Raw genomic sequence first — 57,671 nt, 5'->3', positions numbered from 1 at the left:
GGTGGATGCCGAGCGGGCATCGGGCTTCCGGTACGGACAGCGGGCTTTCCTCGTGCAGATCCGCAGGGAAGGCGCAGGAACCTGGCTCATCGATCCGGAACCATTTCCTGATCTGCGCATCATCAACGAGGCACTCTCCGGCGTTGAATGGATCCTGCATGCGGCAACCCAGGACCTTCCCTGCCTGTCTGAGTTGGGCATGTGGCCGGACAAACTTTTCGACACCGAACTTGCAGCGCGGCTCGCCGGACTCCCGCGCGTTGGTCTGGCCGCTGTGATCGAACACCTGCTCGGATTCACGCTGGCCAAGGAACACTCTGCAGCGGACTGGTCCCAGCGTCCCCTGCCTGAACCGTGGCTCCGGTATGCAGCGCTCGACGTCGAAGTATTGATTGAGCTGCGCGCCCGCCTTATTGAGTTACTCAGCGAGGACGGCAAACTGCGCTTCGCCGAGGAAGAGTTCGAGTTCATTCGCTCCAGTCCCCCGGCACCCCCGAAAACAGACCCGTGGCGGCGGACGTCCGGGGTTCACCAGATTCGCGACCGACGGCAGCTGGCTGCCGTCCGCGAGCTGTGGGAGGAAAGGGAACTGCTGGCCCAAAAACGCGACGTCGCGCCTGGCCGGCTGATTCCCGATGCCGCAATCGTGGCGGCCGCGAAAGCAATGCCGCAAACGGTCCCCCAGCTGCTGGCCGTCAACGGGTTCCATGGTCGGGCCGCACAACGCGAGGCGCCACGGTGGCTTCGGTGTCTTTCGATGGCACGGACCACCCGCGATCTCCCCGAACTGCAGCTCCCCACGAACGCTCCTCCGCCCCCTCGTGTCTGGTCTGAAAGAGACCCGACGGCAGCAGCACGCCTGCAAACCGCCAAACCGCGGATTGCTGCGGTCGCGGAGAAGTTGACTATGCCGGTGGAGAACCTCCTGACTCCCGACTTCCTGCGGAGGGTGGCGTGGCGTCCGCCCGAGCCGCTCGATCTCGAGTCGATCGCCGCCTCCCTTGCTGACCTCGGCGCACGCCGCTGGCAGATCGAGCACGTTGCCGCAGTGCTCACCGTAGCGTTTCTTGATCCCGACCCACTTCAGCCGAAGCAGCCGAAAGCGCCGAAGCAATAACAGATCGGCATGTTGCGGCACAATGTTACCCGCGAGTAACATAGGCGTCGGATTCCCGAACTCAATGAGGAGCGATTGTGCCCACACCAGCCACAGCAGCACGGCAACAGATCAGGGACGTCGTCTTCGTCGACGGCGTCCGGACACCCTTTGGCAAGGCCGGAGACAAAGGGATTCACGCCGGCACGCGGGCCGATGACCTGATCGTCAAGTGCATCCGCGAGCTGATGCGCCGCAACCCTTCCCTTCCTCCAGAGCGGATCGACGACGTCGCTATCGCCGCGACCACGCAGGCGGGTGATCAGGGACTCACCATCGGGAGAACCGCTGCCCTGCTGGCGGGCCTGCCGCGAACAGTCCCGGGGTTCGCCATCGACCGCATGTGCGCCGGTGCCATGACCGCGGTGACAACCACTGCGTCAGGCATCGCCTTCGGCGCCTACGATGTTGTAATCGCCGGAGGCGTGGAACACATGGGCAACCACCCCATGGGCTCAGGCACCGATCCCAATCCGCGTTTTCTATCGGAGCGTCTCGTGGATCCCGCAGCGTTGAATATGGGCAATACGGCAGAGAACCTTCACGACCGCTTTCCCGCCATCACCAAGGATCGCGCGGATTCCTACGCCGTGGCCAGCCAGACGAAGCTCGCTGCAGCGTACGGGCGAAACCAGATCCAGCCGGATCTCGTTCCCGTCGCCGGAAGGAAGCCGGACTCAGGCTGGACGCTCAGCCAGCAGGACGAGCCACCGCGGCCCGGCACCACTCTCGAGGACCTCGCCGCGCTTCGCACCCCGTTCCGCCCGCACGGGCGGGTCACGGCCGGCAACGCAGCCGGACTCAATGACGGAGCCACAGTCGCGTTGCTTGCTTCGGCTGAGGCCGCACACCAACTGGGTCTTCCTGCAAAGATGCGCCTTGTCGCCTACTCGTTCGCCGGGGTGGAGCCGGAGGTCATGGGCATCGGCCCCGTACCCGCTACCGAAAAGGCCCTGAGCCAGGCCGGCCTCACCATCGACGACATCGGTCTCTTCGAGATCAACGAGGCTTTTGCCGTCCAGGTTCTGTCCTTCCTCGACCACTTCGGCATCGCCGATGATGATCCGCGTGTGAACCGCTATGGCGGAGCCATCGCGGTAGGCCATCCCCTCGCCTCGTCCGGGGTGCGCCTCATGACTCAACTGGCCCGGCAGTTCGAGGAAGACCCGCAGGTCCGGTACGGAATCACCACCATGTGTGTTGGGCTGGGCATGGGCGGAACCGTCATCTGGGAAAACCCGCATCACGCCGACTACTCAGGACACATCACGGAGGAAGCAGCATGAGTTTCGACCGCTTTGAGGAACTGTCCGCGCTGGTGCCGGGCGAGGTCGTCACGCACTCACTCGTGGAAGATGTGCCGATCCCCGGCGGCGCAGGAACCATGGCACTGATCACCCTCGACAATGGGCTGGACCACAGCAGGCCCACCACCCTGGGACCGGCCACGCTCATCGAGTTCGGGCGCACCCTCGAAACCCTGAAAGGCCGTGCGGCGCTAGGCGAGATCACCGCCGTAGCGTTGACAGGGAAGCCCTATTTCCTGGCGGCGGGTGCAGACCTCTCCACAGTCAAGTCATTGAAAGCGTCCGAACATGGCCGCCTGATGGCAGAGCTCGGCCATGCCGCCTACAATCTGCTCGGGTCGCTCGGTGTTCCCAGCTTCGCCTTCATCAATGGAGTGGCCCTCGGCGGCGGACTCGAGATCGCACTCGCTGCCGACTATCGGACGGTCTCGACCGGTGCAAACGGCATCGGGCTACCCGAAGCGTTCATCGGGCTGGTTCCCGGTTGGGGAGGGGTATACCGCCTGCCTCGGCTAACCGGCCCGCGCGCGGCGGTGAAGGTCATGATCGAGAACCCGCTCAGCAACAACCGCACCCTCAATGGGCAGGCCGCCTACGAGATCGGCATCGCTGACGCGCTCTTCGAACCCGCAGATTTCCTCGAGCAGTCCATCCGCTGGGCGGCGGATGTCCTGAAGAACGCGTCAGGCATCCACGACCGCCGCGCCGCCTTGTCTGCATATGATGACGGCGACTGGGAAGCGGCCGCCGCGGCCGGCCGGGCTTTCGTCGAGGCGAAAACCTCGAACGCCGCGCCCGCGCCCGGAAAGGTCCTGGACCTCTTCGAGTCTGCTCGAACCCGGACCCATGCGGAATCTGCTGCGGCCGAATGTGCAGCCTTGACCGAACTGATGCTCACCCCGCAATTTCATGACACGGTCTACGCATTCCTCGATCTAGTGCAGAAGCGGGCCAAGCGCCCGGCGGGAGCACCGGGCCGCTCGCTTGCCCGGCCGGTGACAAAAGTGGGCGTGGTGGGTGCAGGACTCATGGCCAGCCAGCTCGCGCTCCTGTTCGCCCGTCAGCTGAGCGTCCCCGTTGTCCTCACAGACATTGATCAGGCGCGGGTAGACAAGGGAGTCGGCTGGGTCCACTCGGAAGTCGACAAGATGCTGGCGAAGAGGCGTCTCTCCCCGGATAAGGCAAACCGCATAAAGGCACTCGTATCCGGCTCGGTGTCGAAGGAAACCTTCGCCGACGCCGATTTCGTGATTGAAGCTGTTTTCGAAGAACTGGACATCAAGAAGTCAGTGTTCGCAGAGGTGGAGCAAGTGGTCTCGGCTGAATGCGTTCTGGCAACCAACACCTCTTCGCTCTCTGTAGCCGCCATGGCTGAGGATCTCCTGCATCCCGAGCGCGTCGTCGGTTTTCATTTCTTCAATCCGGTGGCCGCCATGCCGCTGCTGGAAATTGTGAAGGCTCCGCGCACCGCGGACGAGGTCCTGGCAACAGCTTTCGCGGTCGGCAAGGAACTCAAGAAAACCGCAGTGCTGGTCAAGGACGCCCCCGCCTTCGTTGTGAACCGGATACTGGGGCGCATGTTCGGCGAAATCACTGCGGCTTTTGATGAGGGAACCGACGCTGCCACCGCGGACAGGGCGCTGCGGCCCATGGGGCTGCCGATGACACCCTTCAAGCTGCTCGCACTGGTGGGTTTGCCTGTGGGTCAGCACGTGCAGGAGTCACTGAACACGGCCTTCGGCGACCGCTTCTACCTGTCCAGGAATCAACAGATCCTGATCGACGCGGGAAGGAAGGGACTATGGGAGCAGGACGACGCCGGCATGGAGGTAGCGTCCGAATCCACGCTCGCGCTGCTCAGTTTCGGCTCATCACCGTCCTCCAGCGAGGAGGTCCTGCGACGAACGCAGGACGCCCTGGCCGATGAGATCGGCCGCATGCTCGCGGAGGAAGTGGTCGCTGCACCGGAGGACATTGACCTGTGCATGATCCTTGGTGCCGGTTGGCCGATGCATCTTGGCGGCATCACGCCCTATCTCGACAGGGTCGGCGCATCGACACGGGTCAACGGGAAATCCTTCCACTGATTCACCTGTACAACCGCTTCGGCGGGCAGTTCTTCTTCTCGGAGGCAACTGCCCGCTCGACGCGGTTGGGGCGCTTCGGCGCCGTTAGGAACTTGCCGGAAAGATGTGCTCGAGTTCTTCGAGGTCAGCCCCGGAAGGAATCCACCGGGCCGCTTCTGCGTTCTGCCGAACCTGCTCCGGCCTCGTTGCCCCGGCGATGACGCTGGCTACGGCGGGACGGCTGGCCAGCCAGGAGAACGCAACTTCCAACTCTGAAAGGGAGCGTGCACGCGCGTAGGCGCTGAAGTTTGCGAGCTGCTCCCAGTCAGCCTGATCGAGCAGATTAGTGCGCGAGTGCGTCAACCGGCTCCCCGCCGGCGCGTGACCCGCCGCGTATTTGCCGGTCAGCAGCCCGTTGGCCAGCGGAAAGTATGGGAGAAGTCCAAGCCCATAGGACTGTGCGGCGGGAACCACCTCCCGCTCGAGCGCCCGCTCGAGTAGATTGTAGTGATTCTGCGCGGATATGAAGCGGCTAGTACCCAACTGGCGAGCCACATACTCCGCCTCCGCGACCTGCCAGCCGGCGAAGTTGGAATGCCCGATGTAACGCACTTTGCCGCTCTGCACGAGCTGGTCCAGCGCTGCGAGCGTCTCGTCGATCGGGGTCGCGGCATCCGGTGCATGGTATTGGTAGAGATCAATCCAGTCGGTGTTGAGCCTCTTGAGCGAGGATTCGACGGCCTTCAGAATGTAGCGCCGTGAACCGCGCGCTCCCCAGTCCGGACCGTTGACCCCTTTGAGGTCCAGTCCGAACTTGGTGGCAACCACCACATCATCGCGGTTTCTCCCCAGCGCGCGGCCAAGAAGTTCCTCACTGACACCGGGAGAGCGTCCGTAGGAATCCGCTACATCAAAGAGGGTGATTCCGGCTTCCAGAGCGGTACTGACGACGGCAGCGGCACCGCGCTGCGATTCTGAGGCGGTTCCGGGCCGGCCCAGATTGTTGCACCCCAGGCCAATCACCGACACGCTCAGTCCTGATGTGCCAAGTCTGCGATATTCAGTCATTGCCCAAGGCTATCAACTCGGTGAGCCGGCCTTCAGCCACACCAGGTTCAGCCGAACCAGATAGAAATTTCCTTCTCAGCAGATTCGACCGAATCAGAGCCGTGCACGAGATTCTGCTGCACCTTCAGCCCCCAGTCCCGACCATAGTCCCCGCGGATGGTGCCGGGTGCTGCCGTTGTCGGTTCTGTTGTTCCTGCGAGCGATCGGAAGCCCTCGATGACGCGTTCTCCCTCAAAGACGGCTGCGACCACCGGGCCGCTCAGCATGAACTCAACGAGTGGTTCATAGAACGGCTTGCCCACATGTTCGGCATAGTGCGCTTTCAGGATCTCCCGGGTAGCGTGCACATACTTCATATCGACCAGCTTGTAGCCTTTTGCCTCGACGCGGGCAAGGATGGTTCCACTGAGTCCGCGGGCAACGCCGTCGGGCTTGACCAGTATCAGGGTTCGTTCAGCACTCATTTTCTTCCTCCGATTGAGATCAGTTGGCCGGATACCCGGCGAGTTCCATCGTTGACTCTACTAAAGGGGTTGCTGGCCGTTGTCGCCTTCGGACTTGTTCGCCTGATCCCATTCAGCCTGTTCGCGGTCCCGCTGGGCGTTCTCCCGGTCGAGCCGAGCGCCGGTGCGGATCCCGTACAGCCAGGTCAACGCGAACAGGATACCCACAAGGAACATCATCGGTTCAGCTATGCCCGTGGCTATGATGAGCACCTGCAGAATCCACCCGATCAGAATTCCGTACGGCTTCGTGAGAAGCGCGCAGGAGACAATGAGCACCGCGCTCAGGGTAAGCCCGACGCCGAGGATCACGCCCACCGGGATGGTGTCCGAGCGCAGGCCGAACACCACCAGCGTGGCGAACAGCACAACGAAGGCTTCGAGCAGGAGCACCGTTGACGCGAACATGACCTTGACCGAGCGCCGCTTCTTCGGCATACCCGGCCGCCACTCGCGCTGCGCTTTCGTCTGGCGAGCCATCTGCGTTCCCCTTACTTCCCCAGCAGCGTGCGGGCTTCGCCCACCACAGTGATTGATCCTGTGACGAGGACACTTGCGCCGCCGAGCTCGGTGCCCTCCTCGGCAGTCAGGACGGCCCACTCGAGGGCATCGTCCAGCCGCTCGGCAACATGGACGCGATTGTCCGCGAAGCCGGCAATCAGCGCCAGCCGCCGCAGTTCCTCCGCCGGGATGGCCCGCGGCGAGGTGGACTGGGTGAGACAGACGTCCTCGAGCACTCCGCCGAGTTCCTCGTGCAGCTCGCTCAGGATCGCTCCTGCATCCTTGTCCTTGAGGACGCCGATAACGAGTACGAGCTTGGTGAATTCGAACGCTTCGTTGATTGCTTTCGCTGCAGCACGGGCGCCGGCCGCGTTGTGGGCGGCATCCACAAGGATGCTGGGGGCGGTCCTTACCAGTTCCAGCCGGCCGGGTGAGGTGACGGCGTTCAATCCATCGCGGACGACGTCGTCATCCAGTTGCCGTGACCCGCCGCCGAGAAACGCTTCTACCGCCGCAACGGCGACCGCCGCGTTCTGCGCCTGGTGTTCCCCGTGAAGTGGCAGAAGCAGGTCCTCATAACGGCCGGCGATGCCCGCCACCGTGAGTTGTTGCCCGCCGACGGCAATGCGCCGGTCCTCCACTCCGAATTCCACTCCTTCGAAACGGAACTCGACGCCGGTATCACGTGCCTTCTCCAGAAGCACCTGCGCTGCATCCGCCGGCTGAGCAGCACTGACCAGAAATCCGCCCGGCTTGATGATCCCAGCCTTCTCCAGCGCGATGTCCCCCGGAGTGTCACCGAGCAACTCGGTGTGATCGAGGGAGATGGGTGTGACGACGGCGACCGCGCCGTCACCCACGTTGGTGGCGTCCGTGATGCCGCCAAGTCCCACTTCAATGACAGCTACATCCACCGGCTCGTCGGCGAAGACGGCAAACGCGAGGATCGTGACGCATTCGAAGTAGGTCAGCCGCGGGTCGCCAGCGGCGTCCAGCTCAGCGTCTACCATCTCCAGATATGGCCGGATCTCGTCCCAAACCCGCACGAACGTCTCGTCCGAAACAGGTTCCCCGTCGATGCTGATCCGCTCCGTTACCCGGGCCAGATGCGGACTGGTGTAGCGGCCCGTGCGAAGATCGTGCGCCCGCAGCAGGCCCTCGATCATCCGCGCCGTAGAGGTCTTTCCGTTGGTCCCGGTGATGTGGATGATCGGAACTGCCCGATTAGGTTCGCCGAGGATTTCCATCGCACGGAACAAGGGAGCCATCCGGGGCTCCATCTTGTTTTCCGGCGCACGGCTCAACAATTCGGCATACACGCTTTCGACCGAGAACTGATCGATTCCCCGTTCGCTTCCGGTTGGAAAGCCCTCAGCGTTCATTCCAGCGTTCATGCCTGCCTCTCCACCTTCACTGATACTCCATCCGTCCCGGAGGTGGCCGCAGTGACGAGTTCCAGTTCGTTTGTCAACGTTTCCTGCTTGACCAGCTCGGCGTGTGCCTCGAGTGCGGACAGGGTCTGGGCGTCCGCCTCCACTGTGGTCACCACCCGGTCACTGATATGGAGATCAGCGTCCCGGCGCGCCTGCTGGATGGACCGGATGATGTCCCGGGCCGTACCTTCCGCTGCGAGTTCGGGCGTGACTTCCGTGTTGAGCACAAGGAAGCCCCCGCCGGGCAGCACCGTCACGGCGGTGGTTGCGCCGGCGTCGTCGTTCCTGTCGACCACCGTCTCGAGGGTGTATTCGCTCGGCTCCAGAGCCAGGCCGCCCGCAGTGACGGCACCGTTGTCGTCCACCAGCCAGTCCCCCGCCTTCGCTGCTTTGATGGCACTCTGGACGTTCTTGCCCAGCCGCGGTCCGGCGGCGCGGGCGTTGATAGCCAACCGCTGCGAGATCCCGAACTCCTCCGGCGAGACATCCGCGGAATCGATCAGCCGGACGGACTTGATGTTCAGCTCATCAGCGATGATTGCCCGGTACTGGCCCTCCAGCTCCCCGGCTTGCGGTGCCACGACGGTCAGCTCGGCCAACGGCAGGCGCACGCGAAGGTTCGCTGCCTTCCGTAGGCGCGATCCCGTGGAGCAGATCTGGCGGGTGCGTTCCATCCGCTCCACCAGTTCCGGCGCTGCAGCGAACAACGACGGCGACGCCCAGTCCGTCAGGTGCACCGAGCGCCCGCCGGTCAGGCCGCGCCAGATCTCTTCGGTGACCAGCGGCAGCAGCGGAGCCGCAACTCGGGTGACCGCCTCCAGGCAGGTGTAGAGCACGTCGAAAGCCGCTGTGTCCTCGTCGAAGAACCGCTGCCTGCCGCGGCGGACGTACCAGTTGGTCAGCGTGTCCAGGTAGCGTCGCAGCGACTCGCAGGCGTCGCTGATGTTGAACGCGTCAAGGGAGGCCGTCATGTCCTCCACCAGGTTCCCCGTGTAGGCGAGGATATAGCGGTCCAGCGGGTCCGCAAGGGCCTCGGCGGCCTCGGCCGTCACCGTTCTGGCCTCATAGCCTGCTCCACCGGCGGCGGCATTCGTGTACAGGCGGAAGAAGTGCCACACGTTCCACAGCGGCAGGATGACCTGCCGGACTCCATCCCGGATGCCCTGCTCGGTCACCACGAGGTTGCCGCCGCGCAGGATGGGTGAGGCCATCAGGAACCAGCGCATGGCATCCGAGCCGTCCCGGTCCAGAACCTCGGACACGTCCGGGTAGTTCTGCAGGCTCTTGGACATCTTCTGACCGTCCGAGCCGAGGACGATGCCGTGGCTGATGACGTTCTTGAACGTCGGCCGGTCAAACAGCGCGGTGGCCAGGACGTGCAGCGTGTAGAACCAACCGCGTGTCTGGCCGATGTACTCGACAATGAAGTCGGCAGGGTTGTGGGACTCGAACCAGTCCTGGTTCTGCATCGGGTAATGAACCTGTGCATACGGCATGGAACCGGAATCGAACCATACGTCAAGAACGTCCGCCACGCGGCGCATAGTCGACTGGCCCTCCTCAGGGGACCGTGGATCATCCGGGTTGGGGCGGGTCAGCTCATCGATGAAGGGGCGGTGCAGGTCTACGTCGCCCGCTGCGTTGCGCGGCAGGCGCCCGAAGTCGCGCTCGATCTCCGCCAGGGAACCGTAGACATCAGTACGTGGGTAGTTCGGATCATCCGACACCCAGACCGGGATAGGGCTGCCCCAGTAGCGGTTGCGGCTGATCGACCAGTCCCGGGCGTTCTCGAGCCATTTGCCGAACTGGCCGTCCTTGACGTTGTCCGGGATCCAGTTGATCTGCTGGTTCAGCTCGACCATGCGGTCCTTGATCTTCGTGACCTCGACGAACCAGGACGAAACGGCGCGGTAGATGAGCGGGTTGCGGCAGCGCCAGCAGTGCGGGTAGCTGTGCACGTAGCTTGCCTGCCGCACCAGCCTGCCGCTATCACGCAGCACGCGGGTGATGGCCTTGTTCGCGTCGAAGACCTGCAATCCGACGATGTCGGCCAGGGGGCCTTGTTCGAAGGTGCGCAGGAAGCGCGCGCCCTCGTCGACCGAGAGGATCACCTGGATTCCAGCGTCCTCGCAGATCTTCTGGTCCTCTTCGCCGTACGCCGGCGACTGGTGCACAATACCGGTGCCGTCCGTCGTCGTGACGTAGTCGGCAACGAGGAACCGGAACGCTTTGCGGTAGCCGCCGCGTTCAGGATCGACGAAGTAGTCCCAGAGCGGCTCATACTGCAGTCCGCCCAGCTCCGTGCCGCGGTGCGTTCCGACGACGGCGGCACGCGCCTCTTCAGCGGAGGAATATCCCAGGTCCTTTGCATACCCGGACAGCAGTTCCTCGGCGATGAGGAAGCGGCGTCCCTCCAGGTCCCCGGCTTCCGTCGACCCGCCGGGGATGACGACGTAGTGGATCTCCGGCCCGACCGCGAGGGCCGCATTGGTGGGCAGCGTCCAGGGTGTGGTGGTCCAGGCAAGGGCCTCGACGCCGGCAAGCTCCTTCGACAGGGCGGACTCCCCGGCCGTGATCGGGAACGTTACAGTGACTGTCTGGTCCTGGCGGTCCTGATAGACGTCGTCATCCATGCGCAACTCATGGTTGGACAGCGGAGTCTCGTCCTTCCAGCAGTACGGCAGCACACGGTATCCGTTGTAGGTCAGACCCTTTGTGTGCAGGGTCTTGAAGGCCCAGAGCACCGACTCCATGTACTCGACGTTCAGGGTCTTGTAGTCGTTCTCGAAGTCCACCCAGCGCGCCTGGCGGGTGACATAGTCACGCCACTCCCCCGCGTACTTCATCACCGAAGCGCGGCAGGCGTCATTGAACTTGTCGATGCCCATGGCTTCGATCTGCTGCTTGTCGCTCATGCCGAGCTGCTTCATGGCCTCCAGCTCAGCGGGAAGCCCGTGTGTGTCCCAACCGAACCGCCGCTCAACACGGCGGCCGCGCTGGGTCTGGTAGCGACCCACGAGGTCCTTGGCATAGCCGGTCAGAAGGTGTCCGTAATGCGGCAGGCCATTGGCGAAGGGCGGTCCATCATAGAAGACGAACTCATTGGTCCCGTTCTCACCGGCGTCGCGCTGGTCAATGGACGCCTGAAAGGTGCCGTCCCCGTCCCAATAGGACAGGACGCGTTCCTCGAGTTCGGGGAATCTGGGCGAGGCAGAGCCGGAGACAGCCGGGTCCGCGGCGGAGGCCTTGGGATAAATCTGTGACATGAGGTGTGTCCTGAAGCTGGCGAGGTTCGGCGGGCAGTAACGACCATTCTGCAAGGACGAATCCCCGCCGGCAGTGAAAGCCCGGTGAGTAAATCCGCGGTACCACCTCGCTTGCCTGCCCTACTCCGCCCGGATACGGGCCGAACAGCGCAAGCCGCTTCATGTCTGCTGTTACGGGCTTACCCGTCCGGTTCTACTGACCCGCGGGACGCGAAACTTCATCTGCGGGCGTTCTTCCGGAAGCTCACCGGTGATGGCCGGGTCACAGCTGTTGCACCAATTCTAACCGGCTGCGCTCAATCGGGCGAACCATCCGCCACCTGCACGGCCTCCCGCCGCTCAGCGCCGGCGGACCACCTTGTGCACGGCTGCCTGGGCCAACGGCCGCACTACAATCTCGTCAAGGTTCACGTGATGCGGCACGGACACGGCATAGGCGATAACGTCCGCGACATCCGCAGCCGTCAGCGGCTTTTCAACACCGGCGTACACCTTCTCTGCGGCCTCCTCGTTCCCGAGCCGGTTCAGGGCAAACTCCTCGGTCTGCACCATGCCGGGAAGAACCTCGACGACGCGCACATTGTTCTCAACCTCTTCAAGGCGGAGCGCCCTGGTCATGGCCCGTTGGGCTGCTTTCGCGGCGTTGTAGCCGGCGCCGCCCTCATAGGCAACCAATGCCGCTGTTGACGTCAGGTTCACGACGGTGCCCTCCCCATGCGTCCGCAGCATCGGCAGGAACGCACGAATCAGCTTCATACTGCCGATAACGTTCGCGCCGTACATCCACTCCCAGTCCTCGATGCGCGCATCCGCCACCCAGTCCGCGCCCCGTGCTCCGCCGGCAATATTGATCAGGGTGTCGATGCCGCCTGCTTCGGTGACGTCGCGGACCAGGCGGGCAACGCCGTCGTCGTCGGTGATATCCAGCGCTACCGGCACTGCTCCGGTTTCCTCGCCGAGCTGTTCCAGGCGATCCTGACGGCGGGCAACCGCCCAGACACGCCAACCATCAGCCGTCAACCGGCGCACGGTGGCCTCACCGATGCCGGAGCTTGCTCCTGTGACAACTGCGGCCCTGTTCTTTCTGGAAGTCATTGACCCAAACTAGCCCATGGAGGCCCAGAAGTCGGTGTATCCGGCCAGCATGAAACAATCGATGCATGGCAAACATCAACGAGGGTACAGACACGCCCACACCGGCGCCCATCAACGTTCCCGACAAGCCCGCGCTCGAGGGCCTGGAAGCCGCGCTGAACACGCGCTGGCGCACCGAGGGAACCTACACCTTCAATCCTGAGACGTCGCGTGAGAACGTCTACTCCATCGACACCCCGCCTCCCACGGCATCCGGATCCCTGCATGTGGGCCACGTGTTCTCCTACACGCAGACCGACGTCATGGCGCGCTATCAGCGCATGACGGGCAAGAACGTCTTCTACCCGATGGGCTGGGATGACAACGGCCTGCCCACCGAGCGGCGCGTGCAGAACTACTACGGGGTCCGCTGCGATCCCTCCGTGCCATACAGCCCCGACTACCGTCCGCCGGCTCAGGCCGCGAAGAACCAGCGGGATTTCGACGTAGTCTCCCGCCGCAACTTCATCGAGCTTTGCGAGGAACTCGCCGTGGAGGATGAGAAGGTTTTCGAGAACCTCTTCCTGTCCCTCGGCCTGTCCGTGGACTGGAACCTGACCTACCGCACCATCGATTCAACCTCCCGCGCCGTCTCCCAGCGTGCCTTCCTGGCCAACCTCAAGCAGGGCGACGCGTACCTCGCTGAGGCACCCACCCTCTGGGATGTGACCTTCCGGACCGCCGTTGCGCAGGCCGAGCTCGAGGACCGCGAAGTTCCGGGGGCGTATTACCGCTATCCCTTCGAGGCCGCGGACGGCACCCGGATCCACATCGAAACCACGCGACCCGAACTCCTCGCCGCGTGCGTCGCCCTGGTGGCACACCCGGATGATGAGCGTTTCCAGCCTTACTTCGGTACCACGGTCACCTCACCCCTCTTCGGCGTGGAGGTCGAGGTCAAGGCGCATCCCCTGGCCAAGCCGGACAAGGGCGCCGGCATTGCGATGGTCTGCACGTTCGGAGACCTCACCGACGTCACCTGGTGGCGCGAGCTCGAACTGCCCACCCGCGCGATCGTTGGTCGCGACGGCCGGATTCTTGCGGACACCCCGGACTGGATTACGACGACGGCCGGCCGGGACAACTACTCCCGCATCGCCGGTAAGACCGTCTTCTCCGCGAAGGAAGCCGTAGCGGAGATGCTCAACGAAGCAGATTTGCTCGACGGCGAGCCCAAGAAGATCACCCACCCCGTGAACTTCTTCGAAAAGGGCGACAAACCGCTCGAAGTAGTCACCAGCCGACAGTGGTACATCCGCAACGGCGGCAGGGATGCCGACCGTCGTGAACGCCTCATTGCACGCGGCCGCGAGATCGACTTCCACCCATCGTTCATGCGCAGTAGGTATGAGAACTGGATCGAGGGCCTCAACGGTGACTGGCTGATCTCCCGCCAGCGGTTCTTCGGGGTGCCGTTCCCGGTCTGGTACGCCCTCGATGAGCACGGAACACCTGACTACGAGAACCCGGTCATCCCGTCCGATGACATGCTGCCCGTTGACCCGGCTGCAGAGCCGGCGCCGGGGTTCGACGAAGCGCAGCGGGATCAGCCGGGCGGCTTCATGGGAGACCCCGACGTTCTGGACACCTGGGCGACGTCGTCGCTCTCGCCACAGATTATCGGCGGCTGGTCACGGGACGAGGACCTGTTCGCCAAGGTCTACCCTTTCGATTTACGCCCGCAGGGACACGACATCATCCGCACCTGGATGTTCTCTTCGGTGGTTCGCGCTGACTCGCTGCTCGACTCCGCGCCGTGGAAGCACGCCGCCATTTCGGGCTGGATTCTTGATCCTGACCGCAAGAAGATGTCCAAGTCCAAGGGCAATGTCGTTGTTCCCACGGATGCACTTGATCAGTTTGGCTCGGACGCAGTCCGCTATTGGGCGGCGTCAGCCAAGCTAGGTGCGGACACCGCCTACGAAATCGCGCAGATGAAGATTGGCCGAAGGTTGGCCATCAAGCTGCTCAACGCATCCAAGTTCGTGCTCAACCTTGGCGCCACAGAAGCAGACATCATCTCCCAGGACGCAGCGGCGGTTACCAATCCGCTCGACCGTTCGCTCCTGGCCTCCCTCGATGAGGTGGTTGAACAGGCCACGGCTGCCTTTGAGAAGTACGACTACGCGCGCGCTCTGCAGCTCACCGAGACGTTCTTCTGGTCATTCACGGACGACTACGTCGAGCTCATCAAGGACCGCGCGTACGGTAGCGCGGGAGATTCCGAGAAAGCATCTGTGCTCGCGGCCCTGGCAACAACCCTTGACCGGCTGCTTCGCCTCTTTGCCCCGGTTCTTCCGTTCGCTACGGAGGAAGTGTGGAGCTGGTGGCGCCGCGGGTCCGTGCACCGGTCGGCCTGGCCTGCCGCAGGCATGCTGGCCTCCGCGGCTCTTGACGCCGATACCGGAATGCTCGCAACCGTGGGCGCTGCGCTGGGTGGTCTTCGAAAGGCCAAGTCGGAAGCAAAGGTCAAGCAGCGCACACAGGTGCTGTCGGCGGTCATCAGCGGCTCAGAAGCGCAGGTCCGGCAGCTTGAGGAAGCGCTTTCCGATCTGAGCGCCGCCGGCAATGCGAGCGGCCTTGAACTCCGCGTTTCCGACGGTGACCTTTCCGTGAGCGACGTCCGACTGGCGCCGCCGGAGGAACCCTCGGCCCCGGCCTGACCCTGCCTGGTCCACCATGCAGAAGCCCCTCCAGCCAGGCAATGGCGGAGGGGCTTTGGCGTTCGTTATTCCGGTCTACTCAGCCACGATCTGTCTCAGTCGAAGGAGGGGCTGGACGTGCGGGATCGCTTCAGCTCGAAGAACTCGGGGAATTCCGCCATCATGACCGCGCCGTCGAAGATGCGCCCGGCTTCCTCTCCGCGGGGAATGCGTGTAAGAACCGGACCGAAGAAAGCCGTTCCGTCGAATGCAACGACTGGGGTTCCAACCTCGTCGCCGACCCTATCGATGCCCTCCTGGTGCGATGCCCGCAACTGGGTGTCAAAGTCATCGCTGGTGGCGTACTCGGACAGAGAAGCGGGAAGACCGGTCTCTTCAAGTGCCTCACGGATCACTGCTTCGTAATCGGAGGCGCCGCCATTATGGATGCGGGTGCCCATGGCGTCATAGAGCTTCTTGATGTTCTCCCGCCCGTGTAGCTCGGAGGCGGCGATGATCACCCGCACCGGAGCCCAGGCACGATTCATTAGCTCCTCGTAATCCTCAGGAAGGTCCCGGCCTTCGTTGAGGACAGACAGGCTCATCACATGCCAGTCAACTGAGACCTCGCGAACCTTTTCGACCTCTCCCATCCAGCGGGAGGTAATCCAGGCGAACGGGCACACCGGATCAAACCAGAAGTCGGCCTTTTTTGCGGTCTGGTTGGCAGCAATCATGAACAAAACTCCTAGGCGGACTTGTTACGGCGCTTGGCCACTACGTCATGGGAGATCAGTGTGGGCTCGGCCGATTTGTCGACAACTGCTCCGCTGATGACCACGGTTGCGATGTCTTCCCGGCTTGGGAGGTCAAACATCACAGGAAGGAGGACCTCTTCCATGATGGCGCGCAGTCCCCTGGCGCCGGTTCCGCGCTCGAGAGCCTGGTCGGCGATTGCTTCCAGTGCCTGTGGTTCGAAGACCAGCTCCACACCGTCCAGGGCGAACATCTTTTGATACTGCTTGATCAGCGCATTCTTGGGCTCCGTCAGAATCTGCATCAGGGCCGGCCGGTCAAGGTGCGTGACGGTGGTGATCACTGGCAGGCGTCCAATGAACTCCGGAATCAGACCAAACTTGAGGAGGTCCTCCGGCATGACATCGCCGTAGCTGACTTCCTCGTTTGTGAGCGAACTGAGCGGTGCGCCGAAGCCGATGCCCTTCCGCCCTGCCCGCGAACCAATAATCTCCTCCAGCCCTGCGAAAGCACCTGCAACGATGAAGAGCACGTTGGTGGTGTCGATCTGGATGAACTCCTGGTGTGGGTGTTTGCGTCCGCCCTGCGGCGGCACGGATGCCACCGTTCCCTCCAGGATTTTCAGCAGCGCCTGCTGGACACCCTCACCCGAGACATCCCGGGTGATCGACGGATTCTCACTCTTACGCGAAATCTTGTCGATTTCATCGATGTAGATAATGCCTTGCTCAGCCTTCTTGACGTCATAGTCAGCTGCCTGGATGAGCTTTAGCAGGATGTTCTCTACGTCTTCACCTACGTAGCCGGCCTCGGTCAGTGCAGTGGCGTCAGCAACTGCAAACGGTACGTTCAGCCGCCTTGCGAGGGTCTGCGCGAGGTACGTCTTGCCGCAGCCCGTGGGTCCGATCAGCAGGATGTTCGACTTTGCGATCTCGACATCTTCAGCCGGAGACGCATCCGAGAGGTTAGCCGAGGCGCGGGGCGTGTGGCCCGACTGGATCCGCTTGTAGTGGTTGTAGACAGCCACAGCCAGCGATCGCTTGGCCGGCTCCTGTCCGATGACGTATTCCTGCAGGAAGTCGAAGATTTCACGGGGCTTCGGCAACTCGAATGTACCGAGGTCAGCAACTTCGGAAAGCTCTTCCTCGATGATTTCATTGCACAGTTCTATGCATTCGTCGCAGATATATACGCCCGGGCCCGCAATGAGCTTCCGGACCTGCTTCTGGCTTTTGCCACAGAAAGAGCACTTGAGTAGATCGGTGCTCTCACCAATGCGAGCCATGTGTCAGTCCCCTAACGTGGTCCTGGAGTGTTCCGTCTAGATCTTTGGCCGCTGCCAACTGCTGCAATGGGACGGTCTCCATGCGTCGACTAGGTTCCACTCTAGGCCACTTGGTGCCCCGAATCAGCAATATAGCGCCCGTGGTCTTTCCCCATTTGGAGGGACCACGGGCGCCACTGTCACCAGCTACGGCTTGTTGATCTTCGGCGGTGTGATTTTGCGTGAGGTGAGTACCTCATCCACGAGACCGTAGGCCTTTGCATCTTCGGCGGTCAGAATCTTGTCCCGCTCGATGTCAATGTTGACCTGCTCGGAGGTCTTTCCGCTGTGCAGCGCGAGGGTGTCCTCAAGCCAGGCCCGCATACGCATGACCTCGTTGGCCTGGATCTCGAGGTCCGAAGCCTGGCCGCCCTGGCCGCCGCCGAGTGCCGGCTGGTGGATCAGCACACGGGCGTTGGGAAGCGCAAGGCGCTTGCCGGGGGCACCAGCGGCCAACAGCACGGCTGCCGCGCTGGCAGCCTGACCGAGGCAGACGGTCTGGATCTCGGGACGAATGAACTGCATGGTGTCGTAGATGGCGGTCATCGCCGTGAACGATCCACCGGGAGAGTTGATGTACAGCGTGATGTCCCGCTCGGGGTCAGTGGACTCAAGAACGAGCAGCTGCGCCATCACATCATCCGCGGAAGCGTCATCCACCTGAACGCCAAGGAAGATGATCCTGTCCTCGAACAACTTCGTGTAGGGGTCCTGGCGCTTGAAACCGTAGGGCGTGCGCTCTTCGAACTGCGGAAGGACATAACGGCTTGTCGGCAGCTGGGGAGCCCGGCCGCCGGCTGCGGCCTGGAAATCGTGGTTCATGGTGCCTCCTGTGTGGCAGGTCTATGGGAGTGGGCGTGATGCGGGTCAGTCGCGCTGGGTTCCGCCGCCGCCGGAGACGGATCCGGCATGCGCCGAAATATGGTCAAAGAACCCGTATTCCAGGGCATCCTGCGCCGTGAACCACTTGTCCCGGTCATTGTCCTTGAGGATGGTCTCCACCGACTGTCCGGTCTGCTCGGCGGTGAGTTCGGCCATAACGCGCTTCATGTGCAGGATCAGCTCTGCCTGAATCTTGATGTCAGAAGCGGTGCCTCCGATCCCGCCGGACGGCTGGTGCATCAGGATGCGGGCGTGCGGGGTGGCGTAACGCTTGCCCTTGGTGCCGGAGGACAGCAGGAACTGACCCATCGAAGCTGCAAGGCCCGTAGCCACTGTGACGACGTCGTTCGGGATGAACTGCATGGTGTCATAGATGGCCATGCCGGCAGTCACTGATCCGCCGGGTGAGTTGATGTAGAGGAAAATGTCCTTCTCAGGATCTTCCGCCGACAGCAGGAGCAACTGCGAGCAGATGGCGTTAGCGTTTTCGTCCCGCACTTCGGATCCGAGCCAGATGATCCGCTCCTTCAGAAGCCGGTTGTAGATGTAGTCGTCACGGCTGGCAGGATCAACGGTTGCCATGGTCGGTGTGGTGGATTCGGATGCCATTGCTGATTGACCTCTCACTCAGGTTTTTCTCTCACTGGACACTAACCTGTTTGCGTACTGTTTTGCTCCCGTGCCGTGAGCTGTTCGCTGACGGCGTTAGGAAGCGGGAGGCTTAACGGCAGATGCCGCCAGCAGGGCGCTGACGGCATCTGTTCACGCTAGGTCGAGCTAAGCCTTCGTGGACTCCGCATCCGCTTCATCAGTGTCTGAAGCGGGAGCATCGGACTCGACAGCCGATGCCTCGACTGCCTCCTCGGAGGCCTCCTCAGCCACTGTCTCGCTCTCCGCCTGCTCAACATCTCCGGCCGGGCGAACGAAGTCCGAAAGGTCGACAGTTTCGCCGTTGGTATCGGTAACCACTGCAAGCTCCAGAACCTTGGCCAGGGCCTTGCGACGGCGGACTTCACCGACGATCATCGGTACCTGTCCGCTCTGGTCAAGCATCTGCGCGAACTGGTTTGGTTCCATGCCGTACTGGCTTGCCGACGTAACGATGTAGTCGATCAGCTCGTTCTGGCTGACACCGATTTCTTCCTTCTCGGCGACCGCATCCAGGACAATCTCATTGCGGAATGCCTGCTCGGTGTTCCCGCGAACCTCTGCGCGGTGTTCCTCGGTGTCGTGGTCCGCGCCGGCCGAGTGGCTGCTCTCCGAATTGAAGTGCTGCTCAAGCTGCTCTTCGATGACGGATTCAGGCACTGGAACCTCGACGAGTTCCAGCAGTTTCTCAAGCACCTTGTCGCGCGCTTCCACGCCCTGCTCAACGAGCTTGTCTTCTGAAGAGCGCTTCGCCAGATCAGCACGCAGCTCATCAATGGTGTCGAACTCGCTGGCGAGCTGAGCGAAATCATCGTTGGCGTCAGGGAGCTCGCGCTCTTTCACGGCCTTCACCGAAACCGTAACCTCGGCAGCCTTACCGGTGTGCTCGCCGCCGGCGAGCGTGGTCTCGAAGGTCGACGACTCGTCAGCACTCAGGCCGGTCACGGCTTCATCCATGCCTTCCAGCATGGTACCGGATCCCACCTGGTAAGAGATGTCGACAGCGGAGTCCACTTCCTCGCCGTCGATCTTGGCAGTCAGATCAAGGGTCAGGAAGTCACCGTCGGTAGCGGGGCGGTCCACATCCTTGAGGGTGCCGAAGCGTCCGCGCAGCTCGTCAAGTGACTTCACGACGTCTTCATCAGAAGCTTTCGCAGCCTCAACGGTGACTTCGAGTCCGGAGTACTCCGGAAGTTCAATCTCGGGGCGGATGTCGAGCTCAACCGTGAACAGGAGCTGGCCGTCCTGCGCCGTGGGGTCGGGAACCTCGGTGATTTCCACCTCGGGCCGGCTCAGAGGGCGGATCTTCATTTCCTGGACGGCACTTTGGTAGAAGCCATTGAGGCCGTCATTGATGGCCGTCTCGATGACGTAACCGCGCCCTACCCGCTGGTCAATCAGCTTGTTGGGGACTTTGCCTTTGCGGAAACCCGGAACCTGCACCTGGGTGGCGATGGTCTTGTAGGCAGCTTCGATGTTCGGCTTGAGTTCCTCGAAAGGGACCTCCACGTTGAGCTTCACTCGCGTGGGAGTGAGGTTTTCGACAGCGCTCTTCACAGCCTAGTTCTCCTGAATGATAGGGATCGGTTCTGCACCGGGTATACGTATCCCGCGAAGGATCATGTCTGCACTGTTTGGTGCAGGTTTCTGCACCGTTGAACACAGAGTCGGGGTGACAGGAGTTGAACCTGCGACTTCCTGCTCCCAAAGCAGGCGCTCTACCAAGCTGAGCTACACCCCGTTGAAGTGCAGAGGCAAGTCTACGAAAGAAACCGCAAGGTTGCACATTTTGAGAATTCGACGCCCTTATGGTGTAGTTATATGCGTTCCAGACCAACCCGGAAATCGCACAGCTTGCACTGCGATCCAGTCCTTAGGTTGTCACGGGGATGTAGCTTAATGGTAAAGCCTCAGTCTTCCAAACTGATTACGCGGGTTCGATTCCCGTCATCCCCTCCACCTCCTCCATACCCAGCTCTCCGGCCCCTTCCGCATCTGGATCAGCCTTCCGCATCTGGATCAGGCAGCCTGACAGTATGGACACCAGTACAGCTTGCGAGCACCCATCTCTGCCATCGCCACCGGCGTGCCGCAGATTCGGCATTCCTGCCCGGTCCTTTTGTAGACGTAGTAGGCCTCCTCAGCGGGCACAGCGGAGCCGTTCGCTGCGCCGGGAGACCGATGGTTCGGCGTCGTCGTAATAATGCGTCCTGCACGCACGCCCTCGTTCATCAGTAGAACCAGGTCTTCCCACAGTGCCGACGCGCCAGCATCCCCGAGCGCCGGGCCCGGGAGCCATGGATGCACACGACGCCGGAAGAGCACCTCGGCGCGGTAGACGTTGCCGACTCCGGCGATCACGGCTTGATTCATGAGCGACAGGCCCACGGCGGTGCGGGTCCGCTGTACCCGTGCAATGAATTCCGCCGGAGGAGTGTCCGGGTCCAACGGATCCGGTCCAAGCCTGGCAATGATTGCATCCCGCTCCGCGCCGGTAATGACTTCGCAGGCTGTCGGCCCTCGCAAGTCCGCCCAACCGTGTGCGGAAACGAGCCTCACGCGGACTGCTCCCACGGGCGGTGGTGGGCCGGCATAAACGGCGGGGGCGTCGTCGTCGGCGGTTTCCCTCTCCCCCACGCGCCGGGGTGCGCCGATGCTGGACGCTCCCCGGAACCGACTGTCACCACCGAAGCTCCACGCACCGTACAGACCGAGGTGAACACGCATTACCAGGTCATTGTCGAACTCGAGGAACAACTGCTTGCCGTGTGCGCGGGCGCGGGTCAGGACAGCTCCCTCGATACGTTCCGCGCCTTCGGCGAAACGGCCCTGCGGACTGCTCGCCCTCAGCGCCTCACCGGCGAAGACCGAGGTGAACTGGCGTGCGAGCCGGTGGATGGAATGTCCCTCCGGCACTACGGAAGAATCTCGCCGGTGGTCTCGTAGGCAGCGATCTTGCTGATGCGCCGTACGTGCCGCTCAGCACCGCTGAAAGGCTCCTCCAGAAAGGCTTCGACAATGGCGGTGGCCTCTTCGAGAGAGTGCTGGCGCCCGCCCAGCGCCACCACGTTCGCGTCATTGTGTTCGCGCGCAAGCCTGGCAGTGTCCAGGTTCCAGGCCAATGCTGCGCGTACCCCACGGACCTTGTTCGCAGCAATCTGCTCCCCGTTGCCTGAACCGCCGAGCACGATGCCGAGCGCCTCGACGCCCGAAAGCTGATCGTCAACCACTGCCAGCGCCGCTCTTATGCAGAAGGAAGGGTAATCGTCTTCTGCATCGTAGACGGAGGGACCGTGGTCGATCAGCTCGTGCCCCTTCGCGCTCAGATGAGTAACGAGGTGCGCACTGAGCTCCATGCCGGCGTGGTCGGTTGCAATATGAACGCGCATGTAGGGGTCCGTTCCAGGAAGGTTGCAGGTTTCCCTCCCAGATTAGTGCCTGCCGAGCGGCGGTGCCGCAGCAAGCCCGGCTATCGCTCCTGAACCCTGGAGTCCTAGTTTTCTCCAAGTAGCGAAGTACATCCTTTTCATACATCCAAGGGAAGGAAGACCGATGTCTGTATCTCGGCGACAGGTCCTCACAATGGGGGGACTTGGGGTAATTGGAGCCGGGGCGCTGGCCGTTCCGTTCAGCTCCGTCAGCGCCAAGTCCGCCAGCAAGCTGGCGGACAGTGACATGCCGCTGCCGTACCGCGTACCGCTTACGGTCCCGCCGATTTTGGAGCCCTATGCGGTGGGACGCGCGCCGGACGGTGCGAAGGTCCACTATTACAGCGTCACGCAGAAGGCCGGTCTCGCAAAGATACTTCCACGGCTGACCACGCCGATTCTCGGCTACAACGGAATCTTTCCCGGTCCCACTATCGACCTGCTTCAGGGAACGCGGGCGGTGCTCAAGATCCGCAACCAGCTGCCGCAGGTTCACCCCCGGCACGGGCACACCCTTTCGACGTCGACCCACCTGCACGGGTCAGCCTCGCTCCCCCAGTTCGATGGGTATGCCAGTGACGTGACGCCTCCCGGATTTGCGAAGAACTACGAGTATCCGAACTTCCAGTCGGCTCGTACGCTTTGGTACCACGATCACAACGTGCACACCACCGCGGAGAATGCGTACTCCGGTCTGTCAGCGCAATTCTGCATGCATGATCCTGCGGAGCGCGATCTACTCCCGCAGAACGAGTTCGATGTTCCCCTGACGCTCTCTGATGCCATGTTCGCCGCGGACGGGGGTCTCGCCTATGACGACAACTCCCACTCGGGACTGTGGGGCGACGTCATCCTCGTGAACGGCAAGCCGTGGCCGGTAATGAAGGTCCAGCGACGCGTTTACCGCTTCCGCATTCTGAACGCGTCCATTTCACGTTCCTTCCGCCCGACGCTCAGCACGGGTGAACCTGTTTATGTCGTGGCCACTGACGGCGGACTGATGCCGAAGACGCAGGCGGTTGAGTCCTGGCGCCATGCCGGCGCCGAGCGCTACGAGATCCTGGTGGACTTCTCGGGCTATCAGCCCGGACAGCGCGTGGAGCTGCGGAACCTGTCGAACAAGAACAACGTTGACTACGACTTCACCGATCGGATCATGGCTTTCGATGTCACGGACCAGCCGGTGGACACCGCGGACCACACCTGGAAGACGATCCCCGAAACGCTGGTTTCACACGAAGTGATGAATCTGCGCCCAGCCCGCGATACCCGCGTCCGCAAGTTCCGTGTGAAGAGAGATGACAGCGTCTGGGTCATCGGGGAAGATTCGTGGGCAGACATCATTGCCAGCGGGTATCGCCGGGTATGCGCTGATCCAGGCCTAGGAGACACCGAGATCTGGGAGTTCGAGAACAGTTCCGGCGGGTGGTTCCATCCGATCCACATCCACCTCATCGACTTTCAGATCCTCAGCCGCAACGGTCGTGCACCTTTCTCCTATGAAATGGGCCCGAAGGACGTTGTGTATGTGGGCGAAGGGGAAACCGTTCGCCTGCTCATGAAGTTCGGGCCGCACCGCGGTAAGTACATGATCCACTGCCACAATCTGCCGCACGAGGACCACGACATGATGACCCAGTTCAGCGTGGGCCTGAAGCCGGGCGATGTGGACCTCAACGATCCGATGAAGGCCGCACCCGCTTTCTGGGACGGCGAGTAAGCCCTCCGCCTCGGCATCTCAGTCCAGGCGGCATTCCCGGCAAAGGGAAGGCCGCCTGGACTTTTCTGTGGGTGGATACGGACTGCGGTAGGTGTGCGTGCACAATGGAACGCTCGCGGAGGGACCAGGCTTCATCAGGCACCGCGCACGACGGCGATTAGGCGCCTTCCGCTATCGCCCGGCCAATGCTGCGGCTGCGTGTGTTCCTTGGAGGCCACGGCGAACGTCTCCGGTATCCGTTCCCTGAGTCTGCGTGCAGAGCAGGCCGACGGACGGCGGTGCAGGTGTCCGCTGCCGGTGGGCAGCTCGACAGCCGCGGGGAGGCCGTAGCTTGCGGCTGCTCCGCAACAAGGATCGGGCAGAGCGATCAGACAAGCGAAAGGCCTCCCGCGCCGTATAGGGCGCGGGAGGCCTTTCTTGTCTGGAGCGTGAATCGCCCCGTAGGGGTTTAGAGGATGCTGGTCATTCCGTTCCAGCCGGAGCCGACCTGGACCTTCTTGAGCCATCCGCCGTTCCCGTTGCCGGGGTACAGCCACAGCCTGCCGTCCCGATCACGGGCAAGGACGTCAACGTTCGTGTCGCCGTCGAAGTCGCCCGGACCGACGATGCTGGTCATGGTGTGCCAACCAGTGCCGACCTGAGCTTTCTTGAGCCATCCGCCGTTCCCGTTGCCGGGGTACAGCCACAGCCTGCCGTCCCGATCACGAGCGAGGACGTCAACGTTGGTGTCGCCGTCGAAGTCGCCCGGACCGACAATGCTGGTCATGGTGTGCCAACCGTTGCCGACCTGAACCTTTGCCAACCACTTGCCTGCACCGTTTCCGGGGTACAGCCACAGCCGGCCGTCCCGATCACGGGCAAGGACGTCAACGTTCGTGTCGCCGTCGAAGTCACCCGGGGTCAGGATGCTGGTCATGCCATTCCAACCGGAACCGACCAGGACCTTCGTCTTCCAACCGCTGTCACCATTGCCTGGGTAGAGCCACAGCAGACCCTTAGCATCCCGTGCCAGGACGTCGGGGTTGGTGTCGCCGTCGAAGTCACCCGGAGCCAGGATGCTGGTCATACCGTTCCAGCCAGTACCAACCTGGACCCGCGTGTCCCAGCCACCGGCAGCATTGCGGGCGTACAGCCACAGCTTGCCGTCAGTGCTCCTTGCGAGCACGTCCACGTTCCCGTCACCGGAGAAGTCGTGGCCGTCGATGCCGGCCGGAGTGTTGATGGTGAACACCCATTGCCCGAGTGGACTGATGTTGCCGGCAGCGTCAACTGCAATTGCACGGAGCGTTGTGGTCTGAGCTATTGCGATCGGCGCGGTGTACAGCGTGCTGGCCACCGTAGGTTCAGTCCCATCCGTGGTGAAACGGATAGCTGCGCCTTCGCTGGCGGCGAGAGTCGCTGTCGTCGCTGCGGTGAACGTACCGCCCGGCGTCGTGGTGGTCAGCTCCGGAGCCACCGTATCGATCGTGTACGTCTCCGTAACGATTGACGATGCGACTCCCTGGTTCACCGCGATGAACTGCAGAACCGTGTCCGCGTTGATGGTGATGGGTCCGGTGTATAGGTTGCCATCGGGCTCGGGAGGCGTGCCATCAGTGGTGAAGAAGATCGGCAAATCACCCGGGGTGGATGTCAGCGTCACGGTTTGTGGCGTATTGAACGCCCCTCCCGCAATGCTGGCCGCTACAGCCGGGGCTTCCGGTGGAGTGGCACCGACCGTCTTGCCCTGGACAACGAAGTCGGTCGTCCTCGTTCCGATAATCTCCCGAACCGGCTCGTCGTCGATCGTCAAGACCTTGTGGATCTCGAAATAGTTGGTGTCGTAGGGGCTGCCGACGACGGCGTGAGGTGTACTGCCATCTCCAAGGTAGCCCGCGGGCGCCCCTTCAGTCCACCGCAGGAACGGTCCAATCTTCGCTTCAAGCAATGGTGAGAAGTCACCGTTGCCGTTCATGCTTCCGAGGTCCTCTGTGTAGCGGAGGCTTCCGGTGTCATCAGCGACAACCTGGAACTTCCCGTACGGATGGGTGATCTCGTAGGTGGCGCCGTTTTCGAACACTGCGTCACCCCGAACGCGGATGCGACCGAAAGCGACTTCATCTCCCACCGCGGCGCCTTCGCCCGTGAATGCTGCTTCCAGGGCGAGCGTCAGGCGCACCTCTTCGTCGCCGACCGGCAGGAACGCCTCAGCAGCCCACCAGAAGGACTCACCGGGGAAGTTCCGCGGGAACTGCAGTGGGTCCAAGGGGAACGGCAGTTCTTCGATGATGGGACACAGCGGATCGTTGAGGCACAATTCCAGCTTTACTGGGTCCTGTGCGGCCACGCCTTCACTAGCTGCCCACCCATTGTCCTCAAGGAATGAGGGATAGCCGTGCTGACCGTCTCCGGAAACTGCAACGGGACCTACGGTTTTCAGGTTGTGGATGACGTAGTTGAAGTTCCGGATCTCACCGGCCGTTCCGTCGCCATCGACCGACATAGCCCGAATGAGCGTTGTGCTGGTCACCGGGATGGGCTTGCCGTCGTAGGCGATCGTGGAGCCAAGGGCGACGCCGACGGCATCGTACGTCGGTTCCGAACCATCGAGGGTGTAGTAGATCCTCGATGGTTCGCCCAACTCTGTGGTTCCGGTCAGCGTGACCTGCTGGGGTCCTGCGTGCGGACCGGGCGTTGCGCTCGGTGCTGCCTCGATCCAGGGGCTCGTGGCATCGAGAGTGTAGGTTTCAGTCTGGATGCCGGTCCGCTGAGTCGGCTCGGTCAGGCTGACGGCCATGTACTTCAACACCGTCTTACCGGGGGTGGCGAGTTCTACAGGAGCCACATCCTCATCACCCTCGGATGGTGTCCACACGGTTGCCGTCGCGCTCACGGTACCGTCCTCAGCCATCGGCTCGCTGTTGTCGGTCGTGTAAATGATCTTCGCCTCATCGGGGAAGGACGATTGGATGTTGACCGTAGTGGCCGCCCTGTAGACGCCGCCCGGCTTGTCCACGCCCGCACGTACCGTGGCGATCTTGCCCTGCACTGCAAAGAGGGCTGTCTCAGCAGTTTCCATGCCGGGACCTTCAAGGCGGAAGAGGTTCATACCAGACGGGCTTCCGGTCACTGTATGCGGAATGTTTGGATCACCGATTGATCCGGCCGGAGCTTCTGCATCCCACCGAAGGAATGATCCGATCTTTCCGCTGAGCGGCTCAGTCCAGTCGCAGGGCTGCTGCAGGCACCCGAGATCCTCGGTGAAGCGCACCCGTCCCCGGTCGTCTGCCGTCACTTCAAAGATCCCGTACGGCGTCGTCGCCGTATAGGTTTCCAGCGGTTGGGCTCCATCAAAGCGGATACGCATCCGGGCGAACGCGTTCTGCTGACCCTGAGCAACGTCACCGGCTCCGCCGAACGCCGCTTCCGTGGCCATGATGAGGCGTGCTTCTTCCCCCGTCGATAACGGCAGGGACGCTTCTGCTGAGTACCAGAACGACTCGTCCGGAAAGTTGCCCGGGATAGCCGGTGGCTGTGCCGGATCGAAACCCTCCGCGACCACGGGGCACACAGTGGCGACATCAAGGCAAAGCTCGAGCCGGAGGCCAGTCTTGTCGCCGTACCAATACGGATACCCCGTCTCCGGGTTCACAGGGCCGACGCTCCCTTGCGGGCCTGTTGCTACAGCTGCCGGCAGTATCGCGGTGGACGCCTGCGGAATGGCGCCAGCTGGTGGACCGAAAGTGGACAGGAGCACAACCGCCGTCGCAGTTATACCGGTCCCCCTCCATAACTTGCTTGCGCGCGGAGTTGCCCCTGCCGCAAGGTGTGTTCCGTTCGATTTCATCATCGTCTCCCTGATGGTTTCCGAGTCCCCCGACGAACGAGACCGCTCCCGGGTGAGGCAGAGGTAAAACTTGCCCTAGGGCAACTGTGCCGAGTGGAGCCTGCGATTACCTTGGGCTGGTCATCGTTGCGACGGCCGGCGCCCTGCCCGTCCCCGAGGAAAGATCATGGGAAGGTCACCCGTGCTGCAAGCGGCGCGGGTGACCTTCCCATGATGGAGGCGTAGTGGTTAGAGGATGCTGGTCATTCCGTTCCAGCCGGAGCCGACCTGGACCTTCTTGAGCCATCCGCCGGAACCGTTGCCGGGGTACAGCCACAGCCTGCCGTCCCGATCACGGGCAAGGACGTCAACGCTGGTATCGCCGTCGAAGTCACCCGGACCGACAATGCTGGTCATGGTGTGCCAACCAGAGCCGGCCTGTACTTTCTTGAGCCATCCGCCGGAACCGTTGCCGGGGTACAGCCACAGCCTGCCGTCCCGATCACGGGCAAGGACGTCAACGTTCGTGTCGCCGTCGAAGTCGCCCGGACCGACAATGCTGGTCATGGTGTGCCAGCCGTTGCCGACCTGAACCTTTGCCAACCACTTGCCTGCACCGTTTCCGGGGTACAGCCACAGCCGACCGTCCCGATCACGAGCGAGGACGTCAACGTTGGTATCGCCGTCGAAGTCACCCGGGGCCAGGATGCTGGTCATACCGCTCCAACCACTGCCGACCTGAACCTTCGATTTCCAACCGCTGTCACCGTTGCCTGGATACAGCCAGAGCTTGCCCAGGCCGTCCCGAGCCAGAACGTCCGGATTTCCGTCACCGTCGAAGTCACCCGGAGCCAGGATGCTGGTCATACCGTTCCAGCCGGAACCGACCTGAACCCGTGCATCCCAGCCGCCGACGGCGTTGCGGGCGTACAACCACAGCTTGCCGTCGGCACTTCTCGCCAGCACATCCACGTTCCCGTCACCGGAGAAATCATGGCCATCCAATCCGTCCGGCACCGGCACCGGAACCGGCGTCGGGGTGGGTGTCGGATCCGGGGTTGGTGTCGGATCCGGGGTTGGTGTCGGATCCGGTGTCGGTGTCGGTGTGGGCGCCGCCGCGGTGTAGGTGTAGGTCACCTCATTGGAGACGCCGGCCGGCGTCGTAATGAAGATCGCAACCGGTCCCGCTGTATTCGCTTCGACCGTGAAGGACAGCTCCGTGTCGGACACGACGGTGACGTCATCATCAAGGAATGATGCAGGTCCCATGGTCACCATGGTTGCGTCGGATAGGAAGCCCGCGCCTCGTAACGTGACCACGGTGGTACCTTCCAGCGGACCTGTGTCCGGAGTGATGGACGTGATGACTGGAGGCGCAGCCGCTGCAATGTAGGTCAGATCCACGGTGCCGCTCGTGCCAACCGGAGTGGTGACGCTCAGCGGTGCAATCCCTGCCGGATGGGCCGGCGCATTCACAATGAGCGTTCCTGTGTTCATTACCTCTACGTCGTCCGGAGAAATTACGGTGTCCCCGACGGTGACGCTTGTCTGTCCCCTGACGAATCCCGATCCGAACACCCAGACCTCTTCGCCTCCGGTCGATGCCGTATCGTCCGGATCGAGTTCCTCAACCTCCGGGGCCTCGGGAGCAGGTTCGGCATAGGTGAATTCGAGCCCGTTGGTTGTTCCGGAGGGAGTCGTTGCAGTCACCACTGCCGGGCCGGCGGTGCCTGCCGGAGTAGTGAAAGTGAGTTCCCTGTCGGACACGACGACGACTCCGCGTGCTTCGGTCCCACCAATGGCAACTGTTGTGTCCGCTGTGAAGCCGGACCCTCGGAGCGTCACCGCGTCTCCCCCGGTACTGACGCCATTTGCGGGCAGCAGTTCTTCCGCCGTCGGCGCTTCCGGTGCCTCCAGATGCTCGCAGTTCACGTCTCCAATTGAGATGCGGCCAAGCCAGATTGTAGCGATCTTGCCCACCTCGGGAGCTGACCCGGTGAGCGAGAGGTTGACAGTCAAGCCCGAAGCTGTGGCTGAAGAGGCGTTCTGGGTGGCTGTGGCCGGTAGAACTCTGGCGACAAGTTCAGCGGCTGTCATCCCCGGCACAGTCGCCGCTGCTGCGATCCTCTGCCCTTCCACTGGCACCTCGTCCATGTCAACCGGTGCTCCCAGAATGGTCACATCCTGGGAATCCGTCTCGGCTGCGGGGGAAGTTCCGGGTAGGCAGTCCGCGGAGGAGGCCACCTGTTTTGCCTCTACCGCTGCCACGCCGAACATTGAAACCGACAGATCCTCGACGAGAACCGAGCTGGTTGTTCCTTCCGCGCCTGAAGTCGTCGTGAGCGCAGCGGTACCTGCCACGCTGGCTCCTGTCAGCGCACCGAGATGCGCTGAGAGGTCCGGTATGGCAACTTCGCCCGTCGCCTCGATTGCTGCACCTGCATCTACGTCCAGCAGGATTGAGCGGCCCAACTCCAGCGACAGTTGCAGTTTCACGGCCGACGCATCCGCATCGCCGGGGGCGCCGAGCGTTGGCGTTGCAACCATCGCTGTGCCACCAATCGCGAGCGCCGACGCTATCGCGGTGACCCTCGCAGTGCTCCATCTCGAGGACATATTCACACTCCTATGCAATCCGGACAGCCGCATCGCCAAACCGCCACCGGTGGCGGGACGTTGCACGACTGCGTGCTGATGCAACGGTAAGGAAGGGACCTTGTGAACAGGTTGAGCTCGGCCTTCAACCGGACAGCGCTATCGCCCGCGCAAGGGCAACGGCGAAATGGTGAAGGTGCACCGTTCTGCGTAAGGTGGATCACACCGCGTTACCGCGCGGTACCACTCCCCCACTCTCGGAGGCATCACCTTGCCAGGTATGAACCTGACGCGGGACGAAGCACGCCAGCGCGCGGCCATAGTCAGCGTCCACAGCTACGCCATCAATCTTGACCTGACCCGTGGTGACTCGATCTTCGGGTCAACCACCGTAGTGTCCTTCGACGCCGAGCAGGGTACATCGACGTTCATTGACGCCGTCACCGCATCGGTCCACCGGGTGACGCTCAACGGTGTAGACCTTGATGTGGCGGATGTCTCTGACGGCGTGCGCATCCGTCTGGATAACCTTGCTGTGTCCAACGAGCTCGTGATCGATGCCGACATGCTCTACATGAACACCGGTGAGGGCCTGCATCGCTTCGTCGATCCAGTCGACAATGAGGTGTACCTCTATACGCAATTCGAGGTTCCGGATTCCCGTCGTGTTTTTGCCGTCTTCGAGCAGCCGGATCTGAAGGCGACATTCCGATTCACCGTGACTGCGCCGTCGCACTGGGATGTCATTTCCAACTCCCCCACGCCCCAGCCCGTCGAAGCCGGCTCGGCTGATGAAGGCGGGGCACGCTCCACCTGGGCCTTCGAGCCAACACCGGTGCTCTCTTCCTACGTCACGGCCCTCATCGCCGGGCCGTACCAGTCCGTGCGCAGTGAACTCACGAGCTCGGACGGACGGACCATCCCCCTCGGCGTCTTTGCACGCAAGTCCCTTATGCAACACCTCGACGCCGAGAACGTCTTCGAGCTGACCCGCCAGGGCTTCGAGTTCTTCGAAGAGCAGTTCGGCGCCCCTTATCCGTTCGAGAAGTACGATCAGCTGTTCGTTCCCGAGTTCAACGCGGGAGCGATGGAAAACGCCGGCGCGGTGACCTTCCTTGAAAGCTATGTGTTCCGTTCCCGGGTGACCGAAGCCACCATTGAACGCCGCGCTATCACTATCCTCCATGAACTCGCCCACATGTGGTTCGGTGACCTGGTGACCATGCGCTGGTGGAATGACCTGTGGCTCAACGAGTCCTTTGCAGAGTTCATGTCCACCCTGGCGTCCGCGGAGGCAACGAAGTTCACACAGTCGTGGACCACGTTCGCATCCCTCGAGAAGGCCTGGGCCTACCGTCAGGACCAGCTGCCCTCCACCCATCCCATCGTGGCTCCGATCAATGACCTGGAGGACGTGCAGGTCAACTTCGACGGCATCACCTATGCCAAGGGCGCTTCCGTGCTCAAACAGCTGGTGGCGTGGGTCGGTCAGGACAAGTTCATGCAGGGAGTGCGGGAATACTTCGGCAAGCACGCCTGGTCCAATACCGAGCTCTCCGACCTGCTCGTCGAGCTTGAGAAAGCAAGCGGCCGTGACCTGAAGGAGTGGTCAGCCCAGTGGCTGGAAACGGCCGGTGTCAACACCCTCCGTCCGGAGATCACTTCCAACGACGACGGCGCTATCACCTCCTTCGCGGTCCAACAGTCCGCGGTGGCGGACTTTCCGACGATCCGTTCGCACCGCTTGGCGATCGGTTTCTATGATTTGAAAGGCAACGGGCAGCTTGAGCGCTCGCACCGGGTTGAACTCGATATTGCGGGAGAACGCACGGCTGTCGATGAACTCATCGGGTTGCAGCAGCCGGATCTTGTGCTGCTCAACGACGACGATCTCGCCTACGCGAAAATCCGGCTTGACGACCGGTCGCTGCGAACCGCTACCCGTCATCTGAAGGACTTCAGCGAGTCCCTGCCCCGCACGCTGGTGTGGGCGTCGGCCTGGGATGCAGCCCGCGACGGAGAGACACCTGCACGCAATTACGTCGAGCTGATCCTGCAGAACATCGCCTCAGAGTCTGACTCCTCAGTGGTTCTGGTGCTCCTGCGGCAACTCGCAACCACTCTCGCCCTCTACGTGAGTCCGGCTGACCGGCAGCCAATGGAGATAGCTGCCGCGGACAGCCTGTGGCAGTTGGCGGAGGGTGCTGACGCCGGGTCGGACTCGCAGCTACAGTTCGTGAAGGCGTTCGCCGTTCACGCTCAAACCGGACCACAGCTCGACATCATCGAACGGATCCTTGACGGTTCCGCTGCACCAGAGGGACTCACTGTGGATGCTGACCTGCGGTGGGAGCTATTGACCAGCCTCGTGGTGGGTGGCCGGAAGACCCAGAGGGATATTGACGCCGAACTCGAGCAGGACGCCACGGCCACCGGCGCCCTTGCCGCTGCGCAGGCGAAGGCAGCCATCCCGACCGCTGAGGCAAAGGAGGAAGCCTGGACGGCCATCGTGGAGCGCTCAGACATGCCTAACGCTGCACAGCGTTCGGCGATCGCCGGCTTCACACGGGTCCATGACACGAATCTTCTGGAACCTTTCGCCGGGAAGTACTTCGCTTCGGCGAAGGATGTGTGGGCAAACCGCACGCATGAGATCGCCCAGCAGATTATTGTCGGCCTCTATCCATCGCGACTGACTACGCAGGGCACACTCGCGGCCACTGACGAGTTCCTGGCAACTCTGGATCCGGACCTTGCCTCGCTTCGCCGGCTCGTTCTGGAAAACCGGGACGGCGTGGCACGCGCTCTCAGGGCGCAGGCAGCAGATAAGTAGCGAAGAAGCCGCTGGTTGCACCCGTTGGCCGGTCCGCGCACTGCGGTTATCGGCCAACGGGTGTACTTTGTGGCTATGAACCTCTCTGAGCATCACTATCAGGTACGCGTGGTGTGGACGGGGAACCGCGGTGCCGGCACATCCTCATACCGGTCCTACACCCGCGATCACGAGGTGGCATCAGCCGGCGTCCCCATCATTCCCGGGTCGGCAGACCCGACGTTCCACGGCAATCCCGAACGTTGGAACCCGGAGCAGCTCCTCCTTGCCGCTCTTTCGCAGTGCCATATGCTGTCCTATCTTCATATGGCGGTCAAGAACGGCATTGTCGTGACTGCCTATGAAGATGCGGCCGAGGGAACCATGCGGCTCAACGCTGATGGCAGTGGTGAGTTCACCGGCGTCATACTGAAGCCTCGGGTCACCATCACGGACAGCACGGTCAAACATACGGCCCAGTCAATCCACACCGACGCGGCTGCGGCCTGCTTCATCGGACGATCAGTCAATTTCCCCGTCTTGCATGAACCGGTTGTCATGGTTGGCGGCACAGCGAACCCGGTCACCGAGCTTTCCCGCCAGAAGACCACCGCCTGACCAGCTAATCTAAGCGGCGCAGCGCGATTGCCGCCGGGAACCAGTGTGCGCTCGCGCCTGCCGACGACGGGTAATCTTGAGCTGCCCGACGAGCCCTGAATGTTCCCGGCCGCGTACAGCCCGATGAAAGGTATTCCCATGCAGTTTCTTGACCAGCTCGGTTACGGCGGAAACATCATCGCCGCCGCGCTGATCCTGCTGGCCGCTCTCATACTCTGGCTCATACTTCGCGCGTTGATCAACCGCATGGTGAAGCGTGTGCAGAACGGCTATGAGATGTTCAAGAAACCGCATTTCCAGTGGGCGCAGCCGGTGTTGCGCACACTTGACCACAAGCGGCGAATGCAACGAGCCGAGACCATCGGTGCGCTACTGCGCAGCACGACGGCGGTCACGATCGCGATCATCGCGCTCATGACCGCAATCGAGCAGCTCGGAGTCAACATCGGTCCTATCCTCGCAAGCGTCGGGATCGTCGGTATTGCCATCGGTTTCGGAGCCCGGGAAGTAATCCGGGACGCGTTCCTGGGATTTTTCATCACCATCGAAGATCAGTACGGCATCGGCGACGTCATCGAGGTGGGAGATACCGTCGGGGTTGTGCAGTCCGTCGGACTGCGAATCACACGCATGGTGGATGAGAACGGTGCAATCTGGTACATCCGCAACGGTGACATCATGAAGGTAGGCAACAGGACACAGGGCAACTACGTTCCGCCCGCAGCAGATGACGAAAAGGTGGAAAAAGCCAATGAGCAGTGAAACACCCGGTCCGATTCCCATCCCGTCGAGATTCGGTGAACCGATTGCCCAGTTGACCCCGGTGGGGCCGCGTTTTGACCAGCCGTCTTATACCGACAACTTTTACGAGGCCGTCGGTGGGCATGAAACGTTCGTCCGCCTGGTCGATGTGTTTTACGCCGGCGTGGCATCGGATGAGTTGCTGCGTCCCATGTACCCGGAAGAGGATCTGGGTCCAGCCAAGGAACGCCTCCTGCTGTTTCTTGAGCAGTACTGGGGCGGACCGAAAACCTACGGTGAGACTCGTGGCCACCCCCGTCTGCGGATGCGCCACCAGCCCTTCCACGTCACACCGGCTGCCCGCGACCGCTGGCTGACGCATATGCGCGACGCCGTCGATTCCCTTGAACTTTCACCGCTGCACGAGGCGACGCTATGGGACTATCTGGATCGGGCGGCACATTCCATGGTCAATTCAGCCTGAGGTCTGCAGAGCCCTGCTGCGGTTTAGAGAACAGCGGCCTGGCGTACGAGGACGTGCCCGGTTCCCGTACTCAGGCGCGTCCAACGGTTGTTGGTGAAGATGCTTGCCCGCTCGCCCGGTTTCAGGAAACCGAGGACAAACGCACCAAAAGCTGCCCCTGCGGGCAGATCCGCCGGTGCCTCTGCAACCGGGCGTCCCCAAATGATGCCGCGTGCGTTGTTCACAACGATGGCGCCGGGAGACTGCGGCACTGATTGAGCCACTTCCCGGATACCCTCCGAGGCAGCGGCGAGCAGCAGGTCAGTTGACATCGAGCCTTTCGATTCCCAGCCGGCCCGCGGCGGCAGAACTCCAGCCCAGATTTCAGTGACCGTTGTCGGCGGCACCGGCAGAACGACGTCGTTCTCCGTCATGCGGGCCAGCCGGTCGGACACGGACGCTAAAGCCACCGTTGTGTCCAGCTGTCCCGGTTCCGCGAGCGGAATGGTGCGCAGGCCGAGGACCGTCGGCGTCGCCTCGCCGAGAATGCGGGGGGCGAGGATGCACACGTACGCCGCCAGCACCTTCCCGCTGGCTTGGAGACGGACTGCTCCGTCCTCGGCTGCGCGTGCGCGTCCCACGTAAGTGCGCAGGTCCAGCATCACCTGTGGATCGGCAAGTGAGAGTTCTCGGGACATGGTGGAGGGTTGAGACATGGTGCAATTCTCTCATCCGCGCAGTTGAGGCTGAACGCCGCGCAGTCTAATGTCGGTGATGGTTCCACTGAAGGCATGCTGCCGGATGAGCCGGGAGCCGTCCAGGCACAGCGCCGTGTAGTACAAGGAGCCAACCATCACCATGTCCGTCCAGCCCTCACAGGACCCTACAGCCGCGCTTGTCACCCTTCTCGACCTGGACAGCGCCGCAGGAGCCCAGACGGACGAGGAGATCTTCGTGGCTACTCCGGTGAAGCAACCGGGCAAGCGTGTGTTCGGAGGCCAGGTGCTCGCCCAGGCTCTGATGGCTTCTATCCGCACCGTGGAATCGGCGCGCTTTGTGCACTCAATGCACGGCTACTTCCTGAGGGCCGGCGATGCCGCCCTGCCCATCACCTTCGGGGTACAGCGGCTGCGCGACGGACGGTCATTCTCGGCGCGTCGGGTTCACGCATACCAGAACGGCGTGCCCATCCTGTCAATGATCGCTTCCTTCCAACAACCTGATGAGGGAATCACGCACCAGGAGTCCATGCCGGCCGACGTCCCGGAGCCGGAGTCGCTCCCCTCGACGGCGGATCTCCTGGGACGCTTCGATCATCCGGTCGCGAAAGCGTGGGCCTATGATCGCCCGTTCGACATCCGCCATATCGACTCCCCGCTCTATGTCGAGAACACAGGATCGGATGAACCTGTGAACGCCGTCTGGATGAAAACATTCGGAGCGATGCCCGCAGATCCCGCGATGCATCAGGCGGCTCTTGCGTACGCGAGCGACTACACGCTGCTCGAATCGATCCTGCGCCCGCACGGCCTTACCTGGATTCACCCGGGGATGAGCGTGGCGAGTCTAGACCATGCCATGTGGTGGCATCGCCCGGTTCGGGTCGATGAATGGCTGCTGTACATCCAGGCATCACCCAGCGCTTCCGGTGCCCGCGGGCTGGCGTTAGGAAAAATCTATAACCGCTCCGGCCATCTCGTTGCCACAGTCGCGCAAGAGGGCATGATCCGCGTGCCTGACGACGCAGGCAGCAAGCTGAAGGGTGCCGTGCAGAAAAAGCTGATGGACCAGAAGATGCGTCGCTGGAAGAATTGAGATCCGTGCTTAACTGACTGAGGGAGCGCGCGGTCCGCACGCTCCCTCAGTCAATGTCAGCTCGCTTCTCTAGTCGCGGGTGAGACGCCGGTGTGTCACACGGTGAGGTTTGGCGGCATCAGGGCCAAGCCGCTCAACCTTGTTTTCCTCATACGCCTCGAAGTTACCCTCGAACCAGTACCAGTTCGCCGGGTCTTCATCAGTGCCCTCGTAAGACAGGATGTGGGTAGCTACCCGGTCCAGAAACCACCGGTCGTGCGAGACCACAACGGCGCAGCCTGGGAATTCGAGCAGCGCGTTTTCCAGGCTGGAAAGAGTCTCGACATCGAGGTCGTTGGTGGGCTCGTCGAGGAGGAGCAGATTTCCACCCTGCTTCAGCGTCAGCGCGAGGTTCAGCCGGTTACGCTCGCCGCCGGACAACACTCCCGCCTTCTTCTGCTGGTCGGGTCCCTTGAAACCAAACGCGGACACGTAAGCACGGGACGGCATTTCGACCTGGCCGACCTGAATGTAGTCAAGGCCGTCCGACACTACTTCCCACAGCGACTTATTGGGATCGATCCCGCCACGGGACTGGTCCACATAGGAAATCTTGACGGACTCGCCGATCCTCAGTTCTCCGCCGTCGAGCGGTTCCAGACCGACGATGGTCTTGAACAGGGTGGTCTTTCCGACGCCGTTCGGGCCGATTACTCCGACGATACCGTTCCGGGGCAGAGAGAAGGACAGTCCATCGATGAGGATGCGATCGTCATAACCCTTCCGGAGATCATGTGCTTCAATCACCTGGCTGCCGAGGCGCGGGCCGGGTGGAATCTGGATTTCTTCGAAGTCCAGCTTTCTGGTCCGCTCTGCTTCCGATGCCATCTCCTCATAGCGGGCAAGACGCGCCTTGGATTTGGTCTGGCGACCCTTCGCGTTTGACCGCACCCATTCAAGCTCCTCAGTAAGCCTCTTGGAAAGCTTCTGGTCCTTCTTGCCCTGAATCTCGAGCCGCGCACGCTTCTTCTCCAGATACGTGGAGTAGTTGCCTTCATAGGGGTAGAGATGTCCGCGGTCAACCTCCGCAATCCACTCAGCGACATGGTCAAGGAAGTAGCGGTCGTGAGTGACGGCGAGAACTGCGCCGGGGTAGGCAGACAGATGCTGCTCGAGCCACAGCACGCTTTCAGCGTCAAGGTGGTTGGTCGGTTCGTCCAGCAACAGCAGGTCCGGCTTCTGGAGCAGCAGCTTGCACAGCGCAACGCGGCGCCGCTCTCCACCGGAGAGTATCGACACGTCAGCCTCGGGCGGTGGGCAGCGCAGGGCATCCATCGCCTGCTCGAGCTGGGAATCGATGTCCCAGGCGTCTGCGGCGTCAATGGCTTCCTGGAGCTTGCCCATTTCATCGAGCAGCCGATCGTAATCGGCGTCAGGGTTGGCCATTTCTTCGGAGATCTCGTTGAAGCGCTGGATCTTGCCATAGATTTCTCCGACGCCCTCCTGCACGTTGCCGAGAACCGTCTTTTCCTCGTTCAGGGGCGGTTCCTGGAGGAGGATGCCAACTGTGTATCCAGGGCTAAGCCGTGCCTCGCCATTCGAGGGAGTATCCAAACCAGCCATGATTTTCAGGATGGTGGACTTTCCCGCGCCGTTGGGCCCCACGACACCGATTTTGGCGCCCGGGTAGAACGACATACTTACGTCGTCGAGAATTACTTTGTCCCCAACGGCCTTACGGGCCTTGGTCATTGTGTAGATAAATTCCGCCATAGTCCAAGGCTACGGCGTGAGGACGCCTAGAACATATTCGACGGCGTCCCGTTGGTGCGCCCGGCTGTGGGCTTTTACCGCTGGTCCCCGACGAAGCACCTGCCGCTGGCGAGGACGGGAAGTTGAGTGACTGTTGAAGAGCCATCACGGATGTGCCCGAAGACGCAGGTGTCTCCAAGCGGCACGGCGGCGGTCATCGCGTCTACTTCGAGACCGGTTGGAGTGGTATCAATGGACACCTCGACGGAACGCTGGTCCGCTCCCGCCGCCTCGAAGGCAGCCAGCAGCGCTTCTGCATCCGGGTCATCTGTCTCAGCTGCCAACGAACTCAAGGAGTCCTTGAGACTGGAGGTAAGAGCGCCGATATCGGAGGGATTGGGGGCGGTCGATACTGCAGTACCGGGGCTTTGCGCTGCCGGTGCCATTCGGATAGCCCGGGGTTCACTTCCGGCAGCGCCCGTCCCGCAGCCGCTGGCGCCGATTCCGATGCCCACACACAGGATGCACGACAGCGCAGCCGATCGTACTGTCCTGATGTCCATCCTTGCCCCTCACCGGTCTCCGTATGCAGCAATTCTGTCATGGCGCTGCCGGGAATTCGTCTAGAAGGGCGCCGACGCCAATTCCCGGTCCCCGCCGACCTCCGTCTCCGCCGGGTCATCCGATGGCTCGGGCGACTCCTCAACGGCTGTACCGGGCGCCCCGTAACCGGGTGTGGAAATCTCGCCGGTGGCGTAGTTCACGCCATCGAAACCCTCATCTGCACCTTCCTGCACCGCAGAGTCATTCCGATCTGCACTTGATCTCCGGAAACTGGCTGTGCCGAACACGAGGTCATGCCCGGCTGAATCCGCATCAATTTCAACGGTGGTGCCGCTTTTACCCTCGTCAGTGATCCAGGTGCGAACCCTTAGTTTGCCCGTGACAATGATGCGGTCGCCTTTCTGCAGGCTTACGCCGGCGTTGGTGGCCAACTGCCGGAACATTGACACTGAATACCAGTTGGTGTCGCCATCCACCCACGCGTTGGTCTTCTTGTCGAAGTAGCGATCAGAACTACCCAGCCTGAATTTGGCGATCGGCAGCCCACTACCTGCTACAGCGCACTTGATCTCGGTACCCACAAAACCGCGGATTGTCACATAGTTGCTCATCATGCGTCCCTTCAAGAAAACGAGAACCGACACCGGTGCGTCGGCTGATTCCAGTCTGTGACGGGATCGCTTGCCCAGTGGCCTGTGGATGCGGCTATGTGCGAAAGTGCAGTGCAATTTGTCCGCTGTGGAGGAGATAACGCAGACTAGGAACCGCTAAACTCATGTGGGCAGTTCGCCCGCCAGGCCCCCGTAGCTCAATGGATAGAGCAACGGCCTTCTAATCCGTAGGTTGCGCGTTCGAGTCGCGCCGGGGGCACCGAATCATTCGGGAAAGGTCACTCTCAGTTCGAGATAGTGCTGGCCCGCAACGTCCTGCGAGTACTCTGCCCGGCCAGCGATACCCTCCAGTTCATCAGTCCCTGACCCGGGAATGATGTGTCCGGAACTCGCCGCTGCGTTTCCTTCAGCCAGCCCCCAATGCTGGACGATCACGCTACCGCGCCGCCCAAGAACGCTACCCGTGAAGACTTCTGATGCCACATAACCGGCTCCCCTGTTATTGCCGGCCATGAGCAGTTCAGCAACCGAAGAACCTTCGATGTCTCCGGCGAACTCTTTCGTCGCGCGAACACGCGTCAGTTCACTGTCAGCGCCTTCCACCGAATATGACTCAGGTTCCCACTGCGAGATATCAAATGCGGCCCGGACAACCTGTTCCTGCAGTTCGCTCATCCTTCCAGTATTGCGTCATCAGGCACGCTTCGCATGTTCGCTGGACCGGTGCTTATCGGCTAAGAGGGAGCTGATCCGTTGATCGCGACCCTCGAAAGAGGGTCTTCGTTCGCGGATCCAACAGCACGAGATAGGTCGCAAACGCCACCCCGACCACTGCGGCAATCTGGCGGGCAGTTCCAAGGTCAAGTTCGATATAGGGGAATATGTCCAGTTGGTCGGAGATCGCATAAATCATGAAAAAGGACACCAGAAAGTACAGCACCTTCACCTGCCAGTCATCCCTGATCCCGGTCACGGCAAACAACGGAATCAGCCATACGACATACCAGGCCTGGATCATTGGCGCTAGGAGTACGACGGCGGTGAGCGCCAGCGCCAGCCGGCGGACGAGGTGCGCATGATCCCCCTTGAAAATGAGCCAGGTGATCAGTACCAGCGACACCAAAGTGCCGATCGTGTGGACAACATCCGCCCATGACCAGCCGTCGAAACCGAGGGCGTCTCCGGTCACTGCCACGACCATGCCCAGGAACCCGACCGGTGCATACCAGATCCACACGCTGCCGGGTGTGCTGAGCGCGCCGACCCACCCGAAGCCGAAACCGTTCATGATTCCCAGAATCCAAAGGATTCCGAGGGACATCCCCGCCGTGATGGCCCAGTAGAGGATCTTGCGCGGCCAACTTGCATCCCGGCCTGCCCACATCAGGCCGATGAACGGGAGGAAAATCAGCGTGATCGGCTTGATACCGATGGACAGTGTGACCAGGAGAACCGACGTGACATAACGTCCCTTCGCTGCGAAATAGAGTCCGGCCACTGCAAGGCCCACCATAAGGGAGTCGTTATGGATGCTCGCTACGAAATTGGTCAGGAAGAGCGGGTTGGCAACGGTGAGCCACAGCGCTCGATGTGGATTCACTCCATGCAGTTCTGCGAGTCGCGGCACGTAATAGATGCACAAGGCAACGCCCACGAGCGCCAGCAGGCGAAAGAGCAGGATGGACAGGTCAGGCTGCCCTCCGGTCGCACGGACTATCAGCTCTTCCATCCAGAGAAAAATAGGACCGTACGGAGTTGGGCTCTGTGCCCACAGATCATCCGCTCCGATCTGCAGATAGTTGGAGATCTGGGAATAGCCGTCTTCGTACGGGTTAAGCCCGGCGACCATGACCTGGCCCTGAGCGATATAAGCGAAAACATCCCTGCTGAACAGGGGCAGCGCGAAGCACATAGGGGCAGCCCAGGCGAGGATTGCGGTCAGGATTGTCCGATGCGTCTCCGGTCCCCACCCCTGCAGACGTTGACCGAGCCTCAGCCATGACCTGACCAGGAGCATCCCTCCCAACGCAAGCAGAATGACGGAAAGGACAGCGCCGGCAGGTTCGAACCGCAGCCAGATGATCACCTGCACCTGCCGGAGTTCCCTGGAAGCGAGCGAGAGCCAGCCTACGCCGAACGATCCGACAAGCATGAGCATTGAGCCAATGAAGCCCTGAATGATCGCAATCCTGGGGCGCCCGATGTGCGCGGTCGCAACGGAAGCAGGCGCAGGGGCGGTCATTGCGGGAGGGTCCGATCGTCAGTCTGACAGGGCGGCGAGGAGGAATCGAGGTCGCTCGATTTTAGCATTCACCTGCCCGGACGCCGCCGAACGGTTGTACACATAGACCGGGGTCAACCTATAACCCGGTACATTTGTCGGGTGCCGATAACTAGTGAGCCCATCGTCTGGATCGACTGCGAGATGACGGGCCTGGACTCCGTCGCGGATGCCCTGATTGAGGTGGCAGTCATCGTCACCGACTCTGAACTGAATATTCTCGGTGAGGGGGTCGCCGTCGTCATTGCACCGCCTCCCGGCGCACTGGAGTCCATGGGCGACTTCGTGCGCAACATGCATACCGCTTCAGGCCTGCTGGAAGAGCTGCCGTCCGGAGTCACCATGCAGGAAGCCCAGGACCGCGTACTCAAGTACATCACCGCGCATGTGCCGGAACCGCGCCGCGCACAACTGGGTGGCAACTCCGTGGGAACCGACAGGGTGTTCCTTGCCCGCGACATGCCTCTGGTGGTTGAACACCTCCATTACCGGGTGGTGGACGTGTCCACCATCAAGGAGTTGGCTCGTCGTTGGTATCCACGCGCCTACTTCCAAGCTCCGGAGAAGATCGGCAACCACAGGGCGCTGGGCGACATCAGGGATTCGATCCGGGAACTGCAGTACTACCGGAGCACCATCTTTGTTCCTGGTCCCGGACCCGATTCGGAGACCAGCCGCACGGCAGCGCGGAATCTCACCGCCGGAAGCTAGGCGTCACCGGTCCAGGGCGCTGGGGTTCCGAGTGCCTGGAAAAAGTGGTCCGAAAAGTGTGTAGAATTGTTTGCGCTGCCTCGTTCAGCCCCAGCAAGCCCGCCCCCCGTGCGGTGCACGCTCGGGTTGCTTACCGAGTCGCATGGTGGGTATAGCTCAGTTGGCAGAGCGCCTGGTTGTGGTCCAGGAGGTCGCGGGTTCAAACCCCGTTACTCACCCCATTTCGCCCGCCGGCAGTAGCCGCAGGCTTCCGTGGCCGTCCTGTAATTTCGGGGCGGCCATTGGCATTTCCTCGCTTCGTTTAGAGCTGCGCGAAACGGGGATCAGCAGAAGGGAAAACTGTATGAAACGGGCGTTGTTCGAGGAGGACCACGAACTGTTCCGGGACGTGGCGCAGGAGTTCAACGCACGGGAGATTGCCCCGCACTACGCGCAGTGGGACCGGGAACGCATTATGCCGCGCAGCATGTGGAGCGCCGCCGGTCAACAGGGGCTGCTTGGCCTGGCCGTGCCCGAGGAATTTGGTGGAGCCGGCATGCCCGATTACCGCTTCCGGGTAGTCCTCGACGAAGAGTTTGCCCGGGCCAACCACCTTGGCGCAGCGCTGGCTCTTCACCTGCACGACGACATGGTCCTTCCCCACCTGCTCGCCTACGGCTCGGACGAGCTCAAGCAGCAGTGGCTGCCCGGCATGGTCACCGGCGAAAAGATCACGTCCGTGGCATGGACTGAGCCTGGCGCCGGCAGTGACTTGCGGGGGGTCCGGACCAAGGCCGTGCGCGACGGCGACGGCTGGCTGATCAACGGACAGAAGACTTTCATTGGAAACGGGATCAGCGGTGATGCCTCGCTGGTCCTCGCCCGCACGGATGGCTCCACCGGACGCGGCGGCAGCGAGTCCTTCTCCCTGTTCATGGTCGAGAAGGGTCCCGGATATGAGACCGGGAAGCAGTTGGACAAGATGGGGCTGAAGGCCTCCGATACGTCCGAGCTCTTCTTCGACAGCGTGCGAGTACCGGAGGCGAACCTCGTCGGCGAGGCCGGGCACGGGCTGCGGTACGTGGCCGAACAGTTGCCGCAGGGGCGTCTGGCGATTGCCGTTGCATCCTCGGCCGTGGCGCGGACCATGTATGAGACAACCGTGCACTACGCGAAGGAACGCAATGCCTTCGGCGAGCGGATCATCGACTTCCAGAACACCCGGTTTGAACTTGCGGACATCCAGACCGAGGTCGAGGTTCTGGAAACCTATGTTGATCGGGCCGTCGTGGCGTTCAATGAAGGAGCGCTGGACGCCGTCAGCGCCGCCCGGGTCAAACTATGGGCCAGCGAACGGGTGAAGTCGGTTACGGATCGTTGCCTGCAACTCCACGGTGGCTACGGCTATATCCTCGAATACCCGATCGCGCAGGCTTTCCTCGCTGTCCGTCTCCTGAGCATTTTCGGCGGCACGAGTGAGATCATGCGCGAAACCGTCGGCCGCCATATCGCCCGCTAGCCACCGGAGCAAGGAAGAGTCCCTATGCCTGTCCGTCCCATCACCATCGCCGGCGAACCCGTGCTGCACCGGCGCGCTGTCGACGTCGAACAATTCGACGATGAGCTGCGCTCCCTCATTGCAGACATGTACGAGACGATGGACGAGGCGAACGGTGTTGGCCTCGCGGCACCGCAGATCGGGGTGGGTCTGCGCATCTTTGTTTACGGAATGGCGAATGACGACGACGTTCCCCCTCGTGGAGTCCTGGTCAATCCCACACTGGTCACCACGAAGGTTTCCGGCGCCGAACCGGACGAGGAAGAGTCGGAGGGGTGCCTCTCATTCCCGGGAGAGTCCTTCCCGCTCAAGCGCGCAGAGTGGGCGAAGGTCAACGGGTATGACGGCGAGGGCAACGCGATCGAGTTCGAGGCAACCGGGTGGTTTGCGCGCTGCATGCAGCACGAGTTCGATCATCTGAACGGCACGCTGTATGTTGACCGGCTGAATGCGCAGTACTCGCGGAAAGCAAGGAAAGCCGCCAAGGTCAACGGGTGGGGTCAGCCGGGATTGACCTGGATGCCGGGTGTCGATCCGGACCCATTCGGCCACTAGTCAGCCGGCAGCGGCTCGCGGGCGAGGTCTTCGAGACGGTCCACCGAACGAAGCGATCCGAACAGCGCCACCATTGGAGCTGTAGCAGCCAGCAGTACACCCACCAGCACGGCTGAGGTAATGCCGAACACTTCGGCGAGGACTCCGCCGAGGATGCTGGCGATGCCGAGCATCCCCCAACTGACCATCCTCGTTGCAGCTCCCAGCCTTCCCATCATTGCCGGCGGACAGACACGTTGGCGGAAGCTTGTGCCGACAACGATATTCAGCGCGATCGATACACCCATAACGAACATCCCGACCAGTCCGATCACCATTCCTGGACCCGGAGTCATGATGAGGAGCGACGCGTACCCAAGCACGCCCGGAACCATCGACCACCGCCACACCGGTCCGGAACCCAGTCGCTCGGTAAGCCGTTTGGCGCTTAGCCCGCCTACAGCCCCTCCCACCGACGTTGCAGCCATCAACAGACCGAGCCAGATTTCCGACTCCTGCAGCACCCGGACAACCAACAGCACCATCAGCGAGGCGACCATGCTGCCGCCCAGGTTCCACAGTGCAGCGTTGAAGAGGATTGCCCGGAGCGGCGCCGTGCTGAAGGTGTACCGCAGCCCGTCCATCATCTCCACGAAGATGCGCCGCTCCCGAACAGCGACCGGCTTTTCTTCGATGCGCAACGACGAGATTGCAGCGAGAGAGGCGAGCGACGCCCCCACCTGCACAAGAAGTGTGTTGGAGGCTCCCATCACCACGGTGAGCCACCCCGCGATACCCCTGCCCGCCGCGTCTGCGGAGGCGCCGGACGCGGTGATGATACCGTTCCCCTCGACCAGCTCATCCCCCGAGAGCGCCTGCTGCACCAACGCCTGATCGGCGAGGCTGAAGAAAACCGATGACAAACCGGCTATGAATGCGACAACGAACAGGTGGGTGACCGTAAGCATTCCAAACCAGTACGCAACCGGAAGTGTCGCGAGCGACGCTATCCGTGCCACGAGGGACCAGACAATGACAGGCTTGCGCTTCCAGCGGTCAACCCATACTCCGATAGGCAGGCCGAAAAGCAGCCAGGGCAGGAACGCCATGCCGGCAAGGGCCGCCACCGCAAAGTCGCTGGCCGCGAGCTCAACCGCCGCAATGATCGGCAGGGCGACAGCTGCAACGGCAGTGCCGAAAACGCCTACCGTAGCCGATAACCACAGAGCCCTGAAGTTAGGATTGCGACTCACCAGGGAAGCTCTGGGTGCAGTCGTCTCGGCCATTCCCTTAGCGTAATGGAACGTCTCTGGTGATAAGCCCGGTTGTGGATGACTGGTCGGGAACGGGCCCGCACTCTTGACGAAACACCGCTTCCCACGGATTATGCAGAGCCGGTGGAGCAAAACCTGCGGAAAGTGGATGGGCTGGCCGATACGCCGGGTTCTGTCCTGCGGATCCATGAGGAGCTGCAGTGGCGGCCATCCATCTACGAACGCCGTTGCCGGCGCCCTCCAGCGGCCTACCCGGACACTCGGGCGGGCAGCCCTCAACCGTGTCCTGTCTGGCCTTGCTCCGGGTGGGGTTTACCTAGCCGCTCCGGTCACCCGGTGCGCTGGTGGTCTCTTACACCACCGTTTCACCCTTACCCCCTCTGGGCGAACCAGCGGGGCGGTCTATTCTCTGTGGCACTTGCCTGCGGGTTACCCCGAGTGGGCGTTACCCACCACCCTGCCCTGCGGAGCCCGGACGTTCCTCGGGAGAAGCACGAAAAGCGCTTCACACGCGGCCGCCTGGCCAACCCATCCATTCCGATTCTACGCGCCGGGAGACGCCGTATGTGCCGCGGACCTGGTGTGCAGCATTTCGCTGATCCCTCGACGGTAGAGTGTTGAGGTGCTTATTCTGCTCCCGCCCTCTGAAGGAAAAACGGCTGCAGTCAAAGGGCGCCCCCTCGATCTGGCTTCGCTTGCATTTCCGGGGTTGACTGATGCCCGGTCGGAAGTGCTGGCCGCACTTGCGAAGACCAGCGCCCACCATGACGCACATGCTGTTCTCGGAGTGGGGAATTCCCTCGCGGCGGAAGTACGCCGCAATACCGAATTGCGCCACGTTCCCGCCGCGCCGGCCCACTCCATCTACTCCGGAGTGCTCTATGATGCCCTGGGATACCGCAGCATGACCCCCACGCAAAAGCGAAAGGCGGATTCCGCCGTCGTCGTCGTTTCTGCACTGTGGGGTGCCGTCGGGTTCACCGATGCAGTGCCGGCCTACCGGCTCTCGATGTCAGTTGACCTGCCTGGCACGGGCAGGCTGGCATCCTTCTGGCGGCAACGGCTCCGGTCCGTCCTCGATGAGCGGGCCGGCGATTCACTCATCGTCGACTGCCGCTCAAGCACCTACGCCACCGTGTGGTCCGGAGTGCCGGAGCGAACGGTCGCAGTGAACGTGTTCCAGCAACGCAAGGGAGTGAGGACGGCCGTCTCCCACTTCGCCAAACAGACCCGCGGCGAACTGGCTCGTCACCTACTCACCCGCAGGGGAAAACCGCCGGCGACACCAGAGCAATTACTCCGGGCCGCATCGGAGCGATGGACGTGCGACCTCGTGCCTGCAACCAGTAGGAAAGCGGCTCAACTGAACGTTGTCCTGGCACACTCCGCCTGACTCGTCCTGGTCCGGGGCTATTGCGCGTTCTGGTCCGCAACGAGTTCAACCTCAAACCCCTCTGCGTTCTCCAGGTAGGCTGCGTAATGCTCCCGCCCACCCGCGTAGGGGTGCCGATCACGGAACAGGAGGGTCCATCCATGGCTTCCAGCCCGGCGCGCGAGCAGGTCCACCTGCGCTCGCGTACCGGCGTTGAAGGCGAGGTGATTGACGCCTTGCCGGCGCCGCTCGTGTGGCCCCGACAGGACATCAGGGCCGGCCTCGAGCACGAGGTAGGTACCGTTGCCTGCCCAGCTTGCGCCGTTCTCCCAGCTGTCCTTGGGAAGGAACCCTAACCGTTCGAATAGCCACCCCATACTGCTGCGCGCGGCATTAAGATCCTGAATCCAGATCTCGACATGATGCAGGGTCCCTGACGCTATCCGTGGACCACCGACGTCGGCATTCTCGCCCGGCCTAGAATCTTCCTGCGGGCTCGGGGAGCTCTTGGGCTTCCACTCAACCCCTGCCATTCCTGCATCCATAGCCTCGTTCGAGAGCCTGTCTGCGTCCTTGTTCTTCTCGCGGGGAATCCACTCGTACTGGACGCGGCGGGAATCCACGATGCGGCGGGCCCGCCCGGCCAGCTTCTGCATGTCCGCATGCTTGATCTTCCAGCGTCCGCTCATCTGCTCGACGACAAGCTTCGAATCCATCTTGACAAGGATTCGACAGCCGGAGTCAATTTCATCCGCCAATGTGAGGCCCGCGAGGAGCCCCGAGTATTCCGCCACGTTATTGGATGCAATACCGATGTAGCCGGCTTTCTCCACGAGGATCGCGCCCGTCTTTGGATCACGTACCAGCGCACCGTAGCCCGCATGGCCCGGATTTCCCCGGGAGCCGCCGTCAGCTTCAACGATCAGGAGGTCACGGGCAGGGCCGTCAGGGCTCTCGTCGGTGGCGGAGGGAAATGCGTCGTCGAACAGTGTTCCGGCGGAGTCCTGCACTTTCTCAGCTTCCCCACTCGGACGAACGCACAAGGATGCAGCCAGAGTCGGGGCAGAAGACGACGTCGTCTGCCGCGGCGCGTGAGATGTCGGCGAGATCACCGGGGCTGAGCTCCATGCCTGATCCCTCGGACCGGCCGTGGAAGAGACGAGCCGCGCCGACTCCGCGCTTGGCCAGTGTCCTCTCGTAGATTGCGAGAAGGGCCGGCTCAAAAGAAGCCGCCAGTTGATCGCGTGCGGCCTGGACCTCGGCGCGCTCGGCATCGATCCGGCCCAGTTCCTCGTCCCGAGCCCGCTCAAGTTCCCCGAGCTGACTCCGGACTGTCTCCGACCTTTTGCGGGCATCATCCCGTGCTGCCCTCGCGGCTTCGACCCGCTCCATCACCTCGAGCTCGATATCCTCAAGGTCCGAGCGGCGCCGGGTGAGCGAGGTGACCTCACTTTGAAGCGCCGTGAGGTCCTTCGACGTGCCGGAGCCGCTGTTCAAGCGCTGCTCATCACGCTCCAGCCTTGTGACGACTGCCTGCACGTCATCCTCCGCGCGGGTGAGATCCCGCTCGGCATCCCCGAGGTTTGTGGCTGCAGACACCAGTGCGGACTCGGCGTCCGCTACCTGCGCTGCCAGCGCGACCAACTCAGGATTAGCGCTGACGGTGGCCGCTTGCCGCTGCAACTGATTGAGTTTGGAATCACTGGCCTGCAGGTCAAGAAGCCGTAGTTGTTCCGCCTGAGGTGCTTTTGCCACCGATAGTCCTCCGCCGTCGCCGAATTTCGTTGTCCGTCTACCTTATGGCACGCGCTTGAGCACACCGCGCGTCGGCAATTTTGTGCGGCCTGCTAGCCTTCACCGGGCGTGAGCACAAAATCCCAGGGGTCCGAATTAACGGCACTGACCCGGACGTCAACGGTGAATCCCTGATCGGACAGGACGTTGGACAGCGCGTTCGCCGCGGGCGTCAGCCAGAGCCACTCACTGCCGAAGTGGGACACATCAATAAGGTACGGGCGCCCGTTCACTGCGGCTTCCCGCGCTTCCAGTGCCGGGTGGTGCCGGAGGTCCGCGGTCACGTAGACATCAGCCTGGCTTGCACGCACCTGATCGAACAGGTTGTCCCCCGCCCCGCCGCAGACAGCTACCCGCCGGACAAGACCGTGACGATCACCGGCCACCCGCATTCCGCCGGCAACAGCGGGCAGCAGACCGAAGACCAGCTCCGCAAATTCTCCAAGCGAAGTCACCTCTGCCAGATCGCCGACGCGGCCGATACCTTCTTCAGGCAGCCCATCGGCTGAACCTGCGAGCGGTTCCACATTGGTCAGTCCGAATGCGTCAGCGAGGACGTCCGAAACGCCGCCAACCGCGCTGTCCCCATTTGTGTGCACAGTAACCAGCGCGCAGCCTGCCTCGATGAGCCCGTGGACGGCCGCGCCCTTGGCATGGGTGGCCGCCACCGAATTCACCGGCTTCAACATGAGCGGATGATGCGCAACGATGAGATCCGCTCCAAGTTTCCTGGCATCGCCGACGACAGCCTCCGAGGGATCCACAGCGAAGACAATCGTCGAAACCTCCCGATCCGGACGACCGACAACAAGGCCGACGGCGTCCCATCCCTCCGCCAGCGACTCGGGCCACAATTCTTCGATTGCGAGCAGGACGTCGCCGACAGTGGGTCTCGAGTCACTCGCCTCGTCCACTGCTGGGGAGTGTTCTTCGTCAGCTTCCATAGCCCTAGTTCTACCAGCTTCCAAAAGCCCGGTCAGGCTTCGGCGCCAACTCGCTGTGCCCTGGTGCGGTGCGACGGGAATCATCGCGCTGATCGAAGCATTGTTAACACCATGATGACTTTCGTGCTGGGCGGGGGCTGCTTTTGGTGCCTCGATGCCGTCTACCAAAAAACCCAGGGTGTAACAGAGGTCGTGTCCGGCTATACCGGTGGCCACGACCCCGAACCCAACTACGATTCCGTGTGCTCCGGCATCACCGGTCACGCGGAGGTCGTTGCCGTCACTTTCGATGAGACGGTGGTGCCCGTCGAAGTGATCTTCGGCATCTTCTTTGCTTCACATGATCCGACAACGCTCAACCGCCAGGGTTACGACGTCGGCACGCAGTACCGCTCATCAATGTTCTACCAGGACGCTGAGCAAAAGGAGCTGTTCGAGCGCGCCATCGAGCGGCATCAGGAGGACTGGGCAAACCCGATCGTGACCGAGGTGGTCCGCCTTCCGCGGTTCTACGTAGCGGAGGAGTATCACCAGAACTTCTACGCCAAGCACCCGGAGCAGGGCTACTGCCAGGTGATTATCAATCCGAAGCTTGCCAAAGCCCGGAAATATTACGCTGAATGGCTCATGGCATAGTTCTGCTTCCGGCCGCTGACTAGGCTGAGCACAGTTTTGCTTCAACTCCTTCACCTAACCCAGACAGGAATCTCATGGCACCGATTTACGACGACGTCACCCAGTTGGTAGGACGCACTCCGCTGGTGCGCCTGAACCGCCTGACCGAAGGGCTGGATGCGGAAGTAGCGGTCAAGCTTGAGTTCTATAACCCCGCCAACAGCGTCAAGGACCGCATCGGCGTCGCAATCATCGATGCCGCCGAGAAAGCGGGGGCTTTGAAGCCGGGCGGCACGATCGTCGAGGGCACTTCGGGTAATACAGGTATCGCACTGGCCATGGTGGGCGCTGCCCGCGGCTACAAGGTTGTCCTCACCATGCCGGAGACCATGTCCACCGAGCGCCGGGTGATGCTGCGGGCCTATGGTGCGGAGATCGTTCTCACCCCCGGCTCCGAGGGCATGCGTGGAGCTGTAGATCGCGCGAAGGAAATCGTAGCCGCCAGCGACAATGCCATCTGGGCCCGTCAGTTCGCTAACGAAGCAAACCCGGCAGTTCATCGCGAAACCACTGCCGAGGAAGTGTGGAATGACACCGACGGCAAGGTGGACATCTTCGTCGCCGGAGTCGGGACCGGCGGGACCGTCACCGGCGTCGGGCAGGTACTCAAGGACCGGAAGCCGGGCGTACAGATTGTGGCCGTGGAGCCGGCGGATTCCGCAATCCTCAATGGTGGCGCGCCCGGTCCCCACAAGATCCAGGGGCTTGGGGCCAATTTCGTTCCCGAGATTCTCGATACCTCCATCTACGACGAGGTCATGGATGCCAGCGTCGAAGATTCCGTCCGTGTAGCACGTGCACTGGGTACCCAGGAAGGCATCCTCGGCGGTATCTCCTCCGGAGCCATCGTCTGGGCAGCACTGGAGTTGGCCAAACGTCCTGAAAACGCAGGTAAGCTCATTGTCGCCGTCGTCTGCGATTTCGGAGAGCGCTACATTTCCACCGTACTGTTCGACGACATCCGGGGTTAGTCATTTCTTCAACAGAGGGTGGTTTGTGAGCTTCCTAGCGAGAATGCGAGAAGACCTCGAGGCCGCCCGCGCCCATGATCCGGCAGCCCGAGGGGACGTCGAGAACGGAATCGTGTACTCAGGGCTGCACGCCATCTGGGTACACCGCCTGACGCATCGTATGTGGCGGGTTCCACCGCTACGGTTTCCGGCCCGGATCCTCGCCCAGACGGCACGGTTCCTGACGGGTATCGAGATACACCCGCAGGCTACTATCGGCCGGCGCTTCTTCATAGACCACGGTATGGGTGTGGTGATCGGCGGCACCGCTGAAATCGGCGACGACGTCATGATGTATCAGGGAGTGACCCTCGGCGGGCGGTCCCTGGAGAAGGTCAAGCGGCACCCAACCATCGGCGACCGCGTCACGATCGGGGCCGGCGCCAAGGTTCTTGGTCCGATCACCATCGGTGCGGGCAGCGCGGTGGGTGCCAACGCCGTCGTTGTGAAGGATACGCCACCCGACTCCATCATCACCGGCATTCCCGCGACTTTCCGTCACCGGGACTCCGCACGCGAAACGCTGCCTGCGGTGGATCCAGCCGAGTACATTGACCCGGCCCTGTATATCTAGCCAAAGCTGGCGAGAACGACAAATAGCGCCCCGGCGGATCGGATTGTTCCGCTGGGGCGCTATTTCGTGCTTCAGGTTTCCTAGTGTGTGTCGACGGCTTCGACTTCCGAGCGGTCCTCGCCCCAGAGCGTGTGGAATGTGCCCTCAGCGTCCACGCGGTTATAGGTGTGGGCTCCGAAGAGATCGCGGAGGCCCTGGGTGAGTGCGGCAGGCAGTCGTTTGCGGCGGAGGCCATCGTAGTAGGCCAGGGACGAGGAGAACACCGGAACCGGGATGCCCAGCTGGACCGCAGTTGCAACGACGCGGCGCCATGCGGGAACCGCACCTGCAATGGATTCAGCGAACGCCGGAGCCAGGAGCAGGTTAGCCGGCCTCTCATCTCCCGCGTAAGCCTTCATGATGTCGTCGAGCAGCTCGGCGCGAATGATGCAACCGGCCCTCCAGAGTGAAGCGATCTCGTCGAGCTTCAGGTCCCAGCCGTACTCCGTTGCAGCCGCTGTCAGCATGTCAATGCCCTGGGCGTAGCTGACCAGCTTCGACGCGTACAGCGCGAGACGAACGTCTTCAACGAAACCCTCGGGCAATTCAACTGTGCCCTCGTGACCCTCAAGAATGCCCTGTGCAAGCTCACGCTGACCCCGCTGTGAGGAGAGGCCGCGTGCGAACACGGATTCCGCGATGCCTGAGGTGGGGCTACCGAGTTCAAGTGCCGAAACGACAGTCCAGCGGCCGGTACCCTTCTGGCCCGCTGAATCGACGACGACGTCGACGAACGGCTTGCCGGTGCGCTCGTCGGTGTGGGCGAGGACTTCAGCCGTGATCTCGATCAGGAAGGACGAGAGTGTTCCGGTGTTCCATTCGCTGAAGATCTTTGCCTGGTCTGCCGGCTCAATCCCAGCAGCAGTGCGAAGGACATCATAGGCCTCGCCAATAACCTGCATGTCGGCATACTCAATGCCGTTGTGCACCATCTTGACGAAGTGCCCGGCGCCGTCGGTGCCGATCCACCGGCAGCACGCCTCGCCGTTGTACTTGGCAGAGATCTTCTCCAGCATGGGACCAAGCGAGTCATAGGACTCACGTGAGCCACCGGGCATGATGGAGGGTCCGAGCAGCGCTCCCTCCTCGCCACCGGAAACACCGACCCCAACGAAGTGAAGATTCTTCTCCGCAAGCGCCGCTTCCCGTCGGCGCGTGTCTTCATAGTGTGAGTTGCCGGCATCAATGATGATGTCCCCCGCTTCCAGCAGCGGTTCGAGCTGCTCGATGACGGAGTCCACCGGAGCGCCCGCCTTCACCATGATGAGCACCCGGCGCGGCTTCTCCAGCGAGTCAACCAGTTCCTGGAGGGACTCCGTCCGGATGAAATCGCCCTCGCTTCCGTGCTTCTCAAGCAAAGCATCGGTCTTCTCAACCGAGCGGTTGTGAAGGGCTACGGTGTACCCGTTGCGTGCGAGGTTCCGTGCCAGGTTTGCTCCCATGACGGCAAGGCCGGTCACGCCGATTTGTGCACTCATCAAGTCTCCATCTGCAGGTTGCCCCCGTGGTCAGGGACACATCACTTAGCGACGCCCCTGTGCGCCTTGGCTCTCCCACCCTATTACCGGCGTCATGTTCGAAGCCAGACGGCGCTTCCGCGCTGAGGTAATCCGTCGAAACATTCGTGCATGGAAGCGTCGAGCAAAAAGCACCGGATACGAACAAGAACAGACACGCGAAAAACCCCGCTGCCCAGGCCGCAGGGCCGGGAACAACGGGGTTCTTCTTGGTGGGTCCTACCGGGATCGAACCGATGACATCCACGGTGTAAACGTGGCGCTCTACCAGCTGAGCTAAAGACCCTTGACACGGCGGGGCTGGACTGACCTGCTCTCCACCACGAGGAATTACTGTACCGGATCGACGCTCTGCAATGCCAATCAGCGTCTCGCTGGTCCCACCTCCTCGGTCGTAGCCCCGGGTAAGGCGTCCGCGAGGTACGCCAACGATTCCGAGACGCCGAGTTCAAGCTTCAACGACGCGAAGTCGTCTCCTCGGGTTGCACCCCGGTTGATGATGACAACCGGTTTTGCCTGCTTGGCCGCATGGCGCACAAATCGCAGGCCGCTCATGACTGTCAGTGACGAGCCCGCAACCAGGAGGGCGCCGGCGTCATCCACCATCGCATACGCCCGATCCACGCGATCCTTGGGTACGTTTTCACCGAAGTAGACGAAGTCCGGCTTGAGCATGCCGCCGCACACCGGGCAAGGCGCAACCATGAAGTCGGAGGTGTCGTCAACATCGGCATCTGCATCAGGTGCAACGTCACCGGCGTTGCCGGTGCGCTCGAGGTACCCGGGATTGAGCCGCTCAAGCAGGCCCGCGATGTCCTGGCGGCTGAACAAGGTACGACAGCTCAGACACACCACGCGATCATACGTTCCGTGCAGATCCACAACCTTCGTGCTGCCGGCCGACGAATGCAGCCGGTCCACATTCTGTGTGATCAAGCCGGTCAGCAGCCCCCGCTTCTCCATCCGCACCAGGGCACGGTGGCCGTCGTTCGGGTGCGCCCGACGCAGGTGGTGCCAGCCGATATGGTTACGTGCCCAATAGCGCCGCCTTAGTGCGTCGTCGCCCACGAACTGTTGGTACGTCATGGGATTCCGGGGGACGGAATTCGGTCCGCGGTAATCCGGGATACCGGAATCCGTGCTCAAACCTGCGCCAGTCAGAACAGTGAGGCGCAGATGCGCAAGAAGATCAGCCACCCCACGCAGGCTCGTCAGCTGCGAAGCCGTCAGAGAGCTTGCCGCGGCAGGCTCACCCCGGACGAATCCTGTTGTTCCGAATCCTGGGAGCGACGATGCGTGCGGCAGCGGCGAAGATGTCATCGCGGAGATTCTGCGGTGTGTTGGGAAAGACTGAGGAGAGCGGAACGGTAGGTCTCGAAGGCCCGGCCCTCTCCCAGAGGAGCGTCCACGCGCGAATTGATGAGTCCGGCAGGATCGATGAAGAAAGTACTTCGACGCGCATATCCCTCTGACAAATTCAGCACACGATACTGTTCAGCCACCTCACCGTGCGGCCAGAAGTCAGAGAGGAGGTCGAACCCGTATCCCCTCTGCTCTGCGTAAGTGCGCAGGGCATACCGGTGATCGATCGAGACGGCCAGCACTCTCGCGCTGCGGCTCCGGAACTCCCCCAGATTCGCCTGTAGTTCATCCAGTTCATCGGTGCAGACGCGGGAGAACGCGAACGGGTAGAACACCAGCACGACGGCGGTACCGCGCAGCGCGCTCAGACTGACCGGCTCCCCGTGTTGGTTGGGGAGTTCAAACCCCGGAGCAAGGTGGCCGGGCGCCGGCTGAATTCTCACCTACTGTTTGCGACGGGCCACTAGCCGGGTTGCCGCCCAGTCCCGGGAGACTCCGGCTGAAGACGTGGCATGAAGTCCGGCAGTAGGCGCTGCCTCCTGGATTTCAGACGGCGGGACATACCCGTCCCGGCCCGACTTCGGTGTCAGCAGCCAGACCACGCCGCCATCATCGAGCGAAGTCAGTGAATCCACCAGCGCATCCACCAGATCGCCGTCATCAGTACGCCACCATAGGACTACGCCGTCGACAACATCCTGATCGTCCTCCGTCAGCAGTTCCGATCCGATCTCATCTTCCAGATCCGCACGGAAGTCGAAATCAACATCCTCGTCGTACCCAAGTTCCTGAACAAGGTCGCCGTCCTTGAAACCCAGTTTGCCCGCCACGCTTCCTGCTGTGGCGGCTTCGGCCTCGCTCACTTTTTTCCTTCCGAAAGGCTGCGATTGTCACTGCGATTGTCTCGGTGGTGCCTCTGGCCCCGGATCCACAGTACGTTGATATGCATTATTACCAGCCAACACCCTTAAGCGCCACGCTTCAACCCGCGCTTTCCGCGCCGCCAGCACAACGACGACGGCCCGTCCGCCCGCGCCCGGACCTTCGCCAGCCGGAAACAGCCGGTGAGCAGAGGAAAGAGAGGGGTGTTCGGTGAGGGCGTAACCTGGCCCCACCGGTACCCGTTCAGCTACGCATCAAACAGCCCGCGGGGCTAGAGTGTCACAGTGAATCCATAGGTGCGGCGAACGCCGACCGGATTCTGACCGCTTCGACGAGCAACGGCCCGAAGCACGAAGTCGTAGACGTCGCAGACATAATCTGCGGATTGGGAGGGTTTGGCATGGTTGCTGATCAGGGGATTGTGGGTTCGGGTGTTGGTGGGGATTCGGATCCTGAGGAGACGGCTGAGTGGATTGAGTCCTTTGATCAGTTGATTGATCAGCGTGGTTCTGATCGTGCCCGTGATGTTTTGGGGCGTTTGCTGGCGCGTGCTGGTGGCCGGTCGGTGGGTCTTCCCAGTGTTGTGACTACTGATTATGTGAACTCGATTCCGGTCGATGAGGAGCCTGAGTTCCCTGGGGATGAGGAGATCGAGCGGAAGTACCGGGCGTGGATGCGGTGGAATGCTGCGGTGATGGTGCATCGGGCGCAGCGTCCGGAGATCGGTGTGGGCGGCCATATTTCCACGTATGCGGGTGCGGCGACCCTGTATGAGGTGGGGTTCAATCATTTCTTCAAGGGTAAGGACCACCCCTCGGGTGGGGATCAGGTGTTCTTTCAGGGCCACGCGTCGCCGGGGATGTATGCGCGGGCGTTCCTGGAGGGCCGGCTGACCGAGGAGGATCTGGACGGGTTCCGGCAGGAGAAGTCCAAGGCCGGTCATGCGTTGTCCTCGTATCCGCACCCCAGGTTGATGCCGGAGTTCTGGGAGTTCCCGACGGTGTCGATGGGGATCGGGCCGATGAACGCGATCTATCAGGCGCAGTCCAACCGGTATCTGCAGAACCGCGGGTTGAAAGACACCAGTGATCAGCAGGTGTGGGCGTTCCTGGGGGACGGGGAGATGGATGAGCCCGAATCGCGTGGGTTGTTGCAGTTGGCGGCCAATGAGAATCTGGACAACCTGAACTTCGTGATCAACTGCAACCTGCAGCGCCTGGACGGGCCAGTGCGTGGTAACGGGAAGATCATGCAGGAACTCGAGGCGTTCTTCCGCGGTGCCGGGTGGAACGTGATCAAGGTGGTGTGGGGCCGGGAGTGGGATGACCTGCTTGCCAGGGACACCACCGGGGATCTGGTGAAGATCATGAACGAGACCGCTGACGGGGATTACCAGACCTACAAGGCAGAATCCGGTGGGTTTGTGCGCGATCACTTCTTCGGGAAGACCCCGGCCACCAAGGACCTCGTGGCGGATATGGATGATGCGCAGGTGTGGGGACTCAAGCGCGGCGGCCATGATTACCGGAAGGTGTACGCGGCGTACAAGGCCGCCACCGAGTTCAAGGGCAAACCA

General features: G+C 62.1%; 46 protein-coding genes, 5 tRNA genes, 1 other RNA gene and 1 pseudogene (1 of these 53 running past the window's edge). 21 read left to right on the top strand and 32 right to left on the bottom strand.

Annotation, left to right across the window (positions count from 1 at the left end):
- The 3 genes from ABFX19_RS09895 to ABFX19_RS09885 form a co-directional block, all read left to right on the top strand.
- Window positions 1–1,117: the 3' portion of an HRDC domain-containing protein gene (locus tag ABFX19_RS09895; RefSeq protein WP_346028225.1), read on the top strand. 179 nt of this gene lie to the left of the window's left edge; 1,117 of the gene's 1,296 nt are visible here — the last part of the coding sequence; its start codon lies off the left edge, out of view; the stop codon is at window positions 1,115–1,117.
- 77 nt (window positions 1,118–1,194) lie between these two features.
- Window positions 1,195–2,442, top strand: coding sequence for a thiolase family protein (locus ABFX19_RS09890; RefSeq protein ID WP_277357290.1), 1,248 nt, complete (start codon window positions 1,195–1,197; stop codon window positions 2,440–2,442).
- Window positions 2,439–4,550, top strand: coding sequence for a 3-hydroxyacyl-CoA dehydrogenase NAD-binding domain-containing protein (locus tag ABFX19_RS09885; protein WP_346028224.1), 2,112 nt, complete (start codon window positions 2,439–2,441; stop codon window positions 4,548–4,550). Before ABFX19_RS09890 ends, ABFX19_RS09885 begins: the two co-directional genes overlap by 4 nt.
- Window positions 4,551–4,634: 84 nt before the next feature.
- On the opposite strand, the gene ABFX19_RS09880 is transcribed toward ABFX19_RS09885, so the two are convergent.
- The 6 genes from ABFX19_RS09880 to ABFX19_RS09855 form a co-directional block, all read right to left on the bottom strand.
- The gene (locus tag ABFX19_RS09880) at window positions 4,635–5,597 is read right to left on the bottom strand and encodes an aldo/keto reductase (RefSeq protein WP_346028223.1); all 963 of its coding nucleotides are present in this window, start codon (window positions 5,595–5,597) and stop codon (window positions 4,635–4,637) included.
- 47 nt (window positions 5,598–5,644) lie between these two features.
- Complete coding sequence (gene ndk, locus ABFX19_RS09875; RefSeq protein WP_346028222.1) at window positions 5,645–6,061, bottom strand: nucleoside-diphosphate kinase; 417 nt, start codon at window positions 6,059–6,061, stop codon at window positions 5,645–5,647.
- A gap of 60 nt (window positions 6,062–6,121) precedes the next feature.
- A complete protein-coding gene (locus tag ABFX19_RS09870; RefSeq protein ID WP_346028221.1) occupies window positions 6,122–6,580 on the bottom strand; it encodes a DUF4233 domain-containing protein in 459 nt (152 codons plus the stop codon).
- A gap of 11 nt (window positions 6,581–6,591) precedes the next feature.
- Window positions 6,592–7,995, bottom strand: coding sequence for a bifunctional folylpolyglutamate synthase/dihydrofolate synthase (locus tag ABFX19_RS09865; RefSeq protein ID WP_346028220.1), 1,404 nt, complete (start codon window positions 7,993–7,995; stop codon window positions 6,592–6,594).
- Window positions 7,992–11,300 (bottom strand): isoleucine--tRNA ligase, encoded by a 3,309-nt coding sequence (gene ileS, locus ABFX19_RS09860; RefSeq protein ID WP_346028219.1) that lies wholly within the window; start codon window positions 11,298–11,300, stop codon window positions 7,992–7,994. The genes ABFX19_RS09865 and ileS overlap by 4 nt, the downstream gene beginning before the upstream one ends.
- 339 nt (window positions 11,301–11,639) lie before the next feature.
- Window positions 11,640–12,395, bottom strand: a complete 756-nt coding sequence (locus tag ABFX19_RS09855; RefSeq protein ID WP_346028218.1) for an SDR family oxidoreductase — start codon at window positions 12,393–12,395, stop codon at window positions 11,640–11,642.
- A gap of 65 nt (window positions 12,396–12,460) precedes the next feature.
- Between ABFX19_RS09855 and valS the strand changes: the two genes are divergently transcribed.
- The gene (gene valS, locus ABFX19_RS09850; RefSeq protein WP_277357283.1) at window positions 12,461–15,097 is read left to right on the top strand and encodes a valine--tRNA ligase; all 2,637 of its coding nucleotides are present in this window, start codon (window positions 12,461–12,463) and stop codon (window positions 15,095–15,097) included.
- A 95-nt stretch (window positions 15,098–15,192) separates the two neighbouring features.
- Here the strand turns inward: valS and ABFX19_RS09845 are convergent, their stop codons facing one another.
- The 6 genes from ABFX19_RS09845 to ABFX19_RS09820 all read right to left on the bottom strand — a co-directional run bounded on the left by ABFX19_RS09845 (window position 15,193) and on the right by ABFX19_RS09820 (window position 20,427).
- Window positions 15,193–15,813 carry a mycothiol-dependent nitroreductase Rv2466c family protein gene (locus ABFX19_RS09845; protein ID WP_346028217.1) on the bottom strand — a complete coding sequence of 207 codons (621 nt, stop codon included), beginning with the start codon at window positions 15,811–15,813 and terminating at the stop codon, window positions 15,193–15,195.
- Window positions 15,814–15,824: 11 nt separating this feature from the next.
- Window positions 15,825–17,117 carry an ATP-dependent Clp protease ATP-binding subunit ClpX gene (clpX, locus tag ABFX19_RS09840; RefSeq protein WP_277357281.1) on the bottom strand — a complete coding sequence of 431 codons (1,293 nt, stop codon included), beginning with the start codon at window positions 17,115–17,117 and terminating at the stop codon, window positions 15,825–15,827.
- A 186-nt stretch (window positions 17,118–17,303) separates the two neighbouring features.
- Window positions 17,304–17,978 carry an ATP-dependent Clp protease proteolytic subunit gene (locus ABFX19_RS09835; protein ID WP_056549360.1) on the bottom strand — a complete coding sequence of 225 codons (675 nt, stop codon included), beginning with the start codon at window positions 17,976–17,978 and terminating at the stop codon, window positions 17,304–17,306.
- Between the two features lie 45 nt (window positions 17,979–18,023).
- Window positions 18,024–18,620, bottom strand: coding sequence for an ATP-dependent Clp protease proteolytic subunit (locus ABFX19_RS09830; RefSeq protein ID WP_056549607.1), 597 nt, complete (start codon window positions 18,618–18,620; stop codon window positions 18,024–18,026).
- A gap of 195 nt (window positions 18,621–18,815) precedes the next feature.
- Window positions 18,816–20,243 (bottom strand): trigger factor, encoded by a 1,428-nt coding sequence (gene tig, locus ABFX19_RS09825; RefSeq protein ID WP_346028216.1) that lies wholly within the window; start codon window positions 20,241–20,243, stop codon window positions 18,816–18,818.
- A gap of 110 nt (window positions 20,244–20,353) precedes the next feature.
- Window positions 20,354–20,427: transfer RNA gene (locus ABFX19_RS09820), tRNA-Pro, on the bottom strand.
- A 144-nt stretch (window positions 20,428–20,571) separates the two neighbouring features.
- On the opposite strand from ABFX19_RS09820, the gene ABFX19_RS09815 reads away from it, so the two are divergent.
- Window positions 20,572–20,645 (top strand) — tRNA-Gly (locus ABFX19_RS09815).
- Window positions 20,646–20,705: 60 nt separating this feature from the next.
- On the opposite strand, the gene ABFX19_RS09810 is transcribed toward ABFX19_RS09815, so the two are convergent.
- Both ABFX19_RS09810 and ABFX19_RS09805 read right to left on the bottom strand, forming a co-directional pair.
- Window positions 20,706–21,602 carry an Fpg/Nei family DNA glycosylase gene (locus ABFX19_RS09810; protein WP_346028215.1) on the bottom strand — a complete coding sequence of 299 codons (897 nt, stop codon included), beginning with the start codon at window positions 21,600–21,602 and terminating at the stop codon, window positions 20,706–20,708.
- Complete coding sequence (locus tag ABFX19_RS09805; protein ID WP_277357278.1) at window positions 21,602–22,075, bottom strand: ribose-5-phosphate isomerase; 474 nt, start codon at window positions 22,073–22,075, stop codon at window positions 21,602–21,604. The genes ABFX19_RS09810 and ABFX19_RS09805 overlap by 1 nt, the downstream gene beginning before the upstream one ends.
- Before the next feature lie 163 nt (window positions 22,076–22,238).
- Here ABFX19_RS09805 and ABFX19_RS09800 point away from each other — a divergent pair, with 163 nt between their 5' ends.
- Window positions 22,239–23,834 carry a multicopper oxidase family protein gene (locus ABFX19_RS09800; protein WP_277357277.1) on the top strand — a complete coding sequence of 532 codons (1,596 nt, stop codon included), beginning with the start codon at window positions 22,239–22,241 and terminating at the stop codon, window positions 23,832–23,834.
- Window positions 23,835–24,282: 448 nt separating this feature from the next.
- On the opposite strand, the gene ABFX19_RS09795 is transcribed toward ABFX19_RS09800, so the two are convergent.
- On the bottom strand, window positions 24,283–27,465 hold the full coding sequence (locus ABFX19_RS09795) for a chitobiase/beta-hexosaminidase C-terminal domain-containing protein (RefSeq protein ID WP_346028214.1): 3,183 nt from the start codon (window positions 27,463–27,465) through the stop codon (window positions 24,283–24,285).
- 423 nt (window positions 27,466–27,888) lie between these two features.
- Window positions 27,889–30,255, bottom strand: coding sequence for an IPT/TIG domain-containing protein (locus tag ABFX19_RS09790; protein WP_346028213.1), 2,367 nt, complete (start codon window positions 30,253–30,255; stop codon window positions 27,889–27,891).
- A 259-nt stretch (window positions 30,256–30,514) separates the two neighbouring features.
- Here ABFX19_RS09790 and pepN point away from each other — a divergent pair, with 259 nt between their 5' ends.
- From pepN to ABFX19_RS09770, 4 genes are all read left to right on the top strand, one after another.
- Entirely contained in the window at window positions 30,515–33,067 is a 2,553-nt protein-coding gene (gene pepN / locus ABFX19_RS09785) for an aminopeptidase N (RefSeq protein ID WP_346028212.1), read from the top strand.
- Between the two features lie 75 nt (window positions 33,068–33,142).
- The gene (locus tag ABFX19_RS09780; protein WP_277357273.1) at window positions 33,143–33,664 is read left to right on the top strand and encodes an OsmC family protein; all 522 of its coding nucleotides are present in this window, start codon (window positions 33,143–33,145) and stop codon (window positions 33,662–33,664) included.
- A 138-nt stretch (window positions 33,665–33,802) separates the two neighbouring features.
- Entirely contained in the window at window positions 33,803–34,426 is a 624-nt protein-coding gene (locus ABFX19_RS09775; RefSeq protein WP_277357272.1) for a mechanosensitive ion channel family protein, read from the top strand.
- A complete protein-coding gene (locus tag ABFX19_RS09770; RefSeq protein WP_277357271.1) occupies window positions 34,416–34,889 on the top strand; it encodes a globin in 474 nt (157 codons plus the stop codon). Before ABFX19_RS09775 ends, ABFX19_RS09770 begins: the two co-directional genes overlap by 11 nt.
- Window positions 34,890–34,912: 23 nt before the next feature.
- On the opposite strand, the gene ABFX19_RS09765 is transcribed toward ABFX19_RS09770, so the two are convergent.
- Complete coding sequence (locus ABFX19_RS09765) at window positions 34,913–35,584, bottom strand: DUF8185 domain-containing protein (protein WP_346028211.1); 672 nt, start codon at window positions 35,582–35,584, stop codon at window positions 34,913–34,915.
- A gap of 142 nt (window positions 35,585–35,726) precedes the next feature.
- Here ABFX19_RS09765 and ABFX19_RS09760 point away from each other — a divergent pair, with 142 nt between their 5' ends.
- Entirely contained in the window at window positions 35,727–36,683 is a 957-nt protein-coding gene (locus ABFX19_RS09760) for an acyl-CoA thioesterase (protein ID WP_277357269.1), read from the top strand.
- Between the two features lie 69 nt (window positions 36,684–36,752).
- Here ABFX19_RS09760 and ettA read toward each other — a convergent pair whose 3' ends face one another.
- From ettA to ABFX19_RS09745, 3 genes are all read right to left on the bottom strand, one after another.
- The gene (gene ettA / locus ABFX19_RS09755) at window positions 36,753–38,435 is read right to left on the bottom strand and encodes an energy-dependent translational throttle protein EttA (protein WP_346028210.1); all 1,683 of its coding nucleotides are present in this window, start codon (window positions 38,433–38,435) and stop codon (window positions 36,753–36,755) included.
- Window positions 38,436–38,509: 74 nt separating this feature from the next.
- Window positions 38,510–38,758, bottom strand: a complete 249-nt coding sequence (locus tag ABFX19_RS09750) for a DUF6993 domain-containing protein (RefSeq protein ID WP_346028209.1) — start codon at window positions 38,756–38,758, stop codon at window positions 38,510–38,512.
- A gap of 279 nt (window positions 38,759–39,037) precedes the next feature.
- Window positions 39,038–39,592, bottom strand: coding sequence for a single-stranded DNA-binding protein (locus tag ABFX19_RS09745; RefSeq protein ID WP_277357266.1), 555 nt, complete (start codon window positions 39,590–39,592; stop codon window positions 39,038–39,040).
- Between the two features lie 183 nt (window positions 39,593–39,775).
- Between ABFX19_RS09745 and ABFX19_RS09740 the strand changes: the two genes are divergently transcribed.
- Window positions 39,776–39,848, top strand: a tRNA-Arg gene (locus ABFX19_RS09740).
- Window positions 39,849–39,853: 5 nt separating this feature from the next.
- Here the strand turns inward: ABFX19_RS09740 and ABFX19_RS09735 are convergent.
- Both ABFX19_RS09735 and mptB read right to left on the bottom strand, forming a co-directional pair.
- Window positions 39,854–40,264 carry a DUF3224 domain-containing protein gene (locus tag ABFX19_RS09735; RefSeq protein ID WP_277357265.1) on the bottom strand — a complete coding sequence of 137 codons (411 nt, stop codon included), beginning with the start codon at window positions 40,262–40,264 and terminating at the stop codon, window positions 39,854–39,856.
- Between the two features lie 52 nt (window positions 40,265–40,316).
- The gene (gene mptB / locus ABFX19_RS09730; protein WP_346028208.1) at window positions 40,317–41,831 is read right to left on the bottom strand and encodes a polyprenol phosphomannose-dependent alpha 1,6 mannosyltransferase MptB; all 1,515 of its coding nucleotides are present in this window, start codon (window positions 41,829–41,831) and stop codon (window positions 40,317–40,319) included.
- Between the two features lie 141 nt (window positions 41,832–41,972).
- On the opposite strand from mptB, the gene orn reads away from it, so the two are divergent.
- The 4 genes from orn (at window position 41,973) to def (ending at window position 44,673) form a co-directional block, all read left to right on the top strand.
- A complete protein-coding gene (gene orn, locus ABFX19_RS09725) occupies window positions 41,973–42,581 on the top strand; it encodes an oligoribonuclease (RefSeq protein ID WP_346028207.1) in 609 nt (202 codons plus the stop codon).
- 145 nt (window positions 42,582–42,726) lie between these two features.
- Window positions 42,727–42,802, top strand: a tRNA-His gene (locus ABFX19_RS09720).
- 122 nt (window positions 42,803–42,924) lie between these two features.
- Window positions 42,925–44,079, top strand: coding sequence for an acyl-CoA dehydrogenase family protein (locus ABFX19_RS09715; RefSeq protein WP_346028206.1), 1,155 nt, complete (start codon window positions 42,925–42,927; stop codon window positions 44,077–44,079).
- A 24-nt stretch (window positions 44,080–44,103) separates the two neighbouring features.
- Entirely contained in the window at window positions 44,104–44,673 is a 570-nt protein-coding gene (def, locus tag ABFX19_RS09710; protein WP_346028205.1) for a peptide deformylase, read from the top strand.
- On the opposite strand, the gene ABFX19_RS09705 is transcribed toward def, so the two are convergent.
- Both ABFX19_RS09705 and rnpB read right to left on the bottom strand, forming a co-directional pair.
- Window positions 44,670–45,938 (bottom strand): MFS transporter, encoded by a 1,269-nt coding sequence (locus ABFX19_RS09705; protein WP_346028204.1) that lies wholly within the window; start codon window positions 45,936–45,938, stop codon window positions 44,670–44,672. The two genes, def and ABFX19_RS09705, sit on opposite strands and share 4 nt — an antisense overlap.
- Before the next feature lie 133 nt (window positions 45,939–46,071).
- Window positions 46,072–46,457: RNase P RNA component class A (rnpB, locus tag ABFX19_RS09700), an RNA gene on the bottom strand.
- Window positions 46,458–46,548: 91 nt separating this feature from the next.
- Between rnpB and ABFX19_RS09695 the strand changes: the two genes are divergently transcribed.
- Entirely contained in the window at window positions 46,549–47,319 is a 771-nt protein-coding gene (locus ABFX19_RS09695) for a YaaA family protein (protein ID WP_277357260.1), read from the top strand.
- 17 nt (window positions 47,320–47,336) lie between these two features.
- Here ABFX19_RS09695 and ABFX19_RS09690 read toward each other — a convergent pair whose 3' ends face one another.
- The 3 genes from ABFX19_RS09690 to ABFX19_RS09680 all read right to left on the bottom strand — a co-directional run bounded on the left by ABFX19_RS09690 (window position 47,337) and on the right by ABFX19_RS09680 (window position 50,036).
- A complete protein-coding gene (locus ABFX19_RS09690; RefSeq protein ID WP_318532996.1) occupies window positions 47,337–48,308 on the bottom strand; it encodes a reverse transcriptase-like protein in 972 nt (323 codons plus the stop codon).
- Between the two features lie 4 nt (window positions 48,309–48,312).
- A complete protein-coding gene (locus ABFX19_RS09685; RefSeq protein ID WP_277357259.1) occupies window positions 48,313–49,053 on the bottom strand; it encodes a zinc ribbon domain-containing protein in 741 nt (246 codons plus the stop codon).
- A gap of 92 nt (window positions 49,054–49,145) precedes the next feature.
- On the bottom strand, window positions 49,146–50,036 hold the full coding sequence (locus ABFX19_RS09680) for a Nif3-like dinuclear metal center hexameric protein (protein WP_277357258.1): 891 nt from the start codon (window positions 50,034–50,036) through the stop codon (window positions 49,146–49,148).
- A 111-nt stretch (window positions 50,037–50,147) separates the two neighbouring features.
- On the opposite strand from ABFX19_RS09680, the gene msrA reads away from it, so the two are divergent.
- The 3 genes from msrA (at window position 50,148) to epsC (ending at window position 52,295) form a co-directional block, all read left to right on the top strand.
- Window positions 50,148–50,672: a peptide-methionine (S)-S-oxide reductase MsrA gene (gene msrA, locus ABFX19_RS09675; protein WP_277357257.1), complete on the top strand. Its 525-nt coding sequence runs from the start codon at window positions 50,148–50,150 to the stop codon at window positions 50,670–50,672.
- Between the two features lie 74 nt (window positions 50,673–50,746).
- Entirely contained in the window at window positions 50,747–51,682 is a 936-nt protein-coding gene (cysK, locus tag ABFX19_RS09670) for a cysteine synthase A (RefSeq protein WP_056546844.1), read from the top strand.
- 25 nt (window positions 51,683–51,707) lie between these two features.
- A complete protein-coding gene (epsC, locus tag ABFX19_RS09665) occupies window positions 51,708–52,295 on the top strand; it encodes a serine O-acetyltransferase EpsC (protein ID WP_056546842.1) in 588 nt (195 codons plus the stop codon).
- An 80-nt stretch (window positions 52,296–52,375) separates the two neighbouring features.
- On the opposite strand, the gene gndA is transcribed toward epsC, so the two are convergent.
- The 5 genes from gndA to ABFX19_RS09640 form a co-directional block, all read right to left on the bottom strand.
- Window positions 52,376–53,812 carry an NADP-dependent phosphogluconate dehydrogenase gene (gene gndA, locus ABFX19_RS09660; protein ID WP_277357256.1) on the bottom strand — a complete coding sequence of 479 codons (1,437 nt, stop codon included), beginning with the start codon at window positions 53,810–53,812 and terminating at the stop codon, window positions 52,376–52,378.
- A gap of 249 nt (window positions 53,813–54,061) precedes the next feature.
- Window positions 54,062–54,137 (bottom strand) — tRNA-Val (locus ABFX19_RS09655).
- A 77-nt stretch (window positions 54,138–54,214) separates the two neighbouring features.
- Window positions 54,215–55,171: an NAD-dependent protein deacetylase gene (locus ABFX19_RS09650; protein ID WP_346028203.1), complete on the bottom strand. Its 957-nt coding sequence runs from the start codon at window positions 55,169–55,171 to the stop codon at window positions 54,215–54,217.
- Entirely contained in the window at window positions 55,168–55,656 is a 489-nt protein-coding gene (locus ABFX19_RS09645) for a redoxin domain-containing protein (protein WP_346028202.1), read from the bottom strand. Before ABFX19_RS09645 ends, ABFX19_RS09650 begins: the two co-directional genes overlap by 4 nt.
- Window positions 55,657–56,076, bottom strand: a complete 420-nt coding sequence (locus tag ABFX19_RS09640) for a DUF3052 domain-containing protein (RefSeq protein ID WP_056546830.1) — start codon at window positions 56,074–56,076, stop codon at window positions 55,657–55,659.
- A 419-nt stretch (window positions 56,077–56,495) separates the two neighbouring features.
- Between ABFX19_RS09640 and ABFX19_RS09635 the strand changes: the two are divergent.
- A pseudogene (locus ABFX19_RS09635) lies at window positions 56,496–57,671 on the top strand (pyruvate dehydrogenase (acetyl-transferring), homodimeric type); the annotation flags it as partial.

The organism is Arthrobacter parietis, from assembly GCF_039530425.1.
GTDB lineage: Bacteria > Actinomycetota > Actinomycetes > Actinomycetales > Micrococcaceae > Arthrobacter_D > Arthrobacter_D parietis.
Note: the sequence above shows the minus strand (reverse complement) of the source record. Positions and strands in the feature narration are given on the sequence as shown.

Excerpts from the sequence above, each read along its gene's own strand:
- ABFX19_RS09885 (WP_346028224.1), top strand. The coding sequence starts at position 2,439 with ATGAGTTTCGACCGCTTTGAGGAACTGTCCGCGCTGGTGCCGGGCGAG.
- ABFX19_RS09880 (WP_346028223.1), bottom strand. The coding sequence starts at position 5,597 with ATGACTGAATATCGCAGACTTGGCACATCAGGACTGAGCGTGTCGGTG.
- ndk (WP_346028222.1), bottom strand. The coding sequence starts at position 6,061 with ATGAGTGCTGAACGAACCCTGATACTGGTCAAGCCCGACGGCGTTGCC.
- ABFX19_RS09870 (WP_346028221.1), bottom strand. The coding sequence starts at position 6,580 with ATGGCTCGCCAGACGAAAGCGCAGCGCGAGTGGCGGCCGGGTATGCCG.
- ABFX19_RS09865 (WP_346028220.1), bottom strand. The coding sequence starts at position 7,995 with ATGAACGCTGGAATGAACGCTGAGGGCTTTCCAACCGGAAGCGAACGG.
- ileS (WP_346028219.1), bottom strand. The coding sequence starts at position 11,300 with ATGTCACAGATTTATCCCAAGGCCTCCGCCGCGGACCCGGCTGTCTCC.
- ABFX19_RS09855 (WP_346028218.1), bottom strand. The coding sequence starts at position 12,395 with ATGACTTCCAGAAAGAACAGGGCCGCAGTTGTCACAGGAGCAAGCTCC.
- valS (WP_277357283.1), top strand. The coding sequence starts at position 12,461 with ATGGCAAACATCAACGAGGGTACAGACACGCCCACACCGGCGCCCATC.
- ABFX19_RS09845 (WP_346028217.1), bottom strand. The coding sequence starts at position 15,813 with ATGATTGCTGCCAACCAGACCGCAAAAAAGGCCGACTTCTGGTTTGAT.
- clpX (WP_277357281.1), bottom strand. The coding sequence starts at position 17,117 with ATGGCTCGCATTGGTGAGAGCACCGATCTACTCAAGTGCTCTTTCTGT.
- ABFX19_RS09835 (WP_056549360.1), bottom strand. The coding sequence starts at position 17,978 with ATGAACCACGATTTCCAGGCCGCAGCCGGCGGCCGGGCTCCCCAGCTG.
- ABFX19_RS09830 (WP_056549607.1), bottom strand. The coding sequence starts at position 18,620 with ATGGCAACCGTTGATCCTGCCAGCCGTGACGACTACATCTACAACCGG.
- ABFX19_RS09805 (WP_277357278.1), bottom strand. The coding sequence starts at position 22,075 with ATGCGCGTTCATATTGCAACCGACCACGCCGGCATGGAGCTCAGTGCG.
- ABFX19_RS09800 (WP_277357277.1), top strand. The coding sequence starts at position 22,239 with ATGTCTGTATCTCGGCGACAGGTCCTCACAATGGGGGGACTTGGGGTA.
- ABFX19_RS09790 (WP_346028213.1), bottom strand. The coding sequence starts at position 30,255 with ATGTCCTCGAGATGGAGCACTGCGAGGGTCACCGCGATAGCGTCGGCG.
- pepN (WP_346028212.1), top strand. The coding sequence starts at position 30,515 with ATGAACCTGACGCGGGACGAAGCACGCCAGCGCGCGGCCATAGTCAGC.
- ABFX19_RS09780 (WP_277357273.1), top strand. The coding sequence starts at position 33,143 with ATGAACCTCTCTGAGCATCACTATCAGGTACGCGTGGTGTGGACGGGG.
- ABFX19_RS09775 (WP_277357272.1), top strand. The coding sequence starts at position 33,803 with ATGCAGTTTCTTGACCAGCTCGGTTACGGCGGAAACATCATCGCCGCC.
- ABFX19_RS09770 (WP_277357271.1), top strand. The coding sequence starts at position 34,416 with ATGAGCAGTGAAACACCCGGTCCGATTCCCATCCCGTCGAGATTCGGT.
- ABFX19_RS09765 (WP_346028211.1), bottom strand. The coding sequence starts at position 35,584 with ATGTCTCAACCCTCCACCATGTCCCGAGAACTCTCACTTGCCGATCCA.
- ABFX19_RS09760 (WP_277357269.1), top strand. The coding sequence starts at position 35,727 with ATGTCCGTCCAGCCCTCACAGGACCCTACAGCCGCGCTTGTCACCCTT.
- ettA (WP_346028210.1), bottom strand. The coding sequence starts at position 38,435 with ATGGCGGAATTTATCTACACAATGACCAAGGCCCGTAAGGCCGTTGGG.
- ABFX19_RS09745 (WP_277357266.1), bottom strand. The coding sequence starts at position 39,592 with ATGATGAGCAACTATGTGACAATCCGCGGTTTTGTGGGTACCGAGATC.
- ABFX19_RS09735 (WP_277357265.1), bottom strand. The coding sequence starts at position 40,264 with ATGAGCGAACTGCAGGAACAGGTTGTCCGGGCCGCATTTGATATCTCG.
- mptB (WP_346028208.1), bottom strand. The coding sequence starts at position 41,831 with ATGACCGCCCCTGCGCCTGCTTCCGTTGCGACCGCGCACATCGGGCGC.
- ABFX19_RS09715 (WP_346028206.1), top strand. The coding sequence starts at position 42,925 with ATGAAACGGGCGTTGTTCGAGGAGGACCACGAACTGTTCCGGGACGTG.
- def (WP_346028205.1), top strand. The coding sequence starts at position 44,104 with ATGCCTGTCCGTCCCATCACCATCGCCGGCGAACCCGTGCTGCACCGG.
- ABFX19_RS09705 (WP_346028204.1), bottom strand. The coding sequence starts at position 45,938 with ATGGCCGAGACGACTGCACCCAGAGCTTCCCTGGTGAGTCGCAATCCT.
- ABFX19_RS09680 (WP_277357258.1), bottom strand. The coding sequence starts at position 50,036 with ATGGAAGCTGACGAAGAACACTCCCCAGCAGTGGACGAGGCGAGTGAC.
- msrA (WP_277357257.1), top strand. The coding sequence starts at position 50,148 with ATGATGACTTTCGTGCTGGGCGGGGGCTGCTTTTGGTGCCTCGATGCC.
- cysK (WP_056546844.1), top strand. The coding sequence starts at position 50,747 with ATGGCACCGATTTACGACGACGTCACCCAGTTGGTAGGACGCACTCCG.
- gndA (WP_277357256.1), bottom strand. The coding sequence starts at position 53,812 with ATGAGTGCACAAATCGGCGTGACCGGCCTTGCCGTCATGGGAGCAAAC.
- ABFX19_RS09650 (WP_346028203.1), bottom strand. The coding sequence starts at position 55,171 with ATGACATCTTCGCCGCTGCCGCACGCATCGTCGCTCCCAGGATTCGGA.